This window comes from Bradyrhizobium sp. RDI18, assembly GCF_043203335.1.
Classification (GTDB): Bacteria; Pseudomonadota; Alphaproteobacteria; order Rhizobiales; family Xanthobacteraceae; genus Bradyrhizobium; species Bradyrhizobium retamae.
Map to the genome: position 1 here is coordinate 5,860,508 of NZ_JBICRN010000008.1, position 57,671 is coordinate 5,918,178.

40 protein-coding genes and 7 pseudogenes (2 of these 47 running past the window's edge) are annotated in these 57,671 nt (G+C 63.0%); 19 read left to right on the top strand and 28 right to left on the bottom strand.

Features of this window, described 5'->3' with window-relative positions:
• On the bottom strand, positions 1 to 1,662 hold the 5' portion of the coding sequence (locus tag ACFXS9_RS37315) for an ATP-binding cassette domain-containing protein (RefSeq protein ID WP_392698187.1). The gene continues 108 nt to the left of window position 1, outside the view; the window shows 1,662 of its 1,770 coding nt (coding positions 1-1,662); it begins with the start codon at positions 1,660 to 1,662; its stop codon lies beyond the left edge, outside the window.
• A gap of 5 nt (positions 1,663 to 1,667) precedes the next feature.
• A complete protein-coding gene (locus ACFXS9_RS37320) occupies positions 1,668 to 2,708 on the bottom strand; it encodes a branched-chain amino acid ABC transporter permease (protein WP_392698188.1) in 1,041 nt (346 codons plus the stop codon).
• A 172-nt stretch (positions 2,709 to 2,880) separates the two neighbouring features.
• Here ACFXS9_RS37320 and ACFXS9_RS37325 point away from each other — a divergent pair, with 172 nt between their 5' ends.
• On the top strand, positions 2,881 to 3,399 hold the full coding sequence (locus ACFXS9_RS37325) for a MarR family winged helix-turn-helix transcriptional regulator (protein ID WP_392698190.1): 519 nt from the start codon (positions 2,881 to 2,883) through the stop codon (positions 3,397 to 3,399).
• A 134-nt stretch (positions 3,400 to 3,533) separates the two neighbouring features.
• Here the strand turns inward: ACFXS9_RS37325 and ACFXS9_RS37330 are convergent, their stop codons facing one another.
• The 9 genes from ACFXS9_RS37330 to ACFXS9_RS37370 all read right to left on the bottom strand — a co-directional run bounded on the left by ACFXS9_RS37330 (position 3,534) and on the right by ACFXS9_RS37370 (position 14,480).
• Positions 3,534 to 5,681 (bottom strand): EAL domain-containing protein, encoded by a 2,148-nt coding sequence (locus ACFXS9_RS37330; RefSeq protein WP_392698192.1) that lies wholly within the window; start codon positions 5,679 to 5,681, stop codon positions 3,534 to 3,536.
• A gap of 179 nt (positions 5,682 to 5,860) precedes the next feature.
• Entirely contained in the window at positions 5,861 to 7,150 is a 1,290-nt protein-coding gene (locus ACFXS9_RS37335) for a glycerate kinase (RefSeq protein WP_392698194.1), read from the bottom strand.
• Between the two features lie 124 nt (positions 7,151 to 7,274).
• The gene (locus ACFXS9_RS37340) at positions 7,275 to 8,501 is read right to left on the bottom strand and encodes an ABC transporter substrate-binding protein (RefSeq protein WP_392698196.1); all 1,227 of its coding nucleotides are present in this window, start codon (positions 8,499 to 8,501) and stop codon (positions 7,275 to 7,277) included.
• A gap of 161 nt (positions 8,502 to 8,662) precedes the next feature.
• Positions 8,663 to 9,892, bottom strand: coding sequence for an ABC transporter substrate-binding protein (locus ACFXS9_RS37345; RefSeq protein WP_392698198.1), 1,230 nt, complete (start codon positions 9,890 to 9,892; stop codon positions 8,663 to 8,665).
• A 237-nt stretch (positions 9,893 to 10,129) separates the two neighbouring features.
• Positions 10,130 to 11,146: a branched-chain amino acid ABC transporter permease gene (locus ACFXS9_RS37350; protein ID WP_392698200.1), complete on the bottom strand. Its 1,017-nt coding sequence runs from the start codon at positions 11,144 to 11,146 to the stop codon at positions 10,130 to 10,132.
• A gap of 2 nt (positions 11,147 to 11,148) precedes the next feature.
• Complete coding sequence (locus tag ACFXS9_RS37355) at positions 11,149 to 12,027, bottom strand: branched-chain amino acid ABC transporter permease (RefSeq protein ID WP_392698201.1); 879 nt, start codon at positions 12,025 to 12,027, stop codon at positions 11,149 to 11,151.
• Between the two features lie 12 nt (positions 12,028 to 12,039).
• On the bottom strand, positions 12,040 to 12,753 hold the full coding sequence (locus tag ACFXS9_RS37360; protein ID WP_392698203.1) for an ABC transporter ATP-binding protein: 714 nt from the start codon (positions 12,751 to 12,753) through the stop codon (positions 12,040 to 12,042).
• Positions 12,750 to 13,547: an ABC transporter ATP-binding protein gene (locus ACFXS9_RS37365; RefSeq protein ID WP_392698205.1), complete on the bottom strand. Its 798-nt coding sequence runs from the start codon at positions 13,545 to 13,547 to the stop codon at positions 12,750 to 12,752. Before ACFXS9_RS37365 ends, ACFXS9_RS37360 begins: the two co-directional genes overlap by 4 nt.
• Positions 13,548 to 13,616: 69 nt before the next feature.
• Positions 13,617 to 14,480 carry an IclR family transcriptional regulator gene (locus ACFXS9_RS37370; protein ID WP_057841096.1) on the bottom strand — a complete coding sequence of 288 codons (864 nt, stop codon included), beginning with the start codon at positions 14,478 to 14,480 and terminating at the stop codon, positions 13,617 to 13,619.
• Positions 14,481 to 14,644: 164 nt separating this feature from the next.
• Here ACFXS9_RS37370 and ACFXS9_RS37375 point away from each other — a divergent pair, with 164 nt between their 5' ends.
• From ACFXS9_RS37375 to ACFXS9_RS37410, 8 genes are all read left to right on the top strand, one after another.
• Positions 14,645 to 16,741: a 3-hydroxyacyl-CoA dehydrogenase NAD-binding domain-containing protein gene (locus ACFXS9_RS37375; RefSeq protein ID WP_392698208.1), complete on the top strand. Its 2,097-nt coding sequence runs from the start codon at positions 14,645 to 14,647 to the stop codon at positions 16,739 to 16,741.
• 167 nt (positions 16,742 to 16,908) lie between these two features.
• Positions 16,909 to 18,597 (top strand): dicarboxylate--CoA ligase PimA, encoded by a 1,689-nt coding sequence (pimA, locus tag ACFXS9_RS37380; protein ID WP_392698210.1) that lies wholly within the window; start codon positions 16,909 to 16,911, stop codon positions 18,595 to 18,597.
• A gap of 172 nt (positions 18,598 to 18,769) precedes the next feature.
• Positions 18,770 to 19,960 (top strand): pimeloyl-CoA dehydrogenase large subunit, encoded by a 1,191-nt coding sequence (pimC, locus tag ACFXS9_RS37385; protein ID WP_057841093.1) that lies wholly within the window; start codon positions 18,770 to 18,772, stop codon positions 19,958 to 19,960.
• Positions 19,961 to 20,108: 148 nt separating this feature from the next.
• Positions 20,109 to 21,248, top strand: coding sequence for a pimeloyl-CoA dehydrogenase small subunit (gene pimD, locus ACFXS9_RS37390; RefSeq protein ID WP_392698212.1), 1,140 nt, complete (start codon positions 20,109 to 20,111; stop codon positions 21,246 to 21,248).
• A 167-nt stretch (positions 21,249 to 21,415) separates the two neighbouring features.
• A complete protein-coding gene (locus tag ACFXS9_RS37395; RefSeq protein WP_392698213.1) occupies positions 21,416 to 22,189 on the top strand; it encodes an SDR family NAD(P)-dependent oxidoreductase in 774 nt (257 codons plus the stop codon).
• A gap of 269 nt (positions 22,190 to 22,458) precedes the next feature.
• Positions 22,459 to 23,961: a glycerol kinase GlpK gene (gene glpK, locus ACFXS9_RS37400; RefSeq protein ID WP_392698214.1), complete on the top strand. Its 1,503-nt coding sequence runs from the start codon at positions 22,459 to 22,461 to the stop codon at positions 23,959 to 23,961.
• Positions 23,962 to 23,967: 6 nt separating this feature from the next.
• Positions 23,968 to 24,561, top strand: coding sequence for a GNAT family N-acetyltransferase (locus tag ACFXS9_RS37405; RefSeq protein WP_392698216.1), 594 nt, complete (start codon positions 23,968 to 23,970; stop codon positions 24,559 to 24,561).
• A gap of 12 nt (positions 24,562 to 24,573) precedes the next feature.
• Positions 24,574 to 24,762 carry a hypothetical protein gene (locus ACFXS9_RS37410; RefSeq protein ID WP_392698218.1) on the top strand — a complete coding sequence of 63 codons (189 nt, stop codon included), beginning with the start codon at positions 24,574 to 24,576 and terminating at the stop codon, positions 24,760 to 24,762.
• Positions 24,763 to 24,915: 153 nt separating this feature from the next.
• Here the strand turns inward: ACFXS9_RS37410 and ACFXS9_RS37415 are convergent, their stop codons facing one another.
• The gene (locus tag ACFXS9_RS37415; RefSeq protein ID WP_392698219.1) at positions 24,916 to 25,329 is read right to left on the bottom strand and encodes a DUF6636 domain-containing protein; all 414 of its coding nucleotides are present in this window, start codon (positions 25,327 to 25,329) and stop codon (positions 24,916 to 24,918) included.
• A 125-nt stretch (positions 25,330 to 25,454) separates the two neighbouring features.
• Here ACFXS9_RS37415 and ACFXS9_RS37420 point away from each other — a divergent pair, with 125 nt between their 5' ends.
• Both ACFXS9_RS37420 and ACFXS9_RS37425 read left to right on the top strand, forming a co-directional pair.
• Positions 25,455 to 26,423, top strand: coding sequence for an IS110 family transposase (locus ACFXS9_RS37420; RefSeq protein ID WP_392698221.1), 969 nt, complete (start codon positions 25,455 to 25,457; stop codon positions 26,421 to 26,423).
• 789 nt (positions 26,424 to 27,212) lie between these two features.
• A complete protein-coding gene (locus ACFXS9_RS37425) occupies positions 27,213 to 27,845 on the top strand; it encodes a glutathione S-transferase family protein (protein ID WP_392698222.1) in 633 nt (210 codons plus the stop codon).
• Positions 27,846 to 27,975: 130 nt separating this feature from the next.
• Here the strand turns inward: ACFXS9_RS37425 and maiA are convergent, their stop codons facing one another.
• The 3 genes and pseudogenes from maiA to metF form a co-directional block, all read right to left on the bottom strand.
• Positions 27,976 to 28,638, bottom strand: coding sequence for a maleylacetoacetate isomerase (gene maiA / locus ACFXS9_RS37430; RefSeq protein ID WP_392698224.1), 663 nt, complete (start codon positions 28,636 to 28,638; stop codon positions 27,976 to 27,978).
• Between the two features lie 93 nt (positions 28,639 to 28,731).
• A pseudogene (gene metH / locus ACFXS9_RS37435) lies at positions 28,732 to 32,590 on the bottom strand (methionine synthase).
• Positions 32,591 to 32,594: 4 nt separating this feature from the next.
• Positions 32,595 to 33,509 carry a methylenetetrahydrofolate reductase [NAD(P)H] gene (gene metF, locus ACFXS9_RS37440; protein WP_392698226.1) on the bottom strand — a complete coding sequence of 305 codons (915 nt, stop codon included), beginning with the start codon at positions 33,507 to 33,509 and terminating at the stop codon, positions 32,595 to 32,597.
• A 381-nt stretch (positions 33,510 to 33,890) separates the two neighbouring features.
• On the opposite strand from metF, the pseudogene ACFXS9_RS37445 reads away from it, so the two are divergent.
• A pseudogene (locus tag ACFXS9_RS37445) lies at positions 33,891 to 34,908 on the top strand (LLM class flavin-dependent oxidoreductase).
• A 145-nt stretch (positions 34,909 to 35,053) separates the two neighbouring features.
• Here the strand turns inward: ACFXS9_RS37445 and ACFXS9_RS37450 are convergent.
• Together ACFXS9_RS37450 and ACFXS9_RS37455 are read right to left on the bottom strand one after the other, a co-directional pair.
• Positions 35,054 to 35,914 carry a prephenate dehydratase gene (locus ACFXS9_RS37450; protein ID WP_392698228.1) on the bottom strand — a complete coding sequence of 287 codons (861 nt, stop codon included), beginning with the start codon at positions 35,912 to 35,914 and terminating at the stop codon, positions 35,054 to 35,056.
• A gap of 21 nt (positions 35,915 to 35,935) precedes the next feature.
• Positions 35,936 to 36,675 (bottom strand): annotated as a pseudogene (locus ACFXS9_RS37455) (3-deoxy-manno-octulosonate cytidylyltransferase).
• Positions 36,676 to 36,874: 199 nt separating this feature from the next.
• On the opposite strand from ACFXS9_RS37455, the gene ACFXS9_RS37460 reads away from it, so the two are divergent.
• The 6 genes and pseudogenes from ACFXS9_RS37460 (at position 36,875) to ACFXS9_RS37485 (ending at position 45,427) form a co-directional block, all read left to right on the top strand.
• On the top strand, positions 36,875 to 37,426 hold the full coding sequence (locus ACFXS9_RS37460; RefSeq protein WP_392698230.1) for a c-type cytochrome: 552 nt from the start codon (positions 36,875 to 36,877) through the stop codon (positions 37,424 to 37,426).
• 280 nt (positions 37,427 to 37,706) lie between these two features.
• Positions 37,707 to 39,608 carry an extracellular solute-binding protein gene (locus ACFXS9_RS37465; RefSeq protein WP_392698232.1) on the top strand — a complete coding sequence of 634 codons (1,902 nt, stop codon included), beginning with the start codon at positions 37,707 to 37,709 and terminating at the stop codon, positions 39,606 to 39,608.
• Between the two features lie 14 nt (positions 39,609 to 39,622).
• Positions 39,623 to 41,505 (top strand): annotated as a pseudogene (locus ACFXS9_RS37470) (extracellular solute-binding protein).
• Positions 41,505 to 42,611 (top strand): annotated as a pseudogene (locus tag ACFXS9_RS37475) (microcin C ABC transporter permease YejB); the annotation flags it as partial. The pseudogenes ACFXS9_RS37470 and ACFXS9_RS37475, both read left to right, overlap by 1 nt.
• Positions 42,612 to 42,615: 4 nt before the next feature.
• Positions 42,616 to 43,795, top strand: a pseudogene (locus tag ACFXS9_RS37480) (ABC transporter permease).
• 6 nt (positions 43,796 to 43,801) lie between these two features.
• Positions 43,802 to 45,427 (top strand): ABC transporter ATP-binding protein, encoded by a 1,626-nt coding sequence (locus tag ACFXS9_RS37485; RefSeq protein WP_392700218.1) that lies wholly within the window; start codon positions 43,802 to 43,804, stop codon positions 45,425 to 45,427.
• Positions 45,428 to 45,544: 117 nt separating this feature from the next.
• Here ACFXS9_RS37485 and ACFXS9_RS37490 read toward each other — a convergent pair whose 3' ends face one another.
• Both ACFXS9_RS37490 and ACFXS9_RS37495 read right to left on the bottom strand, forming a co-directional pair.
• Complete coding sequence (locus ACFXS9_RS37490; protein ID WP_392698234.1) at positions 45,545 to 46,387, bottom strand: NlpC/P60 family protein; 843 nt, start codon at positions 46,385 to 46,387, stop codon at positions 45,545 to 45,547.
• A pseudogene (locus ACFXS9_RS37495) lies at positions 46,380 to 47,761 on the bottom strand (leucyl aminopeptidase family protein). Before ACFXS9_RS37495 ends, ACFXS9_RS37490 begins: the two are co-directional and overlap by 8 nt.
• Positions 47,762 to 47,890: 129 nt before the next feature.
• Here ACFXS9_RS37495 and ACFXS9_RS37500 point away from each other — a divergent pair.
• On the top strand, positions 47,891 to 48,814 hold the full coding sequence (locus ACFXS9_RS37500; RefSeq protein ID WP_392698236.1) for a tetratricopeptide repeat protein: 924 nt from the start codon (positions 47,891 to 47,893) through the stop codon (positions 48,812 to 48,814).
• Between the two features lie 237 nt (positions 48,815 to 49,051).
• Here ACFXS9_RS37500 and ACFXS9_RS37505 read toward each other — a convergent pair whose 3' ends face one another.
• From ACFXS9_RS37505 to ACFXS9_RS37545, 9 genes are all read right to left on the bottom strand, one after another.
• Positions 49,052 to 50,026 (bottom strand): type II secretion system F family protein, encoded by a 975-nt coding sequence (locus ACFXS9_RS37505; RefSeq protein ID WP_392698238.1) that lies wholly within the window; start codon positions 50,024 to 50,026, stop codon positions 49,052 to 49,054.
• Between the two features lie 10 nt (positions 50,027 to 50,036).
• The gene (locus tag ACFXS9_RS37510) at positions 50,037 to 51,014 is read right to left on the bottom strand and encodes a type II secretion system F family protein (protein ID WP_392698239.1); all 978 of its coding nucleotides are present in this window, start codon (positions 51,012 to 51,014) and stop codon (positions 50,037 to 50,039) included.
• Positions 51,015 to 51,021: 7 nt separating this feature from the next.
• On the bottom strand, positions 51,022 to 52,491 hold the full coding sequence (locus tag ACFXS9_RS37515; protein WP_392698241.1) for a CpaF family protein: 1,470 nt from the start codon (positions 52,489 to 52,491) through the stop codon (positions 51,022 to 51,024).
• Between the two features lie 22 nt (positions 52,492 to 52,513).
• Positions 52,514 to 53,782 (bottom strand): CpaE family protein, encoded by a 1,269-nt coding sequence (locus ACFXS9_RS37520; protein WP_392698242.1) that lies wholly within the window; start codon positions 53,780 to 53,782, stop codon positions 52,514 to 52,516.
• Positions 53,779 to 54,528, bottom strand: coding sequence for a CpaD family pilus assembly protein (locus ACFXS9_RS37525; protein WP_392698244.1), 750 nt, complete (start codon positions 54,526 to 54,528; stop codon positions 53,779 to 53,781). Before ACFXS9_RS37525 ends, ACFXS9_RS37520 begins: the two co-directional genes overlap by 4 nt.
• 9 nt (positions 54,529 to 54,537) lie before the next feature.
• Positions 54,538 to 56,001, bottom strand: coding sequence for a type II and III secretion system protein family protein (locus ACFXS9_RS37530; RefSeq protein ID WP_392700220.1), 1,464 nt, complete (start codon positions 55,999 to 56,001; stop codon positions 54,538 to 54,540).
• Between the two features lie 17 nt (positions 56,002 to 56,018).
• Positions 56,019 to 56,810, bottom strand: coding sequence for a Flp pilus assembly protein CpaB (gene cpaB, locus ACFXS9_RS37535; RefSeq protein ID WP_392698245.1), 792 nt, complete (start codon positions 56,808 to 56,810; stop codon positions 56,019 to 56,021).
• 126 nt (positions 56,811 to 56,936) lie between these two features.
• Positions 56,937 to 57,461 (bottom strand): prepilin peptidase, encoded by a 525-nt coding sequence (locus tag ACFXS9_RS37540; RefSeq protein WP_392698247.1) that lies wholly within the window; start codon positions 57,459 to 57,461, stop codon positions 56,937 to 56,939.
• 204 nt (positions 57,462 to 57,665) lie between these two features.
• On the bottom strand, positions 57,666 to 57,671 hold the end of the coding sequence (locus ACFXS9_RS37545) for a Flp family type IVb pilin (RefSeq protein ID WP_392698249.1). It continues 159 nt past the right edge of the window; 6 of the gene's 165 nt are visible here — the last part of the coding sequence; its start codon lies off the right edge, out of view — the gene reads right to left on this strand; it ends in the stop codon at positions 57,666 to 57,668.

Consider the following 57,671-nt stretch of genomic DNA (forward strand, 5'->3'; position numbering starts at 1 on the left):
GGCGAGATCCATCACAAAACCCATGTCGTGCTCGACCAGCAGCACCGACATGCCGCCGTCGCGGAGTTGACGGAGCAGGGCAGCGAGCCGCTGCTTTTCCATATGGCGCAGTCCCGCGGCCGGCTCGTCGAGCAGCAGCAGCAGGGGATCGACGCACAGCGCGCGTGCAATTTCGACAATGCGCTGCTGGCCGAGCGACAGGCTTCCCGCCAACTGGTCGATCTGGTCGCCCAAGCCGACGCGTTCGATCTGGCGGGCGGCTTCCGCCAGTAATTTCGCCTCGTCGGCCCGGTCGAGCCGGAACATGCTGGAGATCGCGCCCGCAGACCCGCGCAAATGCGCACCGATCGCGACGTTCTCCAGCACGGTCATGTCAGGGACCAGCTTGACATGCTGGAAGGTGCGCGCGACGCCGAGTTTGACAACCTCCTGCGGTGGAGCGTTGTCGACCTTGTTGCCGAGCACCGAGATGGTGCCGCCGGTCGTCGTCAGCACGCCCGTGATCAAGTTGAAGGTCGTGCTCTTGCCGGCGCCGTTGGGACCGATCAGGGCGACGATCTCACGGGCCTGGACTTCGAAAGAAACATCGTTGACGGCAATCACGCCGCCGAACTGCTTGCGCGCCTTCTCGATCTGCAAGAGCACGGCGGACGAAGCCTGTGCGCGCACGGGCGTGGCAAGCGGAAGCGACGCATCGGGCATCCTGCGGCCCGGTTGGATCGGCAGTCGCGACATCAGCCAGGGCCAGACGCCGGTCGGCGCCAGTTGCAGCAGAACGACCAGCAGGATGCCGAACACGATGGTCTCGAGCTGGCTCTGGCCGCCGAAGATATAGGGCAGATAGCTCTGCAGGATCTCCTTGAGGATCACGACGATGCCGGCGCCGAGCACCGCGCCCCAGACATAGCCGGCGCCGCCGACCACGGCGATGAACAGATATTCGATGCCGGCATGTGCACCGAACGGGGTTGGGTTTGCCGCGCGCTGGAAATGCGCATAGAGCCAGCCGGAGAGGCCGGCGAGAACCGCCGCATAAACGAACACCAGAAGCTTGGCGCGCGGCGTCTGCACGCCGAACGCTTCGCCGGCGATATGCCCGCGCCGCAGCGCGCGGATCGCCCGGCCGGTGCGGGAGTCCAGGAGGTTCATGGTCAGGAGCGCCGAGACCAGCACCGCGATCCAGATCGCGAAATAGATCGTGCCGGGATCGAGCATCCGGAAAGTGCCGATCGAGAGCGGCGGGATGCCGGAGATGCCGTCATTGCGGCCGAGGAATTCCAGCTTGCTGAACAGGTAAAACAGGCCGATGCCCCAGGCGATGGTGCCGAGCGGCAGATAATGGCCGGACAGCCGTACCGTGACGATGCCGAGCAGGACCGCGGCGATGCCGCTGACCACCAGCGAGAGCGGCAGCGTGAGCCATGGCGAGACACCATAGGCCGTGGTCAATACCGCCGTGGTGTAGGCGCCGAAGCCGCAGAAGGCGGCCTGGCCGAACGAGGTGAGGCCGCCGACGCCGGTCAGGATCACGAGGCCCATCGCCACCAGTGCGGCGAGGCCGATATTGTTGAGCAGCACGATCCAGAATGGCGGGACGCCCGGAATGAACGGGATCGCTGCCATCACGAGTGCGAAGATGATGAGAGGGGTGCGCTGGTTCATCGCCGTCAATCCTTCTCTTCCTCGACCGCAGGCGCTGCGAGCGAGCGCAGCACCAGCACGGGAAGGATCAGCGTAAAGACGATGACCTCCTTGAAATTGCTGGCGTAGAACGATGAGAACGCCTCGACGCTGCCGACCAACAAGGCTGCGACCGCCGTCAGCGGATAGCTGACCAGCCCGCCGATGATCGCGGCAATAAAACCTTTCAGGCCGATCAGGAAGCCGGTGTCGTAATAGAGCGTGGTGATCGGCACGATCAGGATCCCGGAAATCGCGCCGATGATGGATGCCAGCAGGAAAGCGATCTGCCCCGACAGCGTGGTGCGGATGCCGACGAGGCGGGCGCCGAGGCGGTTGACGGCGGTAGCGCGCAACGCCTTGCCCATCAGCGTGAAGCCGAAGAACAGCCACAGCGCGACGATGAAGGCGACCGTCAGCCCGTAGACCGCAAGGCTCTGGCCGGTGAAGCGCAGCGGGCCGATCGTCAGTGCGGCATTCGACAGCGCTGGCCCGCGCAGGCCCTCGGCACCGAAGAACACGAGGCCCAGGCCCTGCAGCGCGAGATGGCAGCCGACGGAGGCGATCAGCAGCACCAGCACCGAGGTATGGGCGATCGGTTGAAACGCGATGCGGTAGAGGAACAGCCCGATCGCCGCGACGATCAAAAGTGACAGCGCGATGTTGACCGCAATCGGGGTCTTGGGACCAGCAAGGCCGTAGGTCAAGGCCAGGATCACGGCGGGGAGAGCGATGTTGAGGGCAAAGGCGCGCGCGACCCGCCTGGGCCGTAACGATCGCCGCGCCTCAAACAGGTCGAGGCCGAAGGCGACCACGCCCATGGCCATCGCCAGCTTTGCGGTGCCCGGCACCTGACCGGTTGCCAGCATGGCGTAGCTCAGCGCGCCGAAGGTCACGAATTCGCCCTGCGGAATCAGGATGACGCGGGTGACGGCAAACACCAGCACCAGCGCCAGCCCGAGCAGCGCATAGATCGCGCCATTGGTGATGCCGTCCTGCAGCAGGAACAGCATGATCGTGGTATTCAAGACTGGCGCTCCCCCTAAAAGCGTCGCCGGTCCTGACCTCGCACGGTCCGCCGGCCGTCCCATATCTCGGCAGTTGAAAGGCGCCGATATTTGATATATCCAATAACAATTATCAAATATAACATCAAGGCCCGGTCACCGGCCGGGCCTTTTTGGGGGCGAGCCTCACGCCATGACAGTTTCCAAGGCAGCGACCGATGTCGTCAAGTCGTCGCGCGGCAACGGCAAGGAAATCGCCGATGGCGTCGCGGAGAATGCCGGGCTGCAACTGGGCGAGCTGGCCGACCTGCTCGGCTATTCGCTCAAGCGCGCGCAGCTCAAGGTATTCGAGGATTTCCTGCGCTGTGTCGCGCCGCTGCAACTGACGCCGGCGCAATTCTCCGTGCTATTGTTGCTCGATCGCAATCCCGGGCGCAACCAGACCGAAATCGCCAACACGCTCGGCATCCTCAGGCCGAATTTCGTCTCGATGCTGGATGCGCTGGAGAGCCGCGGCCTCTGTGCCCGCATGCGCTCGACCAATGACCGTCGCTCGCACATCCTGGTTCTGACGGAGAAGGGAAGGGCGGTGCTGGCGCGCGCCAAGAAGCTGGTGGCCAGCAAGCACGAGGCGCGTCTCAACGAGTTGCTGGGTCCTGCCAACCGCGTCGCGCTGCTTGAAATGCTGTCGAAGATCGCGGCGGAGTTTTGAGAGGCGTGTCATTCCGGGATGGTCCGAAGGACCAGACCTCAGATGTGCAATTGCATATCGGGGAATCTCGAGATTCTCAGATGCGCAATTGCGCATCTTAGTTCGCTTCGCGCCCCGGAACGACGTTCTAACAATCACGCCGCGACGATGCGCCCTTGAGCCTCTCGCGGCCCGCGTCCCGACAAAAACTGCCGCTCGATCTCGGCGGCGGGAAGCGGCTTGCTGAATAGGAAGCCCTGCATTTCCGTGCATCCCTCGGATGCGATGCTGTGGAGTTGCTCCGCGGTTTCGACGCCCTCGGCGGTCGCCGTCATGCCCATTCCATTGGCGAGCGCGGCAACCGCGCGCACGATGTTGAGCGAGCTCGAATTCTCGGTGATGTTCTTGACGAACGAGCGGTCGATCTTGATCTTGTCGAACGGAAAGCTCTGCAGGTAGGTCAGCGACGAATATCCGGTGCCGAAATCGTCCATGGCGATCCGGATTCCGAGCGCGCGCAACTGATGCAGCAGCGCGAGCGTCGCTTCCTTGTTGTGGAGCAACACGCTCTCGGTGATTTCGATCTCCAGCCGCGTCGGCGCGAGCCCGGAGGCAGCGAGCGCGCCGACGATCACCTGCATCAGGCCGGGACTGCGAAACTGGATCGCTGAAATATTGACGGCGACGTGAAGGTTGTCGGGCCATTGCGCGGCGGTGGCACAAGCCTGCCTGATGACCCACTCGCCCATCGGCACGATGAAGCCGATCTCTTCGGCCAGCGGGATGAAGGCGGCCGGCGAGATCAATCCCTTGGTTGGGTGATTCCAGCGTATCAGCGCCTCGAAGCCGCTGATTTCCTTGCTCGCCAGGTTGACGACCGGCTGGTAATGCAGCTCGAACTCGCCCGCCGGCAGCGCCTTGCGCAGATCCTGCTCCATGATGCGGCGGGTCTGCATCTGCAGGTCCATCGCAGGCTCGAAGAAGCGGAACGTGCTGCGGCCGTCGCTCTTGGCGCGGTAGAGTGCGAGGTCGGCATTGCGCAGCAATTTGTCGGGGTTCGATCCGTCGCCGGGACCGACCGAAATGCCGATGCTGACGCCGATCACGGCCTGCTGGCCGTCGATTTCATAGGGTTCGCTCAACGCATCGATGACGCCCTGCGCCAGCGAAGTGGCATCGGCGGGGTCCGAGATCGTGGCCTGCACGATGACGAATTCATCGCCGCCCATCCGCGCGATCGTGTCGGAATCGCCAACGAGCCGGCGCAGCCGTTCGGCGACGCTCCTGAGCAACTTGTCGCCGAAGGGGTGGCCCAACGTATCGTTCACGGCCTTGAACTGATCGAGGTCGAGGTGATGGACGGCCACCATTTCCCCGTCTGAAACCCTGCCCAGCGCATATTCGAGCCGATCGTTCAGCAATACCCGATTGGCAAGATCGGTCAGCGCATCGTGATGCGCCATGTATTCGATCTTGACCTCGGACTGGCGCTGTTCGGTGATGTCCTCATGCGTCGCGACCCAGCCGCCGCCGGGCATCGGGCGGTGGCGGATCTTGAAGGTACGTCCGTTCTTCAATTCGACGATGCTGTCTTTCGCTTCATTGGAAACCGCCACGTTGGTGCGCCATTGCAGATATTCGTCGCGCGTCATGGCGGGGAAGCTGCCGGCTTCGAAGCGCAGGTCGACGATCTCGACCAGCGACATGCCGGGGCTGACGCGCTCGGGCGCAATGTCGTACATCTCCACGAAGCGATCGTTGCAGACGATCAGGCGGTGGTCTGAATCGAAGAAGCAAAGCCCCTGCGACATGTTGTTGATCGCGGTGTCGAACTGGAAGTTCCTGACGCGCAAGGCTTCTTCCTGCTCCTTGCCGAGGTCGTATTGTTTCTTCAGCCTCGCATTGAGCTCTTCGCGCTCCGTGATGTCCTCATGCGTCGCCATCCCGCCGCCGTCCGGCATCGGGTAGACGGTGTAGGCGACGATCCGGCCGTCGGTGAACTCCTGCACCGTGGTGTCGAGGGCGATGTCGCGGCCGACGCGCTCACGGATATAATCATCGACCGCGACCTGCACCTTCAGGCCGAGTTTCAGCCGGTGCCGGATCAGTTCCTGGGTCGGTGTTCCCGGCTTCACCTGTTCAGGCGAGAGCCCGTACATTTCCCTGTAGCGGCGGTTGCAGAAAACGACCTCGCGCTTCTCGTCGAATACGACGATTCCGAGCGGCATATGGTTGATCGCGTCCTCCAGCCGAGCGCTCAAATGCGCTGACCGCGGCGCGGCTATTTGGACGTGATCCGTCATAGAGCGTTCCCCAGCCGCCACTGGCGGCTCTCCTCCTCCAGGAGAACGGCCATTAGATGCCAGGCTGGTGAATCGCAGCTTCGAGATAGGCAAACCGCGCGCGGGTTCCTCGCAAACTGCTCAACAAAGCGTTAATGCCGTTACGGCGCATGCGAGGCTCCGGCAACTGCCCCGGCGATCTACGCCGGGTCCACCAGGATCACCCTGACGTCGTTGACGTTGGTGAGGGTCGGGCCGATCAGCAGGAGATCGCCGGTGGCCGCAAAGAACGCGGTCGCATCGTTGTTGGCGAGATAGGCCGCAGGATCGAGGCCGAGCGACTTCATCTTCGCGAACGTCGCCTGATCGATCAAAGCGCCGGCCGGGTCGGTCGCGCTGCCGGCGCCGCCGTCGGCGCCGTCGGTGTCTGCGGCCAGCGCCACAATGCCGGACGTACCCTTCAGAAGATCCGCCAGCGCCAGCGCATATTCCTGGTTGGGACCGCCGCGGCCATTGCCACGCACGGTCACCGTGAGTTCGCCGCCCGACAGGATCGCGATGCGTTTGCCCTCGCTCTGTGCTTTCAGCGCCAGTCGCGCATGATCGGCCGCCACCTCGCGCGCCTCGCCTTCGAGATCCGCGCCGAGGCCGACGACCTCATACCCCGCGTCCTTCGCGACCTTGATCGCCGCGTCGAGAGAAGCCTTCGGTTTTGCGATCATCTCGAATTGCGCGCGGGCAAAGGCGGGATCGCCGGGCTTGCAGCTCTCGTTCCTGGGATCGTCGAGCGCGCGCCGGACGGCATCGTCGACCGTGAGATTATACCTCGCAACCAGGGCGCGGGCGTCCGCCAGCGTACTCGGATCCGGCACCGTCGGCCCCGATGCAATCGCGGACGGATCGTCATGCGGGACGTCTGATATCGCGAGCGTCACGATCTCAGCGGCGCGCTGTCCGGCGCGGGCCAGCCGGCCGCCCTTGATCCGCGACAGATGCTTGCGCACGACGTTCATCTCGCCGATCGGCGCGCCCGAGCGCAATAGCGCGCGGTTTACCTGCTGCTTCTGTGCGAACGAAACGCCATCTGCGGGTGCGATCCAGTTTGCCGAGCCCCCGCCGGACAACAGCACCAGCAAAAGATCGTCCGCAGTCGCCTCCGCAGCAAGACGCAGCGTCTCGTCGGCGGCTTTCAGGCCGGCTTCGTCGGGCACGGGATGGCCGGCCTCGATCACCCTGATGCGCCGCGTTGGCACGCCGTGGCCGTGGCGCGTGGTGGCAAGGCCGGTCAGCCGCGACGGATCGAGGCCAAGCGTATCGAGGTAGTGCCGTTCGGCCGCAGCCGCCATCGCTGCAGCGCCCTTGCCTGCGGCGAGGCAGATCACCTTGCCCTTGGGCGCGGGACGCAGATGCGCGGAGAGCACGACGTCGGGATGCGCGGCCGCAACGGCCGCATCGAAGATCGCACGCAGGAGGGAACGTCGGTCGGTCATGGTCTGCACGGGGCTGTTACGGGGTGGTAGGTCTGGTTATCCCTCCAATTGCTGCAAAAGAAAACCCCCGCGGACGGGCCGCGGGGGCGTTGCTGGCTAACAATCGGTCGATAGCATTTTGCGATTAGCCGCCGACTTCGGCATCAATCACTTCGCCGAAGCGCTCCCAGGTCTCGCCTTTGAACTTCTGAAGCTGGACCGCCGAAATGGGGGCAAAGTCGGTAGCGCTGGTGTTGACCCTAATACCCGGCAGCAAGCTGCCGATCTCGAGATTCTTGATGCTGGCTGCCTGCTTCATGACGTTCTCGCGGGTGAGATTGTCGCCGCTGGCTTTGAGCACATGCACGAGGCCCTGCGCGACCGTGTAGCCGTACATCACAAAGCTATCGATCCTGTTGGCCTCGGGGTAGTATTTGGCGAGAAATTCGTCGAAAGCTTTCATGCCGGGGTCGTTCTTCCACTCCGGATCGGACGTATCCTTAAGGTAATTGGACGAGATGATATCCTGCGCGTTCTCGAAGCCGGCCGGTTTCATCACGCTGCCGATCGAGGCCGAGACGTTGTTGAGGAAGTGCAGCGGCTTCCAGCCAATCTCGGCGTTCTTCTTGATAGCCTGCGCCGCGAATTTCGGCGTGGTGATGTTGATGAACACGTCGGCGCCACTCGCCTTCAGCTTGACGATGTGGGAGTCGATCGTCGGTTCGGAGACTTCGTAGCTTTCCTCCAGCACGATCATCGACGCGCCCTTGGCGCCGAGTCCGTCCTTGAAGCCCTTCAGATAGTCCTTACCGTAGTCGTCGTTCTGATAGAGGATCCCGATCTTGGCGTCCGGCTTGTTCTTCAGGATGTACTTGGCATAAATCTGCGTTTCGCTCTGGTAGTTGGGCTGCCAGCCCATCGTCCACGGAAAACTCTTCGGATCGTTCCACTTGGTGGCGCCGGTGGCGACGAAGAGTTGCGGCACCTTCTTGCTGTTCAGGTACTTCTGGATCGCCGTGTTCGGTGGGGTGCCCAGCGGATTGAAGACCAGCAGCACTTCATCGCTTTCAACCAGCTTGCGCGCCTGCTCCACCGTTTTCGGCGGAGAGTAGGCGTCGTCATAACTGATGAAGTTGATCTTGCGCCCGTTGATGCCGCCTTCCGCGTTGATCTTCCTGAAATAGGCCTCTTCGGTCTTGGCGATCACGCCATAGGCGGAAGCCGGTCCGCTATAAGGCATGATATTGCCGATCTTGATCTCTGTGTCGCTCGCGCCGGGATCATATTTCTTCTGCGCGAGAACGCCGCTCGAACTTGCCACGAGCAATCCAAACGCGGTCGAAACCACCGCAAGTTTTTTGATTGTGGACATTTCTGTCTCTCCCTTTTCATTTCTTAATGTAACTGTCGGGCCTCTTGACGAGGCTGTTTTGACAGCGCCGTGATTAGCATCTTGCCGGAAGTCTCACAAACAAAAAGCCCCTGCGGCAAAAGCCGCAGGGGCTGCGTCTTAAGCAGATCGGCGCGTCGGGATCAGCCGCCGACGTCACCTGAAAGGATTTCGCCGAAGCGTTCCCATGCCTCGCCCTTGAACCTTATCAGTTGCACTTGCGAGATCGGAGCAAAGTCGGTCGCCGAGGTGTTGACCTTGATACCCGGCAGCAGGCCTCCGAGTTCGAGGTTCTTGATGCTCGCGGCCTGCTTCATGACGTTTTCGCGGGTCAGGTTGTCGCCGCTTGCCCTGAGTGCATGCTCCAGCGTTTGCGCCACAGTGTAACCATACATCACGAAGGCGTCGACACGATTGGCCTCGGGATAGTACTTGTCCAGGAATTCATTCCATGCCTTCATGCCCGCATCGTTCTTCCACTCCGCATCGGCTGGATCCTTGAGGTACTGCGAGGAGATGATGCCTTGCGAATTCTCAAAGCCGGCCGGCTTCATGACGCTGCCGATCGAGGCGGAGACGCTGTTGAGGATGTGCATCGGCTTCCAGCCGATCTCGTTCATCTTCTTGATCGCCTGTGCCGCAAACTTTGGTGTCGTGACATTGAAGAACACGTCGGCATTCAGCGATTTCAGCTTGACGATGTTCGAATCGATAGTCGGCTGCGACACCTCGTAGCTTTCCTCGATGATGATCATTGACGCCGCCTTGGCGCCCAGTCCATCCTTGAAACCCTTCACGTAGTCTTTGCCGTAGTCGTCGTTCTGGTAGAGAATGGCGATCTTGCCGTCCGGCTTCTCCTTGAGGACATGCTGCGCGTAGACACGCCCTTCGCTCTGGTAGTTGGGCTGCCAGCCCATGGTCCAGGGGAAGTCCTTGGGATCGTTCCACTTGGTGGCGCCGGTGGCGACGAACAGTTGCGGCACCTTCTTGCTGTTCAGGTATTTCTGGATCGCCGTGTTCGGTGGCGTGCCTAGCGGATTGAAGACCAGCAGGACCTCATCGCTCTCGACCAGCTTGCGCACCTGCTCCACCGTCTTCGGCGGAGAGTAGGCGTCGTCATAGGTGATGAAGTTGATCTTGCGGCCGTTGATGCCGCCCTCGGCGTTGACCTTTCTGAAATAGGCCTCTTCGGTTTTACCGATCACGCCGTAGGCGGAAGCCGGCCCGCTGTAGGGCATGATGTTGCCGATCTTGATTTCGGTGTCGCTGGCGCCGGTGTCGTATTTCTTCTGCGCGAGTGCGCCGCTGCTGGTCGCAGCAAGCAATGCGAGGGCGGCCGCAAAGGCTCCCAATCGCAAGTTGATGGCGGACATTTTTTGATCTCCCTAGGATCGGTGACTGTGTCATTGTTTTTGATTGGAGCGCTTGGCGGCTCTTGGGCTTCATTGAATACCTTTCGGCTGCGTCCAGCAACAAAAAGCCCTTCGCGACGGCGTCGCGGAGGGCGGAATTTAGTCGGATGCTCCGGGAAACTACCGCCCCGCGGAATATTGGTTAACGGCCGAGTTCGCCGCTGATGATGTCAGCCGAACAGATCCTGCGGCATGAAGTTAGTTCTTCAACTTACCGAGCATCTGCTGCGCAACAATTGCGATCTGCCTTGCGCCATGCGGCACGAGGAAGATGACAATAAACAAGAGCACGCCGAACACCGCGCCGGAGAGGCCCTTTGAGATGCTCTCCGCGATGTTGGGCACGAAGATGATGAAGGCGGCGCCGATGAACGAGCCCGGCAGCCAGCCGACGCCGCCGACCACCATGCCGAGGAATAGCGCGATGGCCAGGTTGATCGTGTAGCTGTCCGGGGCCACGAATGCCACGACGATGGCGCTGAGCCCGCCGGCGATACCGGTGATGCCCGCGGATACGCCGAAGGCGAGCGTCTTGTACTGGGCGACGTCGACGCCCATGGCGGAGGCCGCGATCTCGTTGTCGCGGATCGACATCAGGGCGCGGCCCGAGCGCGAGCGCAGCAGGTTGACTGACCCGACATAGATCGCGACCGAGATCGCCAGCGTGAAGTAATAAAGCCACTTGTCCTGACCGATCGGCAGGCCGAACGGCGCATCGGGTTTCATGACGGTGAGGCCCTGAACGCCGCCGGTCCAATGCTCGAGGAAATGCAGCTTCAGGAGCTGCGGCATGGCGACCGCCAGCGCGAAGGTGGCTAGCGCGAGGTAGATGCCGGAAAGCCGCAACGCGGGTTTGCCGAACAGGTAGCCGGCGCCGAACGAGACAAGCCCCGCGATCGGCAGCGTCAGCGCGTAGTTCACGTTGAAGTTTTCCATCAGGACCGCCGACGTATAGGCGCCGAGCGCGTAGAACGCGCTCTGGCCGAGCGAAAACTGCCCGCTGCCGCCGGTCAGGATGTTGAGTGCCAGCACCGCGATCCCGTAGATCATGACCATCGTCATCTGGAAGACGACGAAGTTCTTCACGAATACCGGCGTTACAAGCAGCGCCGCCAGGATCACCAGCGAGGTGCCGGTGCCCAGCGTCATGGCGCGCTTCGGAACGGCCTCGACGGCCGCGACTTCTGTGACGGTGTCTTCTGCAGCAGCGCTCATGATCAGACTCGCTTGATGATGGCTCGGCCGAAGAGACCGGCAGGTTTGAAGACCAGGACGGTGATGATCAGCGCAAGCGCGATCGGCAGTTTCAGTTCATTGCCTACGCCGGGGATGTAGGTGCCGGCGAGGTTTTCGAAGACGCCGACCAGGAAGCCGCCGATGACGGCGCCCAGCGGCGAGCTAAGGCCGCCGAGCACGGCAGCGGCGAAACCGTAAACCAGCACGCCGCCCATCATGTTCGGTTCGAGGAACACGACCGGGGCGATCAGGATGCCGGCTACGGCGCCGATCGCGGAGGCCATGCCCCAGCCGAGCGCGATCATCCAGGAGGTGTTGACGCCGACCAGCCGCGCCGATTCCGGCAAAGCCGCCGCGGCACGCATGGCAAGGCCGATCCGGGTGAACTGGAAGAACAGGTAGAGCCCGATCAGCATCAGCAGAGTGACGCCGATCATCCCGACCTGGTGGGTCGAGATTAGCTGGCTGCCGAGGAACGGCGAGGAGCCGAACGGGGTCGGATATTGCTTGATGGTGAAGTCCCAGGTCAGGCCGGCCACCGAGTTGACGATCGCGAACAGCGCGATGAAACCGGCGACGTTGGTCAGGATCGGCGCTTTCGCAAGCGGCTTGAACAGGAGGCGTTCGATCAGGATGCCGCCGGCGAACGAAATCGCCAGCGTGAGCAGGAACGACCACCAATAGGGCACGCCCCACTGCATCAATTGCCAGGAGATGAAGGTCGAGAACATCGCCATTTCGCCCTGGGCGAAGTTCAGATGGTCGATCGCCTGGTAGATCATGACCACCGCGAGCGCCATACAGGCATAGATCGCGCCCGTGGCGATGCCGGCCAGGACTTGGTTGGTGAATAACTCCATCGTCCCAACTCCTCAGTAACCCAGATAGGATTTGCGGACGTCTTCGTTGCTCGCGATTTCCTTCGCGTTCCCCGACATCACGATTTTTCCGGTTTCGATCACATAGGCCTGGTCGGCGAGCTCCAGCGCGAGCTGCGCGTTCTGCTCCACCACGAGGATGGTGACCTTGTCCTCACGATTGATCTTGCCGAGGATCTTGAACAGGTCGCGCACGATCAGCGGCGCGAGGCCGAACGACGGCTCGTCCAGCAACATCAGCCGCGGCCGCAGCATCAGCGCACGCGCCACCGCCAGCATCTGCTGCTCGCCGCCCGACAGGGTGCCGGCCTGCTGGGTGTGGCGTTCCTTCAGCACCGGAAAGTGCTCGTACATCCGCTCGATGTCGGCGACGATGTTCTTCTTGTCGGCGCGGGTGATGGCGCCGAGCTGCAGGTTCTCTTCCACCGTCATGGTGGTGAAGGTGCCGCGGCCCTGCGGCACATGCGCGATACCGAGGCGAACGACGTTTTCGGTCGACTTGCCGGACAGCGGCTTGCCCTCGAACTCGATCGCGCCGGTCGAGCGCACCATGTTGCAGATTGCCCGCAGGGTTGTGGTCTTGCCGGCGCCGTTGGCACCGAGCAGCGTGGTGAGGCTGCCTTCGTTGAGGGCGAAGGAGAGGCCGTGAAGGGCCTGGACCTGGCCGTAATAGGCGCGCAGGTCCTTGACATTGAGCATCGCAGTCATTGGTCCTTGCTCCCCAGATAGGCCTTGATGACGTCAGGATCGGCCTGGACCTGGGCCGGCGTTCCCTCGGCAAGCTTGCGGCCGAAATTGAGCGCCACGACATGATCGGCGATCGACATCACCAGACCCATGTGGTGCTCGACCAGCAGCACCGTCATGTGCCGTTCGTCCCTGATGCGCTTGATCAGGTCGCCAAGCACATGGACTTCCTCATGGTTGAGGCCGCCGGCGGGTTCGTCGAGCAGCAGGATCTTGGGATCCGCGGCCAGTGCGCGCGCCAGCTCGACGCGCTTCTGGGTGCCGAACGGCAGCCCGGACACGATGGTATGGGCAACATCCTCGAGATGCAGATAGGCGAGGATCTCCTGCACCTTCTTGTTGATCTCGTCCTCGCCGCGGCGAACCCAGGCGAGTTTGATCGAGTCGGAGATGATGTCGCTGGAGGAGCGCGCGTGGCAGCCGACGCGGACGTTGTCGAGCACCGACAAATTGGGAAACAGCGCGACGTTCTGGAAAGTGCGGCCGATGCCGATCTCCGCGATCTTGTGCGCCGGGCGCGTCAGGATGCTGACGCCTTCCATCAGGATGTCGCCGGTGCTCGGCTGATAGAGGCGGGACAGACAGTTGAAGAGTGTCGTCTTGCCGGCGCCGTTCGGTCCGATCAGCCCGAGGATGTTTCCCTTATGCATGTCAAAGGACACACCGTTGAGCGCGATGATGCCGCCGAACACGACGCTGACGTCGCGGACCGCGAGCAGGGGAGCATTGCCCTGCGCGAGCTGTGCCTGCGTCATCGCGTCCCGCCCGCTCTGATCACGGAGCGGGAATGACCGCGCAAATGTTTTTGCCGGTCATGGTGAAGGCTATCTGATTCCCTCGGCCAAACGTGCAACTCTTCCTCCCGCTTTCAACTTCTTGTTCTCTGATTTTTTTGATTGTGGTGCTGCGCCGCCCAGCGCTGCTTCGATGTTCCTTACCATCGTGACAAGGCGAGGTCCAATGTCGTTGATCAAACGATCTTCCGTGAAACGGAAAGCAGGCGCGCCGCAATTGAAGGCATACGGTCCGGTTCCGTCGCTGAGCTTTAGCGGCACACCTACGGCGTGCACATCGTCCTGCCATTCGCCGGCAGAGATAGTAAATCCGTGACGCGCGAGCATTTCGCCCGCGCGCTCGATGCCGTCACGCATTTTGGGCCAGCGATTGCCGTAGTGGTCGCGCAGTTCGCGCAACAAGGAGGCGCGCTCGTCGTCGGGCAGCGCCCAGAGATAGGCCCGTCCCATCGCGGTGGTCGCGATCGGAACGCGTGAGCCGACGTCAAGCTGCACACCGAGCAGCCCGGTGCGGCTCTGGCCGAAATAGATCATGCTGTGACGGTCGCGTCCACCGACCGCGACGGCGCCACCGGTCTCGCGCATCAGCGCTTCGCGATAAGGCTCGGACAAATGCCGAACGCCGAGATTGGCAAGGGCGGCATACCCCAGCGCCATGGCTGATGGCGCGAGCTGATACTTTTCGAAACGCGGAACGGGTGTAAGATAACCGAGTTTGGTCAGGGTGTAGGTCAGCCGGGAAATGGTTGGCTTCGGCAATTTGGTACGGGCGGCGAGTTCTTGATTGCCAAGAAGCCCGTCATTGGGTTGGAATGCGCGCAAGACATCGAGTCCGCGGGAGAGCGCGACGACGAAGCTGCGATCGGTCGCCGCTTTTTTCCCTGGACGTTTCATTACCCGCTACTGCTGCTGATGAGCTCGTTGACAAGGGACGTGCTTCAAAATAACCCTCCCTGTCAAGATGTGGAATTAAATTTCGCAGTGCGAAATTGATGTAACCGTAGCTACTCAACGCAAGTTGGGCGGCATCCAAGAACAAACGATCCAGGGAGAGTCCCGTGAGCGAAGTGGTAAAACTCGAGCGTCATGACGTCATCGCCATCGTCACGGTCAACAGTCCTCCCGTCAACGCGCTGAGTGCCGCGGTGCGCGGCGGCATCTTCGAATGCATGAAGAGCGCGATCGCGGATCCGGAAGTGAAGGCGATCGTGCTGACCTGCGCCGGCCGCACCTTCATCGCCGGCGCCGACATCACCGAGTTTGGCAAGCCGCCGAAGCCGCCGGGCCTGGCCGAGGTGCTTGATCTCATGGAGAAGTCGCCGAAGCCGATCATTGCTGCCATTCACGGCACGGCGCTCGGTGGCGGTCTCGAAGTCGCGCTGGCATGCCACTATCGCGTCGCCACCAAAGACGCTCGCCTCGGCCTGCCCGAGGTGAAGCTCGGCCTGCTGCCGGGCGCCGGCGGCACCCAGCGCCTGCCGCGCGCGGTCGGGCCCGAGCTGGCGGTTAAGATGATCGTCAGCGGCGATCCGATCGGCGCGGCGGAGGCGCTCAAGAACGGCCTGATCGAGGAGATCGTCGAGGAGCCGGCGTCGGGTGGCGAATCCTTTGCGCTGAAGGTGCTTGCGGAGAAGCGCCCGCTGCGCAAGCTGCGCGACGATGACTCAAAGCTCGCTGCCGCCAAGGCCGACATCTCGATCTTTACCAACGCCGTCGCCGCATTGACCAAGAAGGCGCGCGGGTTGGAAGCGCCGTTTGCCGCGGCCGATGCGGTGCGCGCCGCGATCGAGCTGCCGTTCGACGAAGGATTGAAGAAGGAGCGTGAAGGTTTCCTCAAGCTGGTCGCCAGCGACCAGTCCAAGGCGCAGCGTTACGCCTTCTTCGCTGAGCGCGAAGCCGCCAAGATCGCCGGCGTGCCTGATGGCACCAAGCCGCGCCCGGTCGAACGCGTCGCCATTATCGGCGCCGGCACCATGGGCGGCGGTATCGCGATGTCCTTTGCCAATGCCGGTATCCCGGTGACGCTGATCGAGACCGGCGAAGAGCAGCTCAAGCGCGGCATGGGCGTGATGCAGAAGAATTACGAGGCGACCGCGGCGCGCGGTGGCATCCCAGCGGATGCGCCGGCCAAGCGCATGGGCTTGATCGACGGCAAGGTCGGTCTCGAGCATGTCAAGGACGCTGACCTTGTGATCGAAGCGGTGTTCGAGACCATGGCGGTCAAGAAGGAAGTATTCGAGGCGCTCGACAAATACGCCAAGCCCGGCGCCGTGCTGGCCTCCAACACCTCGTATCTCAACATCGACGAGATCGCGAAGGTGACGAAGCGTCCGCAGGACGTGCTCGGCATGCATTTCTTCTCGCCGGCCAACGTGATGAAGCTGTGCGAGATCGTCCGTGCCGACAAGACCGCGCCGGATGCGCTGACGACGGCGGTGTCGATCGCGCGCAAGATCGCAAAGGTGCCGGCCGTGGTCGGCGTCTGTGACGGCTTTGTCGGTAACCGCATGCTGGCCCAGCGCGGCAAGCAGTCGGAGAAGCTCCTGTTCGAAGGCGCGTTGCCGCAGCAGGTCGACGCCGTGGTGACGAAATTCGGCATGCCGATGGGTCCGTTCGCGATGAGCGATCTCGCCGGCCTCGATATCGGCTGGCGTTCGCGAAAAGACCGCGGCATCAAGTCGGAAATCGCCGACGCGCTGTGCGAGGCCGGCCGCTTCGGCCAGAAGACCGGCAAGGGCTACTACAAATATGAAGGCGGCTCGCGCGCGCCGCTGCCCGATCCCGACGTCGAGAAGCTGATCGACGAGACGCTGCAGCGTCTCGGCCGCAAGAAGCGCGTCGTCAGCGATGACGAGATCCTCGAGCGCATGATGTACCCGATGATCAACGAGGGTGCGCGCATTCTGGAGGAAGGCATCGCGGCGCGGCCGAGCGACATCGACGTGATCTGGCTCTATGGCTATGGCTGGCCGATCTATCGCGGCGGCCCGATGTTCTATGCCGACCAGGTCGGGCTGAAGCATATTGCCGACCGGCTGTCGTACTATGCCAAGGAGACCAACGATCCCTCGCTCGAGCCGGCCCCGCTGCTCAAGCGCCTCGCCGCCGAAGGCAAGACCTTTGCGTCGCTGGCCGCGCAGTCGAAGGCGGCTTGATGGTCGTTCTCGGCACGGTCTCTCCGTTCCCTCCCCCTTGCGGGGGAGGGCCAGGAGGGGGGTAGCCGCATCGGGACTGCCCGTGTGGACCCCCTTCCCCGACCCTTCCCCGCAAGGGGGAAGGGAGCGCATGGTCCTGTGCTCACCTTACATAGTGCAAATCGCGCATGACCCATCCCGGCGAGCAGTTCTATCCGGAAGGCGTCCGCTGGGACGAGCCGATCGCACGCGGCACGCTGCCTGATCTACTGTCGACGGCCGCCGCCGAGTTCGGCTCGCGGCCGGCGATCGAATTCCGCGACCGGCCGATCAGCTACGGCGAACTTGAGGCATTGGTGGAAACCGCCGCCAGCGCCTTCCTCCGCGCGGGGTACGGCAAGAACAGTTCGGTCGCGCTGTTCCTCGGCAATTCGCCCGATCACCCGATCAATTTCTTCGGCGCACTGAAGGCCGGCGCCCGCGTCGTGCATCTGTCGCCGCTCGATGGCGAGATCGCGCTGTCGCACAAGCTCACGGATTCGGGCGCGCGCGTGCTGGTGACCAGCAATCTGTCGGCGCTGTTGCCGACTGCGCTGAAATTTCTCGCTCACGGACTGCTCGATCGCCTGATCGTTTGCGAAGACGATCATTGGGGCAAGGTCGGGACACAGCAAGCGGCGTTGCCCGATAATCCGAAGATCGTCACCTACAAAAAATTCACTGACGGTGCAGCAAAACCGGCGCAATGGCCCGCGATCTCGGCCGACGACGTCGCGTTGCTGCAATACACCGGCGGCACCACCGGATTGCCGAAGGGCGCGATGCTCAGCCACGGCAATCTGACGTCGGCGGTGTCGGTCTACGACGTCTGGGGCAGGCCGTCGCGCGCCGAGCGCAATGCGGTCGAACGCGTGATCTGCGTGCTGCCGCTGTTCCATATCTACGCGCTGACGGTAGTGCTGCTCTCCGCAATCCGGCGCGGTCATCTGATCTCGCTGCATCAGCGTTTCGACGTCGAGGCCGTGATGCGCGATATCGAGATCAAGCGTGCTACCGTTTTCCCCGGCGTGCCGACCATGTGGATCGCGATCGCAGCTCTGCCGGACCTCGACAAGCGCGATCTGTCTTCGCTGGTCAGCGTTGGCTCGGGCGGTGCACCGCTGCCGGTCGAAGTCGCGCGGATCCTGGAGCAAAGGGTCGGCATGAAGCTGAAGAGCGGTTGGGGCATGACCGAGACTTGCTCGCCCGGCACCGCACACCCGAAGGAGGGGCCCGATAAGCCAGGCTCGATCGGCCTGATGCTGCCCGGCATCGAGATGGACGTGGTGTCGCTGGATGATCCGACCAAATTGATGCCGGTGGGCGAAACCGGCGAAATCCGCATCCGCGGTCCGAACGTCACCAAGGGATACTGGAACCGGCCGAAGGAAACCGCGGAAGCCTTTGTCGGCGACCGTTTTCTCACCGGTGATATCGGCTACATGGACGCCGATGGCTATTTCTATCTGGTCGACCGCAAGAAGGACATGATCATCTCCGGCGGCTTCAACGTCTATCCGCAGATGATCGAGCAGGCGATCTACACGCATCCTGCCGTGCAGGAAGTGATCGTGATCGGCATTTCGGACGATTACCGCGGCGAGGCCGCAAAAGCCTTTATCAAGCTGCGCGCGGACGCCAAGCCGTTCACGCTGGATGAACTGCGTGCCTTCCTCACCGGCAAGCTCGGCAAGCACGAGCTGCCGACTGCCGTCGAGTTCGTCACGGAATTGCCGCGCACGCCGGTCGGCAAGCTGTCGCGCCACGAATTGCGCATGCAGCAAGCTTCGCCGCAGGGTGCTTCAGTTAAACAAGTCGCAACAGGAGGCGGTTACTAACTCCGCTGTCGTCCCGGCCAAGCGAAGCGCGAGCCGGGACCCATACGCCGCGGCCCTTGTTCGGGGCAGTCTGGGAGACGGCCTTCTGTAGTGGTTATGGGTCCCTGCGTTCGCAGGGACGAAGAAACAGAGAGTTCGCGTTACTTAAGAGTCTAATTCACAGGAGGATCCGATGGATCTCGCTTTCAGCAAGGAAGAAATCGCGTTTCGTGAAGAAGTGAGAGCCTTCTTCAGGGACAACGTACCGCCGGAAACGCGGCGCAAGATGGTCGAGGGCCGTCACCTCTCCAAGGACGAGATGGTCGCCTGGTGGCGCATCCTGAACAAGAAGGGCTGGGGCGTCTCGCACTGGCCGAAGGAATATGGCGGCACCGGCTGGAGCTCGGTGCAGCAGTACATTTTCAACGAAGAGCTGCAGATGCATCCAGCGCCGGCGCCGCTCGCCTTCGGCGTCAGCATGGTCGGCCCGGTCATCTACACTTTCGGCAACGAGAAGCAGAAGCAGCATTATCTGCCGCGCATCGCCAATGTCGACGACTGGTGGTGCCAGGGCTTCTCGGAGCCGGGCTCGGGGTCTGACCTCGCCTCGCTGAAGACCAAGGCCGAGCGCAAGGGCGACAAGTACATCATCAACGGCCAGAAGACCTGGACCACGCTGGCCCAGCACGCCGACATGATCTTCTGTCTGTGCCGCACCGACACGTCAGCGAAGAAGCAGATGGGCATCTCCTTCATCGTGTTCAGCATGAAGTCGAAGGGCGTCACCGTGCGTCCGATCGAGACCATCGACGGCGGCCACGAGGTCAATGAAGTATTCTTCGACGACGTCGAGGTGCCGGTCGAGAACCTGATCGGCGAGGAGAACAAGGGCTGGGATTACGCAAAATTCCTGCTCGGCAACGAGCGCACCGGCATTGCCCGCGTCGGCGTCTCCAAGGAGCGGCTGCGCCGCATCAAGGAGCTCGCCTCCAAGGTCGAACAGAACGGCAAGCCGGTACTGGAAGACCAGGGTTTCCGCGAGAAGCTGGCGGCCTGCGAGATCGAGCTGAAGGCGCTCGAACTGACGCAGCTCCGCGTCGTCGCCGACGAGGGCAAGCACGGCAAGGGCAAGCCCAACCCGGCGTCTTCGGTGTTGAAGATCAAGGGTTCGGAAATCCAGCAGACCACCACCGAACTTCTGATGGAAGTGATCGGCCCGTTCGCCGCGCCTTACGACGAGCATGGCGACGACGCCTCCAACGAAACCATGGACTGGACCGCCCAGATCGCGCCCAGCTACTTCAACAACCGCAAGGTCTCGATCTACGGTGGTTCCAACGAGATCCAGCGCAACATCATCACCAAGGCGGTGCTGGGGCTTTAGTGTCGCAATGACGCGACCGCACATACCGTCGTCATGGCCGGGCTTGACCCGGCCATCCACGTCTTGACGCAAAGAAAGCAAGACGTGGATGCCCGGGACAAGCCCGGGCATGACAGAGAAATTTGGTTAGCCGGAGAAAGTAACGAACATGGATTTTGATTTGTCCGAGGAGCAGCGGCTTCTCAAGGAAAGCATCGACGGTCTGTTGACCGATTCCTACGATTTCGATGCGCGCAAGAAGTACCAGAAGGAGAAGGGCGGCTGGAGCAAGGCCGTCTGGGGCAAGCTCGCCGAGCAGGGTTTGCTGGGCCTGCCGTTCGCGGAAGCCGACGGCGGCTTCGGCGCCGGCGCGGTCGAGACCATGATCGTGATGGAAGCGCTCGGCAAGGCGCTGGTGCTTGAGCCGTATCTCGCCACCGTCGTGATCGGCGGCGGCTTCCTGCGCCATGGCGGCTCGGCCGAGCAGAAGGCCGCTCATATTCCCGGCATCATCGACGGCAGCAAGACCTTTGCTTTCGCGCAGCTCGAGAAGAACTCGCGCTACGATCTCGCCGACGTCTCGACCACGGCCAAGAAGAAGGGCGGGGCTTACGTGGTCGACGGTGAAAAATTCGTCGTGCTCAACGGCGAGAATGCCGACACCCTGATCGTGACCGCGCGTACCAAGGGCAGCCGGCACGACAAGACGGGCATCGGCGTGTTCCTCGTGCCGGCCAATGCCAAGGGTGTCACCCGCAAGGGCTATCCGACCCAGGACGGGCTGCATGCCGCCGACATCACCTTCACCGGCGTCGAGGTTGGCAGCGACGCCGCGATCGGCGATCCCGAGAACGGCTTGCCGCTGATCGAGCGCGTGGTCGATGAAGCCCGCACCGCGATGTGCGCGGAAGCCGTCGGTGCGATGGATGAATCGCTGAAGACGACCGTCGAGTACCTCAAGACGCGAAAACAGTTCGGCGTTCCGATCGGCAGCTTTCAGACCCTGCAGCATCGCGCCGCCGACATGTTCGTCGCCCTCGAACAGGCCCGCAGCATGTCGATGTTCGCGACCATGGCGGCCGATTTCGAAGACGCCAAGGAGCGCGCGACCGCGGTTGCCGCTGCAAAGGTGCAGATCGGGAAGTCCGGAAAATTCATCGGCCAGCAGTCGATCCAACTCCACGGCGGCATCGGCATGACCCAGGAAGCCAAGATCGGCCACTACTTCAAGCGCCTGACCATGATCGAGAATATGTTTGGTGATACCGATTACCATCTCCGCCGCGTCGCGGAAGGTGGGCTGGTGTAACGCATTCGCCGTAGGTCACGCGACCGCGGCCATACGAAAGTCTTCATGCCCGGGCTTGTCCCGGGCATCCACGTCTTGGCGGCCAAGGAAGTCGGGGATGGCCGGGTCAAGCCCGGTCATGACGGGTAGAGAACGGCAAGCGAAAACAACAAAAGGGAGCACGCGTAGTGAAAAACACCCCGTTCGATCTCACCGGCAAGGTCGCCGTCGTCACCGGCTCCAGCCGCGGCATCGGCCGTTCCTCCGCCGAACTGCTCGCAAAACTCGGGGCCAAGGTCGTGATCTCCAGCCGCAAGGCGGACGCCTGCCAGGAAGTGGCCGAAGGCATCAAAAAAGCCGGCGGCGACGCCCATGTCATCCCCTGCAATATCTCGCGCCGCGAGGAAGTCGAGGCGCTGATATCGGGCACGACAAAGCACTACGGCAAGGTCGATATCCTCGTCTGCAACGCCGCGGTGAACCCCTATTACGGTCCGCTGCTCGATATCAAGGACGAGGCCTTCGACAAGATCATGGGCAGTAACGTCAAGAGCAACATCTGGCTCTGCGCGCTGGCGATCCCGCAGATGGCGGAGCGCGGCAACGGCTCGGTGGTGATCATCTCGTCCATCGGCGGCATGCGTGGCTCCACCGTGATCGGCGCCTACGGCATTTCGAAAGCGGCGGATTTCGCACTCTGCCGCAGCCTTGCCGGCGAATGGGGCCCAAAGGGCGTCCGCGTCAATTGCGTCGCGCCCGGCCTCGTCAAAACCGATTTCGCCCGCGCGCTGTGGGAAGTCGCCGACCTCCTCAAACGCCGCACCGCCACCACGCCGCTGCGCCGGATCGGCGAGCCAAATGAAATCGCAGGCGCCGTGGCGTACCTCGCCTCCGATGCCTCCACCTTCATGACCGGCCAGACCATCGTGGTGGACGGCGGTGTAACGACAGCGGCGACGTGATTGATCTTACCCTCCCCTGGAGGGGGAGGGTCGTATCGCATCGCGCGAAGCAAGATGCGATACGGGGTGGGGTGACAGTCTTTCCATTGAGGCGGTGGTGCGTGTGGAGAGATCACCCCACCCCGTCTCACATTTCGCTGCGCTCAATGTGAGCCGACCCTCCCCCTCCAGGGGAGGGTGAGCGCGCCCCCGCTCTGTCCGCAACTTGACCTTCGCCTCCCAATCGGATTGCCTCTCCGCAACCAACAATCCTTCGGGGAAGCAGCGTCATGTCCTTTGTGCTGGCCATCGATCAGGGCACCACGTCCTCGCGCGCCATGGTGTTTCGCAGCGATATTTCCATTGCGGCAACGGCGCAGCAGGAATTCCCGCAGCATTTCCCGGCGTCGGGCTGGGTCGAGCACGAGCCGGAGGACATCTGGACCTCGACGTTACAGGTCTGCCGCGAGGCGCTGGAAAAGGCCGGACTAAAAGCGCAGGACATCGCCGCGATCGGCATTACCAACCAGCGCGAGACCACGGTGGTGTGGGACCGCGCCACGGGGCAGGCGGTGCACCGCGCCATTGTCTGGCAGGACCGCCGCACCGCGGACATCTGCGCCAGGTTGAAGAGCGAAGGCCATGAGCCCACGATCTCGGCCAAGACCGGCCTGATCATCGATCCCTATTTTTCGGGGACAAAAGTTGCCTGGATCCTCGATCACGTCCCGGGCGCGCGCGAACGCGCCGGCCGCGGTGAACTGATGTTCGGCACCGTCGATTGCTATCTGTTATGGCGGCTGACCGGCGGCAAGGTGCACGTCACCGACGCCACCAACGCCTCGCGCACGCTGCTGTTCAACATCCACACCGGCGACTGGGACGACGAGCTCTTGAAAATCCTCCGCGTGCCGCGCTCGATGCTGCCCGAGGTCAAAGATTCTTCCGCCAAGTTCGGCGAAACCGTGCCCGACCTGTTCGGCGGCTCGATCGCCATCTCCGGCATCGCCGGCGACCAGCAGGCCGCAACCATCGGCCAGGCCTGCTTCACGCCCGGCATGATCAAATCGACCTACGGCACCGGCTGCTTTGCGCTGCTCAACACCGGCACCACGCCGGTGGCCTCCAAAAACAAGCTGCTCACCACCATCGCCTATCAATTGAACGGCAAACGCACCTATGCCCTCGAAGGCTCGATCTTCGTCGCGGGCTCGGCGGTGCAATGGCTGCGCGACGGCCTCGGCATCATCAAGCAGGCATCCGAAACCGGCCCGCTCGCCGACAAGTCCGATTCCATGCAGAGTGTCTATCTAGTACCCGCCTTCGTCGGCTTAGGGGCTCCGTACTGGAATCCGCGCGTCCGTGGTGCGCTGTTCGGCCTGACCCGCAACACCGGTCCGGCCGAACTCGCGCATGCCGCCCTCGAAAGCGTCTGTTACCAGACCTTCGACCTCTGGGCCGCGATGCGCGCCGACTGGCCGGACGCAACCGCCGCCAACATCGTGCTCCGGGTCGACGGCGGCATGACCGCGTCGGACTGGACCATGCAGCGGCTGGCAGACTTGCTGGATGCGCCGGTCGACCGGCCGAAGATCCAGGAGACCACAGCGTTAGGCGCCGCCTATCTCGCCGGGCTGAACGCCGGCGTCTACCCCGAGCCCGCAAAATTCGCCGACAACTGGCGGCTCGAACACCGCTTCAAGCCGGCGATGAGCAAGGCGACGCGCGAGCGGAAGCTGGCGGGTTGGGCGAGGGCGGTAAAGGGCGTGCTGGCAAGCGATGAAGGGGAGTGACGTCAGTTGATCGTGCCCGATGGCTATTCGGACGTTCCCGCCGGCAAGATCGCGGCCGTCGTCACGCATCTGGAGATGACTGAACGACCCGCGCTGCGTTCCGATCCGCCCCGAGCCTGGTCGCTGCGTCAGGTGGAGATACCGCCGCTCGATTGGTTTCGCGATCTCTATCGTCGCGTCGGCGAGGAATGGCTGTGGTTCTCGCGAATGCAGATGCCCGACGCCGAACTCGCGGCACGGCTCCATTCGCCGCAGCTCGAAGTGTACGCGCTGGTCGATAACGGCTGCGACGAGGGATTGTTGGAGCTGGATTTTCGCGAGCCCGGCCAATGCGAGATCGGCATGTTCGGCGTCACCGCAAAACTGGTCGGCACCGGCGCCGGCCGCTGGCTGATGAATCGCGCGCTGGAGCTCGCATGGTCGCGACCGATCAACCGCGTCTGGCTGCACACCTGCACCTTCGATCACCCCACCGCGCTCGCCTTCTACCAGCGCTCGGGCTTTCGCGCGTTCCGACGGCAGATCGAGGTCGTCGACGATCCGCGGCTCGACGGCACCGCGCCGCGCGATGTGGCGAAGCATGTGCCGGTGATTGAGTAGTAGGGAGGAACTATGCCGGGTTTTTCGCTTGATTTACCGGCGGACTTCGCGGACTACGAATGGGAAGTCGAGACCAAAGGTTGGTTTTGCGAAGCACGGATCATTGTTTCAGGGAAGCGATATCGCTTGAACTTCTACGACCCCGTGCGCCTCGGCCAGGAGATAGAAAGCGAGCTTCAGCGTGGCGGCGCGCTTTTTTGAGCCGAACTTGGTGATTGTTCAATCCGTAACAAGAGCAAATATGGAGCGAGCTGCGGTCCTGTTGGCGCAGTCAGGTCGGGTGGCCGGCCTTGTAGAGGAATAGCGTAACGTAATGTCTGAGGAGCCCGAATTGCACCAGATGTTTCCGTGACCTCAAAACATTTCCTGCTTCACTCTTGCCAGCGAGAACCCGCGTCGGTCCGTGTTGAAGCAGGTCACGCCCGCCTGCTCCGACTTGCACGTAAATCCCCCGCGCTGCCACACCTCGCCATAGCCCAGCACCGGCAGTGATTTGTCCATCACGGTGTCACCATGGCAGATGCGGGCGACGGGGCCTTTGGCGTTCATCTCGAAGGCTTGCCCGTAATCGAGGTCGCAATCGGCAGGCCGCCGCGGCTTGGTTTCCATTGCGGCGATGTCGCAGCGGAGCACGTTCTGCTTGTCGTAGTCGAAATACTGGCAGGCGATGTTTTTGGAGGGCGACTGGAAGCCGGTGGGGCCGGATTGGGCGTGGGCTGGACATGAAGTGATGATGAGCAATCCGATGAGGATTGACAGATGTCGCATGTCTTGTTCCCCAGTCGTCACCCGCGAAGGCGGGTGATCCAGATGCTATGAGGGGGTGGCGGCAGGGTCAGCGGCGGCGAGGGTATCGACACCTCGGGCGCCGTGGTCACGCAATGGAGCACCCCATGTCGCAACCGTTTGACGTCAGCAGGTCCCTCACCGCCTTCGAGCAGGATAACACACTCGTTGCAGTTATCGAGATGAGCCAGTCGAAGTGGCTGGTTGCAGCTATGATCCCCGGTGTCACACGCCGGCCGCTGAAGAAGCTTGATGCAGACGCGAACGCTCTGCTGAAGCTGCTGCAGCGCTGGTGCGAGGAAGCGCACAAGGCGGGACGTGCGATCAAGCAGATCGTCTGCGCCTATGAGGCTGGACGGGATGGATTCTGGCTGGCCCGCTGGCTGCAGGCCCGCGCCATCGAAGCTTATGTCATCCATCCTGCGAGCATCGCGGTGTCTCGCGAGCACCGGCGTGTCAAAAGCGATCGGATCGACACGGAACTGCTGATGCGTTCGCTGCTGGGTTGGCTGCGTGGTGAGAAGCGCCATTGCAGCATGGCCACGATCCCGACCATGGCGGAAGAAGACGCTCGACGACCGGGCCGCGAGCGGGAGAGCCTGGTGAGCGAGCAGACGCGGATCGTCAACCGGGTCAAAGCCGTCCTCGCCTTGTTCGGCATCGGCGGGTTCAATCCGAGGCTTCGCAAGGCGGCGCAGCAACTGGAGACACAGCGTACCGCGGAAGGAACGCCGCTGCCGGACAATGCCAGGGCGGAACTGCGCCGCGATCTGGAGCGGCTATGCCTGGTGCGCGACCAGATCCGCGCCATCGAAAGCGCACGGCTGCAGCGCCTCACCGCTGCGCCGGCCACATCTCAAGGACCCCATGCGATGGTTCGTCTGATCGCAAGGGTTCTGGGCATTGCCATCGAGACCGCCGACATGCTGGTGAATGAGATTCTGTCGCGCAATCTGCGCGATCGCAGAGCTGTCGCGCGCTATGCCGGGCTGACCGGCGCGCCGGACGAGAGCGGTCAGCGCCGGCGCGAGAAGGACTGGCCCGCGCCGGCAACGGCCGGGTTCGCCGGGGGATGATCCAACTGGCCTGGCGCTGATCTTTCAGAAGGGCAGCCGGCTCGCCAACTGGTTCCGTGAGCGCACCGCCGATGGCCGACGCACCACGCGCAAGACCATGATCGTGGCACTAGCGCGTAAGCTACTCATCGCCCTGTGGCGGCTGGTGACCACCGGTCAGGTGACGGAGGACATCAAGTTGCGTCCCGTCGGCACCTGACCGTGCAGCTTCCCTTAACCCCACACCACTGACGGTTTGGCAGCCCGGCTTGCGGTCTGCCAACGGCATCCGAGGTGGCGATGATCCGCAGGAATACATGGCCTTTGCGCCGCGACCCAGAATGGACCCGCCGCCCCGGAGCTCGCCCCGATGCGCATGCATGCATCATGGTTCTGATCCCGATCGATCAACCGAATACAAGTCTGCGACGCGATATCGCGTCCAAGGCGGCTCGCCTCGGAAGTCGTCCTCATCTCGCCATCGACATCTCCGCGTGCCGACCTCAAGCCTGCCGCCAAGCTCGCGACCGTCAAGGGCTGCGTCGCTACGCGATGGCCTCCGGCCACCCTTGACGGTCGCTGCGCCAAGGCGGACAGCCCGTCTTGAGGTCGGCCCGCGGAGATGTCGGCCTCCCTCGGAGATCAACGCAATGACCTAGCAACGACGACCATTGACCAGGCCCATACAAGTATTCCAGAGACGGCGGTGATAAAACCGAACGGCTGCGGCGTACTGGATACCCCGCTTTCGCGGGGTATGACAGTCCGTTAAACTGGCGATTCCGTCCGCCCCCAGAGTGGTGAAATCAAATGATCCTGATCGGCCAATACGACTCCCCCTTTGTCCGCCGCGTCGCCATCGCCATGCGGCTCTACGGCATCGCGTTCGAGCACAAGCCGTGGTCTACCTTCGGCGATGCCGACAAGATCGCGCCGTATAATCCGCTGCGGCGGGTGCCGACGCTGGTGCTGGATGACGGCGAGGCGCTGATCGAAAGCGCGATGATCCTGGATTATCTCGACGATCGCGTCGGTTCCGAAAGAGCGATGATCGCGCGGAGCGGCGAGGCGCGGCGGCGGCATTTGCGGATTTGCGCGCTGGCGATGGGGCTCGGCGACAAGGGCGTCAGCCTGCTGTACGAGCGCGTGCTGCGCAAGGACAAGCAACTCGATCTCTGGGTCGAGCGCTGCAAGTCGCAGATCGCGAGCGTGCTGGAGGTGCTGGAGAAGGAGCGCGCGGCGGTCAAGACGCCGTATTGGTTCGGCGAAAACATCGGCCATGCTGATATCGCGGTCGCCTGCGTGCTGCGTTTCGTCGGCGAGGCGCATCCGGAGCTGTTCGACGCCAGCTATCGGGCGCTGAAAGCGCATTCCGCCACTTGCGAGGCGCTGCCGCCGTTTAAGGAAATCGTGCAGCCGCTGGCGCCGCCGAGCGGCGATTGAGTTGGACGGGGCCGCGCCCGGCCAAGGCCGCGGAGCCAGCCCGATCGTACTTTGCATGGGGTTGTTTTCGCTTTTTTGGCCGGGTGCTGCGCGTCCGGGGAGTCGTGCCGCTGGGCGGCCAGCCGCGTTTTCACACCTTCTGCCGCATCGCCTCCGGCGTGTCCGGCTGCGCCAGCGGATTGGCTTTTTCAAATTCCGGCAGCGCCATCGCGGTCTCGAAGATGCGCTTCACGGTCGGATAGGTCGCCAGATTGACCTGCTGGTTCAGCGCAGCGGTGACATGGCCGACCATGCAGATGTCGGCGATGGTCGGCGCATCGCCATGGCAGAATTTGCCGGTGTCCTTGTGGTCGGCAAGATGTCCCTCCAGCGCTGCCAGCGTCTCGGCGATCCAATGCCGCCGCCACGCCGCCTGCTGCGTGTCGCGCAGATTCAGCTCGTGGTCGAGATAGCGCCGCACCCGCGGCGTCAGCAGCGGGTGGCCCTCGCACGCCACCATCAGCGCCAGCGCGCGGACGCGGGCGCGGCCGGCGAGGTCGGAGGGCAATAGCGGCGGGGAGGGATATTTCTCGTCGAGATATTCGAGAATGGCGAGCGACTGGAACAGCGTGGTGCCGTCATCTTCCACCAGCGCCGGCAGCGCCATCTGCGGGTTGATCCGGCGATACTCGGGATCGCGATGCGCGTTGGCGTCGATGTCGACGAAGATCACCTCGGCCGGAACATTTTTCAGGTTGAGCGCAATGCGAACGCGAAAGCTCGCCAGCGATCGCCAGAAGGAGAAGAATTTCATGGGGGCTCCACGCACGCGTCATGCGCGGGCTTGACCCGCGCATCCATCCATCTTCGTGAGATGGATCACCGGGTCAAGCCCGGTGATGACGAGTTAAGCCCCGACCGCCTTCTTCCGCCAGGCCAGGTGCACCGCGCAGGTGCAGCCGGGCGGATGCGAGGCGACATCGTTGGCGGGGACGATCTCCGCCACCGGTGCCTTCGCCGCCGCCTGTTCCTGCGACGGAATGTAGTTCAGCACCGGGGCCAGCCAGCGCTCGGTCTCGGTGACGCTCATGCTCTTGCGTGCGGCATAGTCCTCGACCTGGTCGCGCTCGATCTTGCCGACGCCGAAATAGAAGCTTTCGGGATGGGAGAAGTAAAGTCCTGATACCGACGAGCCCGGCCACATCGCAAAGCTCTCGGTCAGCTTCACGCCGGCTGTCTTTTCCGCATCGAGCAGGCGGAACAGCGTCGCCTTCTCGGTGTGATCGGGCTGCGCGGGATAGCCGGGCGCCGGGCGGATGCCGGCATATTGCTCGAGGATCAACTGGTCGGAGGTCAGCGCCTCGTCCGGCGCATAACCCCAGAATTCCTTGCGGACGCGCTGATGCATACGCTCGGCGAAGGCTTCGGCGAGGCGATCGGCCAGCGCCTTGCAGAGGATCGAGGAGTAATCGTCATTGGCGTTCTTGAAGCGGTCGGCGACCGCGTCCTCGCCGATTCCTGCCGTGACGACAAAGCCGCCGATATAATCTGACACGCCGGATGACGCAGGCGCGATGAAGTCCGACAATGCGGCGTTGAAGCGGCCTTCGCGCTTCTCCAACTGCTGGCGCAGCGTATGGAACGTCGCGACCTTCTGCTTGCGGCTGTCGTCGGCATAAACCGCGATATCGTCTCCTTCCGCATTGGCCGGCCAGAAGCCGATCGTTGCACGCGCCGTGAACCATTTCTCCTTGATGATGCGGTCCAGCATCTTGCGTGCGTCGTCATAGAGCGAGCGCGCGACCTCGCCGATCTTGGGATCGTCGAGAATGGCCGGGAAGCGCCCGGTCAGCTCCCAGGTCTGGAAGAACGGCGTCCAGTCGATGTATTCAGCAAGCTCGGCCAGATCATAGGCGTCAAAATTCCTGAGCCCCAGGAACGATGGCTTCTTCGGCGGCGTTTTCACAAAGTCCGCCTTGACCGCATTGGCGCGGGCATCCGCCAGCTTCAGCCGCTTCTTGTCGGCCTGCGCGCGCAGATGCGCGGCCGAAATCTTGGCGTATTCGGCGCGGATGTCGGCGGCATAGGCCTCGCGCCTGTCCGGCGAGAGCAGCGAAGATGCCACACCCACCGCGCGGCTGGCATCGTTGACGTGCACCACCGGCCCGCCCTTGTAGTTCGGATCGATCTTCACGGCAGTATGGACCCGGCTGGTAGTGGCGCCGCCGATCAGCAGCGGCATCTTCATGCCCTGCCGCTCCATCTCGCCGGCCAGAAAACTCATTTCGTCGAGCGAGGGCGTGATCAGGCCCGATAGCCCGATGATGTCGGCGCCTTCGGCTTTTGCCGTCTCGATGATCTTGGTCGCCGGCACCATGACGCCGAGGTCGATCACCTCGAAATTGTTACATTGCAGCACGATGCCGACGATGTTCTTGCCGATGTCGTGGACGTCGCCCTTCACGGTGGCGAGCACGATCTTGCCGGCGGCGTTGCGGCCGTCGCCGGTGACGCCATTGGCGAGGTTGCGCGCCTTCTCCTCTTCCATGAACGGCATCAGATAGGCGACCGCCTGCTTCATCACGCGCGCCGATTTCACCACCTGCGGCAGGAACATTTTGCCGTCGCCGAAGAGGTCGCCGACGATGTTCATGCCCGCCATCAGCGGTCCTTCGATCACATTCAGCGGACGTTCGACCGTCAGCCGAGCGGCCTCGGTGTCTTCCTCGATGAATTCGGTGATGCCGTGCACCAGCGCGTGGCTCAGCCGCTTTTCGACCGACCACCCGCGCCAGGCGAGGTCCTGCTCTTTTGTCTGCTTCTCCTTGCCGCGGAATTTTTCCGCCAGCGCCAGCAACCGCTCGGACGCGCCGGCGTCGCGGTTGAGAATCACGTCCTCGCACACCTGGCGCAGCTCGGGATCGATATCGTCATAAACGATCATCTGCCCGGCATTGACGATGCCCATGTCCATGCCGGCATGGATGGCGTGATACAGGAACACCGAGTGCATCGCCTCGCGCACCGGCTCGTTGCCGCGGAACGAGAACGACAGGTTCGAGACGCCGCCGGAGACATGCGCGCCCGACAGGTTCGTCCGGATCCAGCGCGTTGCCTCGATGAAGTCGACGCCGTAATTATTGTGCTCGTCGAGGCCCGTCGCGATCGCAAAGATATTGGGGTCGAAGATGATGTCCTCGGGCGGAAAGCCGACCTCGTTTACCAGGATATCGTAGGCACGCTTGCAGATCTCGGTCTTGCGCGTGAACGTATCGGCCTGGCCGATCTCGTCGAACGCCATCACCACGACGGCCGCGCCATGACGGCGCGCGATGCGGGCCTCGTGGATGAACTTCTCCACGCCTTCCTTCATCGAAATCGAGTTCACCACCGGCTTGCCCTGAACGCATTTCAGGCCGGCTTCGATCACATGGAATTTCGAGGAATCGACCATCACGGGCACGCGCGCGATGTCGGGCTCGGCGGCGACGAGGTTGAGGAACGTCACCATCGCGGCTTCCGAATCCAGCAGGCCCTCGTCCATGTTGACGTCGATGATCTGGGCGCCGTTCTCGACCTGGTCGCGCGCCACCTGAAGGGCTGCGGTGTAATCGCCCGCGGTGATCAGCTTGCGGAATCTCGCTGAGCCCGTGACATTGGTGCGCTCGCCGACGTTCACGAACGGAATCGCCGGCGTCAGTTCGAACGGCTCCAGCCCCGACAGCCGCAGCCGGGGCTCGATCATGGGCACGATGCGCGGCTTGTGCGGAGCGACCGCGGCGGCAATCGCGGCGATATGGTCGGGCGTGGTGCCGCAGCAGCCGCCGACGATGTTGACGAGGCCGGCTTCGGCGAACTCGCCGATCAGCCGCGCCATGTATTCCGGCGTCTCGTCGTACTGGCCGAATTCGTTGGGCAGGCCGGCATTCGGATAGGCGCAGATAAGCGTGTCGGCCACGCGGCCGATATCGGCGATATGGGCGCGAAGGTCTTCCGCACCGAGCGCGCAGTTGAAGCCGACGGTAATCGGTTTGGCGTGGCGGATCGAATTCCAGAACGCTTCCGGCAATTGGCCGGAGAGCAGGCGGCCGGATTTGTCGGTGATGGTGCCGGAGATCATCACGGGCACGTCGATGCCGCGTTCCTCCGTGATCTCCGAAATCGCGTAAAGCGCCGCCTTGGCATTCAGCGTATCGAAAATGGTTTCGACCAGCAGCAGGTCGGCGCCACCGTCGAGCAGGCCGTTGACCTGTTCGCCATAGGCCTTGCGCAAATCGTCGAAGGTGACGGCGCGATAGCCGGGATTGGAAACGTCGGGCGAGATCGAGGCGGTGCGATTGGTCGGGCCCAGCGCCCCGGCAACGAAACGCGGCTTGCCGTCCTCTGCCGAGACGCGCATCGCCGCGGCGCGGGCGAGTTTTGCGCCGTCACGGTTCAGCTCATAGGCGAGGTCCGACATGTCGTAGTCGGCCTGCGCGATCGAGGTGGACGAAAACGTGTTGGTCGCGACGATGTCGGCGCCGGCGCGCAAGTACGCGGCGTGGATGTCCTCGATCGCCTCCGGCTGCGTCCAGAATCAGCAAGTCGTTGTTGCCTCTGACGTCGCGATGGAAGTCCTTGAAACGCTCGCCGCGAAACGCTGTTTCGTCGAACTGCAGGCCCTGGATCATGGTGCCCATGGCGCCGTCGAGCACCAGGATGCGTTCGCGGGCGGCGGCGAGCAGGGCAGTTCGCTTCGGCGAAACCTTCGGAATCGAAACGCTCATCGGATCAGGCGGCTTTCTGTGCGCCATTGGGGCGGATGCCCAGCAGATGGCTGATCGCGAACACCAGGTCCGCGCGGTTCATGGTGTAGAAGTGAAAGGTGTCGACGCCGTGCTTGGCGAGCTTTTGCACCTGGCCGGCGGCCACCGTGGCAGCAACGAGCTTACGGGTCTCCGCGTCGTCATCCAGGCCTTCGAATTTGTCCGCCAGCCAGTCCGGCACCGTGGTGCCGGCGCGGGTCACAAAACTCCGCGCCTGCTTGAAATTGTGCATCGGCATGATGCCGGGGACGACGGGGATATCGATGCCGCGGGCGCGGACGCGATCGAGGTAGCGGAAGTAGAGATCGTTATCGAAGAACACTTGCGTAATGGCTCGCGCCGCGCCGGCGTCGACCTTGGCCTTCAGCGTATCGATATCGGCGTCGATGGTCGGGCTCTCCGGATGTTTTTCCGGATAAGCGGACACCGAGATTTCGATATCTGGATAACGCTTCTTGATGCCTGCGATGAGATCAGGCGAGCTCTGGTAGCCGTCCGGATGTGCGCGATAGGCGGTGCCGATGCCGGTGGTGGGATCGCCGCGCAGCGCTACGATATGGCGGACGCCGATCTCGTGATAGCGCGCCACCACGTCGTCGATCTCGCCCTTGGGCGCACCGACGCAGGTCAGGTGCGCGGCAGGCGTGAGCCGCGTCTCTTTCAGGATGCGGGCAATGGTCGAATGGGTCCGCTCGCGGGTCGATCCTCCGGCGCCATAGGTCACCGAGACGAAATTGGGGGCAAGCGGCGCCAGCCGGTTGATGGTCTCCCACAGGCTCCGCTCCATCTCTTCGGTCTTGGGCGGAAAGAACTCAAAGGAGATCTTTGGCGAATGCAGCGCGCGATGGCCGTCGAAAGCGGGGGGCGTAACCTCGGTCATGGCACTTCACAGAGCTCCGAAACGATGGGCGGACGTCAGCCGTAGCGACGATGGGCTAAAATAAGCGAAACGGGGCGGGCCAAACAGCCCATTGGAGATGGGAAATAGCCCAATATCTACAAAATGCACGAATTTTCGATCTTGGTAGAGGGTTATGGTGGGCAGTGGTTGAATATAATTATATAGCAATCACAATGAAATAGTAAGAAACCACCCCTGTGGAGGCCGTGTTCGGTAGTGGGCATTGGTACAAAGTATCAAATTTGTCACATTTCATCCCACTCCAGTGCTGCGATGTGGAGCTCCTTTCCCCACAAGCGCGGGCCTGATCTGCGCCGGCCAGGCCTTTGTCGGCTTCGCTTGCCGCATTAGCTTAGCGCCATGATCCCGCTTTCCGTCCTCGACCTCTCCGTCGTCACCACAGGCACAAAACCCGCCGCCGCGCTGCAGAACAGCATTGATCTCGCGCGCCATGTCGATGGGCTCGGCTATGTCCGCTACTGGCTCGCCGAGCACCACAATCTGGCGTCGGTCGCCAGCCCAGCGCCTGATTTGATGATCGGGCAGATCGCCGCGGTGACCAAAAGCATCCGCGTCGGCTCTGGCGGCGTCATGCTGCCCAACCATGCGCCGCTGGTGGTGGCCGAGCGCTTCAAGGTGTTGGAAGCGCTGTTTCCCGGCCGCATCGATCTCGGCCTCGGGCGCGCCCGGCACCGATGGCGCCACCGCGCATGCGCTGCGCAGCCGGCTCGACCGCCGCGAGGGCGACGATTTTCTCGAACGGCTGAGCGAACTGGTGTTGTGGGAGACCCGCGGCTTTCCAGCCGGCCATCCCTACAACAACGTGGTGGCGATGCCGGACGATACGCCGCTGCCGCCGATCTGGCTGCTCGGCTCCTCCGATTACAGTTCGGAATTGGCGGCGCAAGTCGGCATGGGCTTCGCGTTCGCGCATCATTTCGCGTCCTATGATGCGATTGCGGCGATGACGAACTACCGCAGCCACTTCAAGTCGTCCGGCTGGCGGGAAACCCCACACGGCATTCTCGCCGTTGCGGCGGTCGCCGCCGAGACCGATGCGGAGGCTGAGAAGCTCGCCTCCTCGATGGACCTCAACCGCCTGCGCCGCGATCGCGGGCAATATTTGCCGTTGCCCAGCGTCGAGGAAGCGCTGGCCTATGATTCCACCGACGCCGAGCGCGCCTCGGTCATGCGCAACCGTTCGCGCCTGTTTGTCGGCAGCCCCGCAACCATCATGGCGAAGCTGCAGCCGATGATTACCGCCAGTCAGCCGGACGAGCTGATGATCATCACCGCCGTCTACGACCACGACGCGCGCAAGAAGTCGTATAGTCTCTTGGCGGACGCGTTCGGGTTGGGGAAGAAGGCAGCGGCATAACAGCCGTCGTCACTGCGAACGCAGGGACCCATACCGCGTGATCTATCGATAGCGCGAAGTGGCAGACCCTTCCTAACCCAACTACATTCTGTGGTTATGGGTCCCTGCGTTCGCAGGGACGACGTGGGGAGGCCGTATACGTCGCCTAATCCAGCTTCTCGCTGAAGGTCGCGCGGAACGGATGCGCCGGGTAGACGCCGACGATGCGGAATTCGCGCGAGAAGAATTTCAGTTCCTCCAGCGCAAAGGCGAGGCCCTTGTCGTCGGGATGGCCGTCGACGTCGGCATAGAATTGGGTGGCGAAGAAATTGCCGTCGACCATGTAGCTTTCGAGCTTGGTCATGTTGACGCCATTGGTGGCAAAGCCGCCGAGCGCCTTGTAGAGCGCGGCGGGCAGGTTGCGCACCCGGAAAACAAAAGTGGTGACCAGCGGGCCCGAGCCTTGTTTCGCCCAGTCGGCCTCGCGCGCCAGCACCACGAAGCGCGTGGTGTTGTGCGCTTCGTCCTCGACGTCTTCGGCCAGGATATCGAGCCCGTAGATCTGTGCCGCTAGCCGTGACGCGATTGCGCCCACGCTTCTGTCCTTGCGCTCGGAAACGTCGCGCGCGCTGCCGGCGGTGTCGGCGGCGACGATCGGCTTGATGCCGAGCTTGCGGATGATGCGGCGGCATTGGCCGAGCGCATGGACGTGGCTCTCCACGGTCTTGATGTCGGCGAGCTTTGCCCCCTTCGGCGCCATCAATTGATGGCGGATCGGCAAGAACCATTCGCCGACGATGAACAGGCCGGACGCCGGCAGCAAATGATGGATATCGGCGACGCGCCCCGCCACCGAATTCTCGATCGGGATCATGCCGAGATCGGCCTCGCCTGAGGCGATCGCCGACAGTGCGTCCTCGAAGGTCGCGCAGGGCAACGGCTCGGCGTCCGGATAGGCCTCGACGATGGCGATATGGGAATTGGCGCCAGGCTCGCCCTGGAATGCGATTTTGAGATTTTTGGTCATGCGGGGCCTTTTAGCAGCGGCTCAGGCTTTTGCTAGTATCTGCCGGGCGGTTTCGAGGTCGGCCGGGGTATCGACGCCACGCGGCACGCTATCGACGATAGTGATGTCGATCCGCATCCCGGCTTCCAGCGCGCGGAGCTGTTCGAGCTTTTCCTGCTGCTCCAGCGGGAGGGGGGCAAGGTCACGAACCGCTGCAGCGCGGCGCGGCGGTAAGCATAGAGGCCGATATGATGGTAGCGCGGTCCGTCACCGTGAGGCGCGGTGGCGCGGGTGAAGTACAGCGCGCGCAGCCGGTTTGGACCGATCGGCGAGCCGATCGCCTTCACCACGCTCGGCGCCCGGTCTTCCTCCTCGGTGTGGATCTGCGAGGCCAGCGTCGCGATGTCGACCGCGGGGTCGTCGAGCGGCGGCAGCGCGGCGCGGATGGTGTCCGGCATGATCGTGGGGAAATCGCCCTGCAAATTGACCACGATCTCAGCCTTGCCGGCCGGGTCGAGCGCCAGCATGGCCTCGTGGATGCGGTCGGAGCCGGAAGCGTGGGAGGTACCGGTCATCACCGCTTCGCCGCCGGCAGCCCGCACCGCGTTGGCGATCTCCGGCGTGTCGGTCGCAACCGCGACCCGGCCGATTTTGGCTTCTTCCGCCCGCCGCAGCACATGCACGATCATCGGCAGGCCGGCGATATCCAGCAGCGGCTTGCCCGGTAGCCGGGTCGCCGCCATCCGGGCGGGAATCAGCACCAAAATACGGGAATCGGTCATCGTCTGAAGGCCCGGCCGGATAGCTGGTTTTGATGGGGATGGGACGAAGTTCGGCGCGTTTATACGGGTTGCCAGAGCCCGGGCAAACCGATATCTCAACCTTGCTGAGGGTGCGGCGCGAAAGCTGATTCCTCACGCCCACCCGCGGCCGTTTTGCCGGCCTTCAGTCGACCTTTCCGGCCTGGAGCCTGATCCCGTTATGGACTCCTTCGAACTCAACAAGATTCTTGGTGCCGTCCTTGGCACCTGCATTCTTCTTCTGGTGACGAGCTTTGCCGCCCAGGCGATTTTTGCGCCCGTGAAACCGGAAAAGCCGGGCTTCGAGATCGCCGTGAAGGAAGACACCTCTCACGGTGCAGCCAAGGAAGCCGCCGCGCCGTCCGAGCCGATCGAGAAGCTTTTGCAGACCGCGTCTGTCGAGAAGGGCACCGCCGCCGCCAAGAAGTGCGCCGCTTGCCATACGTTCGAAAAGGGCGGCCCCAACCGCGTCGGGCCCAATCTGTACGGCGTTTTGAACGAGCCGAAGGGCCAGGGACGCGGCGGGTTCAACTTCTCGGCCGCCTTGAAGGGCAAGGGCGGCACCTGGACCTATGAGGACCTCAACAAGTTCCTCGCTAACCCCAAGGCCTTCGTTCCGGGCACGGCGATGGGCTTTGCCGGTATCCCGAAGGATAGCGAGCGCGCCGACGTGATCGCCTATCTGCGCAGCCTCTCGGAAAACCCGGCTCCGCTTCCGACGGCGGCGAACTAATATTTCGTCAGCCCCTCATGAACTTGCAGCTTACGCGGCCAGGCATTGCCTGGCCGTTTGCTTATTCGGATCGCGGTGTTGTTATCGGGACGTTTCGCCGCAGCGCAATTGTTCCGGTGCTGTTATCATGAGGAAAAAGCAACGTAATTTGTCGAACCCTTGCCTTATATTAGGTCCTCACTAGCTCCGCCTCGTAGTTTGCTTAGTCGGATCGGGGACCGCGGGCAGATCACCGACTTGGAAGACACGGACACTCGCGTCAGCAACAGGGATTCTGCATTTGGCAATTACCAGACGACACCTTCTTCAAGGCAGCGCCGCAGCCGCGATGGCCCCGGCGCTGGGGCTGGCCCCAGGCATCCCGGCAATTTCGCCGGCCCAGGCACAATCGAGTGCGAGCGAGCCGGTCTTTCGGCATGCCCTGTCGCTGTTCGGCGAAATCAAATACCCAGCCGGCTTCAAGCACTTCGACTACGTCAATCCAGAGGCCCCGAAGGGCGGCACCGTACGTCAGATCCAGGTCGGGACGTTTGACAACTTCAACCTTGTGGTTGCCGGCGTCAAAGGCTCGCTCGCAGGCGGCGTTCAGTTGATCTACGAATCTCTCATGACGCAGTCGCTGGACGAGGTCTCGACCGAGTACGGCGAACTGGCCGAAGCGGTCAGCCACCCCGAGGATTTCTCCTGGGTGACCTACCGTCTCCGGCGAGAGGCGAAATGGCATGACGGCAAGCCTGTCACGCCTGACGACGTCATCTTCTCCCTTAATGCGTTCAAGCAACATCATCCGCAGTACTCGGCTTACTACCGCCATGTGGTGAAAGCTGAAAAGGTCGGTGATCGCGACATAAAGTTCAGCTTCGATGCGCCCGGCAATCGCGAACTCCCGCTGATCGTCGGACAACTCACGATCTTGCCGAAGCATTGGTGGGAGGGAACCGACAGTGAGGGTCGCAAGCGCGATATCGCTGCAACGACGCTGGAGAAGCCGCTGGGCTCGGGTGCCTACCGGATCAAGGAGTTTGTCCCGGGCAGGACGTTGACGCTGGAGCGGGTAAAGGACCATTGGGGCCGCGATTCCAGCACGAGCGTCGGCCGCAACAATTTCGACGAGTTGCGCTTGGAGTATTTCCGGGATTCGACCGTCGCACTCGAGGCCTTCAAGGGCGACCAGGTCGATTGGCGAACCGAAAACAGCGCGAAGAACTGGGCCACGGCCTACGACTTTCCGGCCGTCAATGACAAGCGCGTGCTGCTCGAGGAGTTTCCGAACCGCAGTTCCGGAATCATGCAGGCGTTCGCGCTGAATATCCGGCGTGACCAGTTTAGGGATCCGCGGGTGCGTCGCGCGCTGAACTATGCGTTCGACTTCGAGGAAATGAACAAACAGATATTCTTCGGTCAGTACAAGCGCATCAGCAGCTATTTCGATGGCACTGAACTGGCTTCAAGCGGCATGCCTGAAGGCAAGGAGCTGGAAATACTCGAAGCCGTCCGCGCGGAAGTGCCGCCCGAGGTATTCACGAAGCCCTATACCAATCCAGTCGGCGGCAGTCCCGAAGCGGTTCGCGAAAATCTTCGTGAGGGGCTGCGCCTGCTGAAGGAAGCCGGCTATGAGGTGCGCGAGCGCAAGCTGGTCGATAGCAAGACGGGAGCGCCATTTGCGCTCGAATTACTCGGTGCAGACCCGTCCTTCGAACGCGTCATGCTGTTCTTCAAGCCGTCTCTGGAGCGACTTGGTATCACCGTCAGCGTACGCACGATCGATCCGACACAGTATGAAAACCGGCTTCGTAGCTGGGATTTCGATGTGGTCGTTTCGTCGTGGGCGGAATCGCTGTCGCCCGGAAATGAACAGCGCGAATATTGGGGCTCGCAGGCGGCAGACATGGCGGGTTCGCGCAATATCATCGGCATCAAGAATCCCGCGGTCGACAAATTGATCGAGCGGCTGATCTATGCGAAGGGCCGGGAAGACCTTGTTGCTGCGACCAGGGCGCTGGACCGCGTGCTGCTGTGGAACCACTATGTCGTGCCGCAGTGGAATTATCCCAAGGTCCGTACGGCGCGTTGGGACCGTTTCGGCCGTCCGTCCGAACTGCCCAAATATGGCCTGTCCGGCTTCCCTGCGATCTGGTGGTATGATGCCGACAAGGCGGCAAAGATCGGAAGACGGTCTTGAAGGATATCTTGCGCATGGCGCAATTCTCTCGCCGGCATGTACTCGGTCTCGGTGTCGGCGCACTGGGCGTTCTGACGCTCCGGCCGGCGCGTGCGGCCGAAGAGAATGGCGCCGAGGTGCACGGTATCTCGGCGTTTGGTGATCTCAAATATCCCGCCGACTTCAAGAATTTCGACTACGTGAATGTCGCAGCGCCTAAGGGTGGTGTATTTTCGACCATTCCCTCGACGCGCTCCTATAATCAGTCCTACCAGACCTTCAATTCGCTGAACGCCTACATCCTCAAGGGCGAGGGCGCGCAGGGCATGGACCTGACCTTCTCAGCGCTGATGGTGCGGGCCGGCGACGAGCCGGATGCGATGTACGGGCTCGTCGCAAAGTCGGTGCGAATTTCGCCGGACAAGCTGACCTACCGCTTCACGCTGCGCCCCGAGGCCAAGTTTCACGACGGCTCGAGGATCACGGCGCATGACGTCGCCTGGTCCGTCAACACGCTGAAGGCCAAGGGCCATCCGCTGATCCAGGTGCAGATGCGTGACGTCAAGGGTGCCGAGGCGCTCGACGATGCGACCGTGATCGTCACCTTCGCCGAGAAGCGCGCCCGCGACGTGCCGCTCTACGTCGCGGGCCTGCCGATCTTCTCGAAGAAATTTTATGAGACGCGGCCCTTCGATGAATCGACGCTGGACACGCCGCTGGGCTCGGGGCCCTATAAGGTCGGCAAGTTCGAGGTCAACCGTTTCATCGAGTACGAACGCGTCAAGGACTGGTGGGGGGCGAACCTCCCGGTCTGCCGCGGTCATTACAATTACGATGTGGTCCGCTACGAATTCTATCGCGACCGCGACGTCGCCTTCGAAGGCTTTACCGGCAAGAACTATCTGTTCCGCGAAGAGTTCACTGCGCGCATCTGGGCGACGCGCTACGACTTCCCCGCCATCAAGGACGGCCGCGTCAAGCGCGAGCAGGTGCCGGACGAAAGGCCGTCCGGCGCGCAGGGCTGGTTCATCAATACCCGCCGCGACAAGTTCAAGGACCCCCGCGTGCGGGAGGCGCTGATCAACGCCTTCGATTTCGAGTGGACCAACAAGACCATTATGTACGACGCCTATGCGCGTACGCATTCGCCGTTCCAGAATTCGGACATGATGGCGAAGGGGTCGCCCTCGCCGGACGAGCTAAAGCTGCTCGAGCCGTTCCGCGGCCAGGTGCCCGACGAAGTGTTTGGCCAGCCCTACGTGCCCCCGGTTTCGACGGCTCGGGGCAAGACCGCAACATGCTGCGCAAGGCGCAGCAATTGCTCAACGAAGCCGGCTTCGTCATCAAGGACGGCAAGCGGATGACGCCGAGCGGCGAGGTGTTTCGCATCGAATTCCTGTACGATGAGCCCTCGCTGAATCCGCATCACGCGCCCTATATCAAGAATCTGGGAACGCTCGGCATCGAGGCGAGCCCGCGCATGGTCGATGCCGTGCAGTACCGCGCGAGGGTGGAAGATTTCGATTTCGACATGACTATCACGCGCTTCTCGATGTCGACGACGCCGGGCGACGCAATGCGTGCCTTCTTCTCCTCGCACGCCGCCAAAACCAAGGGCTCCTACAACCTGGCCGGTATCGAGAATCCCGCCATCGACGCGCTGATCGAAAAGATCATTGCGGCGGATACCCGCGCCGAGCTGACGGTCGCCTGCCATGCCTTCGATCGCGTTTTCCGCGCCGGCCGCTACTGGGTGCCGCAGTGGTACAACAAGACGCATCGGCTGGCCTATTGGGACATCTTCGACCGCCCGAAGAATCTGCCGCGTTATCAAATCGATGCATCGGGCTCCGGCGAGCGCGTTATCTGGTGGTATGACGCCGCCAAGGCCGGCAAACTCGAGCAGGCGAAGCAATAATGACTGCCTATATCGCCCGCCGCATCCTCCTGATGTTTCCGACCTTGCTCGGCATCCTCTTCATCTCCTTCGTGGTGGTGCAGTTCGCACCGGGCGGCCCGGTCGAGCGCGTGATAGCGCAGTTGTCCGGTGCTGACACTGGCGGCTCCTCGCGCATCTCAGGCTCTTCCACCGGCGACTTCGCCGGCGGCGCCCCGCAGGCGGGCGCCGCGGCCGATGCCGTCAATTCGAAATACCGCGGTGCGCAGGGGCTCGATCCGGATTTCATCAAGAACCTGGAAAAGCAGTTCGGCTTCGACAAGCCGGCGCATGAGCGCTTTGCGCTGATGGTATGGAATTTCGCCCGCTTCGATTTTGGCAAGAGCTACTTTCGCGACACCACCGTGTTGCAGCTGATCAAGGAGAAGCTGCCGGTCTCGATATCGCTCGGCCTCTGGTTGACCCTGCTGACCTATTTGATCTCGATCCCGCTAGGCATCCGCAAAGCGGTGGCGGACGGAACGCGATTTGATACCTGGACTTCCGCCGCTATCATCGTCGGCTTTGCGATTCCCGGCTTCCTGTTCGCGATCCTGCTGATTATCCTGTTTGCCGGCGGGTCGTTCTTCAACTGGTTCCCGCTGCGCGGATTGACCTCGGACGGCTGGTCGCAATTCCCCTGGTACTGGAAGATCATTGACTACTTCTGGCACCTCACCTTGCCTTTGATCGCGATGGGTCTCGGCGCCTTCGCCACCATGACGCTGCTGACCAAGAACTCGTTTCTCGATGAGATCAGGAAGCAGTACGTCATGACCGCGCGTGCAAAGGGTTGCAGCGAGGGGCAGGTGCTGTACGGCCATATCTTCCGCAACGCCATGCTGATCGTAATCGCAGGCTTTCCCGGTGCGTTCATTGGTGCATTCTTCTCCGGCTCGCTGCTGATCGAGACCATCTTCTCGCTCGACGGCCTGGGCCTGCTCGGCTTCGAAAGCGTGCTCAACCGCGACTATCCGGTCGTGTTCGGCACGCTGTTCATCTTCTCCCTCGTGGGCCTTGTGGTGGGTCTGATCTCCGACCTCGCCTACATGTGGATCGATCCCCGGATCGATTTTGAGGCGAGGAAGTCTGATGGCGCTGCTCGCTCCACAACCGGTCGAAACCACCGCGCGGTCGCCGCTTGGCGAGGTCGTCCCGGCCACGCAGCACGTGTTCGCGCCATCGCCGCTGAACCGCCGGCGCTGGCAGAACTTCAAGGCGAACCGCCGCGGCTACTGGTCGCTCTGGATATTCCTTGCGCTGTTTATGATCTCGCTGTTTGCCGAACTGATCGCCAACGATCGGCCGTTCCTTATCAAATATGACGGAAAGCTGTACTGGCCGGCTTTCGTCAGCTATTCCGAGACCACTTTCGGCGGCGATTTCGAAACCGCGGCCGACTACCGCGATCCCTATTTGCAAAAGCTGATCGCTGAAAAGGGCGGCACCATCATCTGGCCCTTGATCCGCTATTCCTACTCTACCCACAATCTCGATTTACCGACGCCGGCGCCGTCGAAGCCGACATGGATGCTGACGGAAGAGCAGTGCAAGCCCGTGGTGGAAAAGAAGGGCCTGAAGAGCTGCAGCGACCTCGAATACAACTGGCTCGGTACCGACGACCAGGGCCGCGACGTGGTGGCGCGACTGATCTACGGTTTTCGCATCTCGGTGCTGTTCGGCCTGACGCTGACCATCCTGTCCTCGATCATCGGCGTCATCGCTGGCGGCGTGCAAGGCTATTTCGGCGGCTGGACCGATCTGATCTTCCAGCGCATCATCGAAATCTGGAGCGCGATTCCCTCACTCTATCTGCTGCTGATCCTGTCATCGGTGCTGGTGCCCGGCTTCTTCGTGCTGCTCGGCATTCTGCTGCTGTTCTCCTGGACCTCGCTGGTTGGCCTGGTTCGCGCGGAATTCTTACGCGGGCGCAATTTCGAATACATTCAGGCGGCGCGCGCGCTCGGCGTCTCCAACGGCGTGATCATGTTCCGGCATCTGCTGCCGAACGCGATGGTGGCGACCATGACTTTTTCTGCCGTTCATCGTGTCGTCCTCGGTGATGACGCTGACCGCGCTCGACTTCCTCGGCTTCGGCCTGCCGCCGGGTTCGCCATCACTCGGCGAGCTGCTGTCGCAGGGTAAGGCCAACGTGCAGGCACCATGGCTCGGTTTTACCGGCTTCTTCTCGGTCGCAATCATGCTGTCGCTTTTGATCTTCATCGGGGAGGGCGTGCGCGACGCCTTCGACCCGCGCAAGACGTTCCGGTAGAGCATGATGGACGCCGTCAACCAGCCCTTGCTCGATGTGCGCGATCTCTCGGTGGCCTTTCACCAGCCGAGCGGCGCCACGATTGCGGTCGACCGCGTCTCGTTTTCCATCAGGCGCGGCGAGTGCGTGGCCCTGGTCGGCGAATCCGGTTCCGGCAAATCGGTCAGCGCGCTGTCGGTGCTAAGACTGCTGCCCTATCCGACCGCGTCGCATCCCTCCGGCACCATCCATTTCAAGGGTCGCGAGCTGCTCAATGCCTCGGAACGCGAGATGCGCGAGATCCGCGGCAACGACATCTCGATCATTTTTCAGGAGCCGATGACCTCGCTCAATCCGCTCCACACCATCGAGGCGCAGATCGGCGAAATCCTCTCGCTGCACAGAGGCATCAGCGGATCGATGGCGCGGGCGCGGACGCTCGAACTCTTGACGCAGGTCGGCATTCCCGATCCGGAAACGAGGCTACAAAGCTATCCGCACCAACTGTCCGGCGGCCAGCGCCAGCGCGTCATGATCGCGATGGCGCTCGCCAACGAGCCGGACCTTCTGATCGCGGACGAGCCGACCACCGCGCTCGACGTTACGGTGCAGGCCCAGATCCTGGCGCTGCTCGCGGAGATCAGGTCCCGGCTCGGCATGAGCATGCTGTTCATCACCCATGACCTCGGCATCGTCCGCCGCATCGCCGACGTGGTCTGCGTGATGAACTCGGGCAAGATCGTCGAGCAGGGCCCGGTCGAACAGGTCTTCACCGCGCCGAAACATGCCTATACCCGCGCGCTGCTCGCGGCCGAGCCCAAGCCCGATCCAGCGCCGCCGCGGCCCAACGAGCCGGTGGTGATGTCGGCCGACAACCTCAAGGTCTGGTTTCCGATCAAGCGCGGGTTGTTGCGCTCGACCGTCGGCCACATCAAGGCGGTGGATGGCGTCAGCGTCGCGGTCCGCAAGGGAGAGACGCTCGGCGTCGTCGGCGAATCCGGCTCGGGCAAGACCACGCTGGGTCTCGCGCTCCTCCGGCTGATTTCCTCCGACGGCCCAATCGTGTTCCTCGGCAACAACATTCAGGGCCTGCGTTTCAAGGCCATGCTGCCGTTCCGCCGCGACATGCAGATCGTGTTTCAGGACCCGTTCGGCGCGCTGAGCCCGCGCATGTCGGTCGGCGATATCGTCGCCGAAGGCTTAAGCGTGCATCAGAAGTCGCTGTCATACGAAGAGCGCGAGGCGCGTGTCGTCAAGGCGCTCCAGGACGTCGGCCTCGATCCGGCGACGCGCTTCCGCTATCCGCATGAATTCTCCGGCGGCCAGCGCCAGCGTATCTCGATCGCGCGCGCGGTGGTGCTGGAGCCGAACTTCGTCGTGCTGGACGAGCCGACCAGCGCGCTCGACATGCTGTTCCAGGCCCAGATGGTCGACCTGCTGCGCGAACTGCAACGCAAGCGCGACCTGACCTACATGTTCATCTCGCACGATCTGCGCGTGGTGGCCTCGCTGGCGAGCCATCTGATCGTGATGCGGAACGGCAAGGTGGTGGAGGAGGGGCCGGCCGCTGAGCTGTTCAAGAATCCGAAGAGCGACTACACCCGCGCGCTGTTCGCGGCTGCGTTCCGGATCGAGGCGGTTCCGGACCTATAGCCTGTCATGCCCCGCGAAGGCGGGGCATCCAGTGCGCCGCGGCCTCTCGATTCACTCACAGCTTTCTCGGAGTACTGGATCACCCGCTTTCGCCGGTGATGACAGCGGGGCTTGTGGCTACAGCCGCTTGATCGCCGTCACCTCGCTGCCGACGGCCTTGATCCGCGCAAAAGCATCCTGCGTGTTCTCCACCACCGTCGCCATGTGATGCGCATTGGCGTGCACGATAGTATCAGCGTCCCGCACGATCGCGACGTGTCCCTTCCAGAAGATCAGATCGCCGCGCTGCAGCTTCGTCATCTCGTTCGTGTCCAATGCGCGGCCGAGACCCGTCTCCTGCATGTCGCTGTCGCGCGGGCAACCAATGCCGGCGGCGTTCAGCGACACCTGGACGAGGCCGGAGCAATCGATGCCGAGCGAGCTCTTGCCGCCCCAGAGATAGGGCGTGCCGATGAAGCGCTCGGCAACCGCGACGAAATCCTTTTCCACCGCGTCGAGGCTGCCAAGATGATGGCGCGGCAGATACCAGCCGTCGCTTGTAATGGCGAACGCGCTGTCTTCGCGGATGACCGTCACCCTTGCTCCCGTCGTCAACGTCTCGGCCGGCGGCAGCTTGATCGAGGGGCCCGGAAACGCGAAGGTCCGCAGCGCCGTGACCTTGTGCGTCGGTGCGGCCGCAGGCTTTGCCAGCGCGGCATCTGGAATCCAGCCGACATAGCCGTCACTCGCGAGTTGGCCCCACGCAAACCCTTCGTCATTGCGGTCGTAGATCGTGACGCGTTCGCCCTTGAGCGCCTGCGTCAGCATCATGGCGCCCGCGGCAGGTCGTTCCCACAGCGGCGCGATCGCCTCACACACGCAAAATTCCTCGCCGGACACATAGCGCGCGGCCTTTACCTTGCCTTCGAGATATTTCGCGGCGATTTCGGGCCGTGCCGGCGTCAGGCGCGGATCATGCATAGCGTTCGCTCAACAGTTTGTAGATCGCGCGTGCGGCCTGGCATTCGCCGCCTTCGGGACGCGCGGGTTTTGCGGAAGGCGTCCAGCCGTAGATATCGACATGCAGCCAACTCTTGGCATCGGTGACGAAGCGCTGCAGGAACAAAGCGCAGGTGATCGAGCCGGCAAAGCCGCCCGACGGCGCGTTGTTGATGTCGGCGACCTTCGAATCCAGCCACGAATCGTAGGGTGCCACAGCGGCATTCGCCACAACGGATCGTTCTCCCGCTTTGCATGTTCTGCGACGCTTTCGGCCAGCGTCTCATCATGGGTGTAAAAGGGCGGTAAATCCGGTCCCAGCGCCACCCGCGCCGCACCCGTCAGGGTGCCGAGGTCAATCAGCAGATCCGGCTTCTCTTCGTCCGCCAGCGCCAAGGCATCTGCCAGTACCAGCCGTCCCTCGGCATCGGTATTGCCGATCTCCACGTTAAGTCCCTTGCGCGACTTGAAGATGTCGAGCGGACGGAAGGCGTTGCCGGCGACCGCGTTCTCGACCGCGGGGATCAGGACGCGCAGGCGGACCTTCAGCTTCGCATCCATCACCATCTGCGCCAGCGCCAGCACGTTGGCGGCGCCGCCCATGTCCTTTTTCATGATCAGCATGCCGCTCGACGGCTTTAGGTCGAGCCCGCCGGTATCGAAGCAGACGCCCTTGCCGACCAGCGTCACTTTGGGGTGGGCGGGATCGCCCCAGCTCAGGTCGATCAGGCGCGGGGCACGCGCCGAGGCCATGCCGACCGCGTGGATCAGCGGAAAGTTCTGCTTCACGAGGTCGTCGCCGACGATGCAGTCGAAGCTGGCGCCGAAACGCGCCGCCAATGCCTTCGCGGCGTCCGCCAGTTGCTCCGGCCCCATGTCGTTCGACGGCGTGTTGATCAGGTCGCGCGCCAGCGCCGCCGCTTCCGCCATCCGCGCGATGTCGGCGATATCGACGCCATCGGGCGGCACCAGCCGGACCTCGGGCTTTTCGGCTTTGCGGTAGCGGCCGAAGCGGTAGCTCCCCAACGCAAAGGCGAGCGTCGCCAGGCGCAGATCGTGCGGCGCGTTGGCGAAGCGATAGACGCCCGGCGGCAGCAGGCCGGGCAGCGCGCCGGGCCGGAACAGGTCGCGCGACTTGGCGGCCTCGTCATCAAGCCCGAACACGACCTGCGCGATCTTCCCGTCGGGCGAAGGCAGCGTCAGGCACTTGCCGGGCTTGGCGGTAAAATCATTGGCGAGCGCAAACTGCCGAGCCGGTTCGGGAAGGTCCTTGGCGATCGCGCTCCAGGTGGTTTTGGTGGCGAACGTAATCGGAATGGCGGGGGCGATGGGCGCGGTCTCGAACGGCGATTGCATGCATGTCTCGCGGAGAATGGGGCGTGTCTGGCTGGCATAGCACGGCCAATTAACCGGCCGTTAGGGTTAACAGTCTATTGCTTTCTCGTTCGCCTCTATTTGTCCGCCATTCCCGTGAGTTGAAGTGCCATGCGTCGATCGTCCAGCCACGCCGGGTCTTTTGCCCGGTTCCTGACCTCAGCCGCGGTAACCGCGGTTTTGGCCGCGGGCCTTGGCGGCTGCAAGACCATGTCCGATATCACGGGATCGCTGGGTTCGTCCTCATCCAAGGCCGAAGCCGCTCCCGAAGATCCGCGCCGCGCGGCCGAGGTCTATGGCGAGCGCTATCGCGCCAATCCCAAGGATGCCGAGGCGGCGCTGGGATATGGCCAGGCACTCCGCGCCACTGGCCAGCGCACACAGGCCGCTGCCGTGCTCGAACAGGCCACGATCGCCCATCCCGGCAACAAGACGCTGCTCGCTGCTTACGGCCGCGCGCTCGCCGATAACGGCAATTCGCAGGCTGCTTTCGACGTGCTCAGCCGCGCCCATACGCCCGCCAATCCCGACTGGCGCATTCTGTCGGTGCAGGGCACTACGCTTGACAAGATGGGCAAGCACGAAGAGGCCCGCCGCTATTACGCGAGCGCTCTGAAGATCGTGCCGGAAGAGCCCTCGGTGCTGTCCAATCTCGGCCTCTCCTACACGCTGACGCGGGAGTTGTCGCAAGCCGAGGAAACGCTGCGGCGCGCCTATTCCAATCCGCGTGCCGACGCCAGGGTGCGGCAGAACCTCGCGCTCGTCGTCGGCCTGCAGGGCCGTTTCGCCGAAGCCGAGACCATCGCCAAGGGCGATCTGCCCGCCGACGAGGCGGCTGCCAACGTGGCTTACCTGCGGGAAATGCTGAGCCGCAAGGACAAGGACCATTCGCGTCCCCCGGCAACAAGGCGACCGTCCCGGTCGCCGCCCTCAACCGGCCGGACTGAGCATCACAGCGGTCACCCGCCGCGCGAAAGCACTGACTGTCCATCCGCGGCTCAACGAATACTGCTCACCAGCTTTAGCCACTCATGAGGGCGGAGGTACCTGCCGCATGGGCCCGGATCTGCAGCGCACCGCCATCGTGCCTTGAAGACGCGCGTAACGCGCTTTTGGCTGCTGCGCAGCGTCCGGGGAGCGGAGACTGCTCCCAGGTCGCAAAAGCTCTCGTGTCCCGGACGCGGCGCGGCACGCAGTGCCGCGACGCAGAGCCGGGACCTACGACCAGCGGACATGTGCGCGGGGAAGCGCCGGCCCGCCGTGCCGCTCGCCTCACGGCATCGCCTGAAGCTTGATGTAGGTCGGTCCGAGAATGACGATGAACAGACAGGGCAGGAAGAACACGATCATCGGCACGGTCAGTTTCGGCGGCAACGCTGCCGCCTTCTTCTCGGCCTCGGTCATGCGCATGTCGCGGTTTTCCTGCGCCATCACGCGCAGGCTCTGGCCGAGCGGGGTGCCGTAGCGTTCCGACTGCATCAGCGCGAGACAGACCGATTTCACGCCCTCCAGGCCGGTGCGCTTGGCGAGGTTCTCGTAAGCCACCTTGCGGTCCTGCAGGTAGGACAATTCCGCCGTGGTCAGCGCGAATTCCTCCGACAGCGCGATCGATTGCGACGTGATCTCGGTGGAAACCTTGCGGAAGGCGACTTCGACCGACATGCCGGACTCGATGCAGATCAGCAGGAGGTCGAGCGCGTCGGGAAAGGCGCGCTTGATGGAGAGCTGCCGCTTGGTGATGGCGTTCTTCAGGAACAGCATCGGCGCCTGCAGCCCGAGATAGGCGGCGCCGATGCAGATGCCGAGCTTGACCGTCAACGACTTGTCCAGGTTGGTGATCACGAACACGTAGAGGGCCGCGCCGAGAAACAGCACGATCGGCGTCACCGCGCGCGCAAACAGGAAGGTGACGTAGGGCGCGTGGCCGCGGTAGCCGGCCATGATCAGCTTGTCGCGCGCGGCTTCCTGCGCCAGCCATTTGGTCAGGTTCAGGTCTTCCACGACCTTGGAAACGATTTGCTTCGGAGTCTGGCGCAGCGATACCTTCTCCGATTTGTTGAGGCGCTCGCGCTCGCGCTGGCGGAGCCGTTCGCGCTCGCTGGCCACCGCCTTCATGCGCTTGGCAAGGCCTTCGCCGGCGAACAGCGGCATGATCAGCGTGTAGGCGGTCGCACTCGCCGCAACGGCGGCAAGCAGCATGGTCATGAACCGCGCGTCGTGCATCTTGGTGATCAGAAACTCAATCATAGGCGCACCGTCAGAAGTCGAAGTTGATCATTTTCTTCATCACCAGGACGCCGATCGTCATCCAGGCGACGCAGCACAGCAGCATGAACTGGCCGATGTGGGTGGTCCAAAGCAGCGCGATGTAGCCCGGCGTCGAGATCCACACCAGGATCATCACGGCCGGCGGCAACGAACCGATGATGCCGGCGGAGGCCTTGGCTTCCATCGACATTGCCTGAATCTTCTCCGACATCTTCTTGCGATCGCGCAGAACCTTGGAGAGGTTGCCGAGCGCTTCCGACAGGTTACCGCCGGACTTCTGCTGGATCGCAACCACGATGCCGAAGAAGTTCGCCTCCGGCAACGGCATCCGCTCATACAGCCGCGCGCAGGCGTCGCCGAGCGGCATGCCGATGGTCTGGGTTTCGATGATGGCGTTGAACTCGCTCTTGAGCGGCTCCGGCGCGTCGGCTGCGACCACCTTGATCGATTCGAACAGCGGCAGACCGGCCTTGATGCCCCGCACGATGACGTCGACGGCATCGGGAAGCGCTTTCAGAAACGCCTTCTCGCGACGCTTCTTGAGGTAGCTCAAGAGCCAGCGCGGCAGGCCGAGGCCGGTGCCGAATGCCATCACGGCGGCGCCCAACAGCGAGCCGCCGGCGAAGAATGCGAGCGCGAAGCCCACCGCCGCGAGGATGCCGGAAACGATCCAGAATTTCTGAGGCGTCCAGGATCCCAAGCCGGCCTGGGCGAGGCGGGTCGAAAGCGGAACGGACTTCTCCTTCTTGCGCCGCGCGTCGAGCTCCTTGAGCGATCCCTCGACCTGCTCGCGGCGCGAGCGCTGGCTTTTCTCGGCCTGCCGCGCCGGCGCATCGGAACGGGCGATCGAGGCGCGGCGCGATTCGGCCTTCTTCTCACCCGACAGCATCGGATAGATGAACACCCATGCCAGGCCGCCGATGGTGGTGGCGGCAAGAAACGCCAGTGCGAGCGCTTGCATGCTCATCGCTTCCTCATGTCTGGTCGACGACTTCGGCGGCATCGAGCGCCGCCGCGAGCCGCTTCTCTTCGTTGTAATATCGCGCGCGATCCCAGAACTTCGGACGGCCGATGCCGGTCGAGCGGTGCCGCCCGATGATCTTGCCGTTCGCGTCTTCGCCGAGCAGTTCGTAGACGAACAGGTCCTGGGTGATGATGGTGTCGCCTTCCATGCCCATCACCTCGGTGATGTGGGTGATGCGGCGCGAGCCGTCGCGAAGGCGCGCGGCCTGCACGATGACGTCGATCGAGGCGCAGATCATCTCGCGGATGGTGCGCGAGGGCAGCGAGAAGCCGCCCATCGTGATCATCGATCTGCAGCGTGACATGGCTTCGCGCGGGTTGTTGGCGTGCAGCGTTCCCATCGAGCCGTCGTGGCCGGTGTTCATCGCCTGCAGGAGGTCGAACGCCTCGGGTCCGCGGACTTCGCCGACGATGATGCGTTCGGGACGCATACGCAGGCAATTGCGGACCAGTTCGCGCATCGTGATCTGGCCTTCGCCCTCGATGTTGGGCGGACGGGTTTCCAGTCGCACCACGTGAGGCTGCTGCAGTTGAAGCTCGGCGGCGTCTTCGCAGGTGATGACGCGCTCGTCATGCTCGATGAACTGCGTCAGGCAGTTCAACAGCGTGGTCTTGCCGGAGCCGGTGCCGCCCGAGATCAGCACGTTGCAGCGGACACGGCCGATGATCTGCAGGATCGTTGCGCCTTCCGTTGATATCGCACCGAACTTGACCAGTTGATCGAGCGTCAGCTTGTCCTTCTTGAACTTACGAATGGTGAGGGCGGGCCCGTCGATCGCCAGCGGCGGAACGATGGCATTGACGCGGGAGCCGTCGGCGAGGCGGGCGTCGCAGATCGGCGAGGATTCGTCGACGCGCCGGCCGACCTGGCTTACGATGCGCTGGCAGATGTTGAGGAGCTGCTGGTTGTCGCGGAAGCGGATGCCGGTCTTCTGGATCTTGCCGGCGACTTCGATGAACACCGTACCGGCGCCGTTGACCATGATGTCGGCGATGTCGTCGCGCGACAATAGCGGCTCGAGCGGGCCGTAGCCGAGCACGTCGTTGCAGATGTCGTCGAGCAGCTCTTCCTGCTCGGCGATCGACATCACGATGTTCTTGATCGCGATGATCTCGTTGACGATGTCGCGGATTTCCTCGCGCGCGGACTCGCCGTCGAGCTTGGCGAGTTGGGCAAGATCGATCGCCTCGATCAGCGCGCCGAAGATCGTCGCCTTGACCTGGTAGTAGTTGTCGGAGCGCCGCGCCGCCTCCATGGTGGCCGCAGGCTGCTGCTTTGCGGGGGCGAGCGGCGGCGAAGCCACCGCCGGCGCCGCGATCTCGCGCGGCGCCGCTGCGGCGCTGGGGACCGGCTCCGGCGCCTGAATGGCGGGCTTGAGTACCCGCGTATCACTATCATTTCCGCTACGCTTACCGAACACGATGGCACTCCACGCGGGCTGTTTACTTCTTGGCCCGCAACTTCTCGATCAAGGGCGACAGCAACGAACTCTTCTTCTTGGTCTCGCCGCGGCCGGTGAGCCGTTGCGCAATCTGCAGGAACATCTCGGTGGTGCGATGAGTTGCGGAGATCTCCGCAATCATCTGGCCGTTATTGGCAGCCGCGCCGAAGATTTGCGGCTCGAACGGGATCGTGACGATCGGGTGGTTTTCGATTGCCTTGGCGAACTCGGCGGCGGGGATCTCCGGCCGCTTCGGGATGCCGACCTGATTGAGGCAGTAGAGCGGCGCACGATCGTTCGGCCGCGATGCCTTCAGGAGGTCGAAGATATTCTTGGTGTTGCGCAGGTTGGCGAGATCAGGCGCGGCGACGATCAGGATGTCGTCGGCCGCGATCAAGGCGCGCTTGGTCCATCCCGACCATTGATGGGGAACGTCGAGCACGATGCAGGGCATCGTGGTGCGAAGCGTATCGAAGATCGAATCGAAGGCTTCCGCGCCGAAATCGTAGACCCGGTCGAGCGTTGCCGGCGCTGCCAGCAGGCTGAGATGGTCCGTGCATTTCGACAGCAGGCGGTCGAGGAACGCGGTATCGACCCGGTCGGGCGAGAATACCGCATCCGCGATGCCCTGCGGCGGGTCTTGATTGTAGTCGAGGCCGGCGGTGCCGAAAGCGAGGTCGAGATCGGCGACCACGGAATCCAGCGACAGGTCGCGCGCGATTGCCCAGGCGACATTGTGGGCGACGGTGGACGCGCCGACGCCGCCCTTGGCTCCGACGACAGCGATGATGCGGCCGACGGCCTTGGCTTCCGGCGAGGAGAACAGGTTGCAGACCGAGCGCACGACGTCGATGGCGCTGACTGGCGCGATGACGTAATCGCTGACGCCGCGGCGGACCAGTTCGCGATAGAGCATGACGTCGTTGATGCGCCCGATCACGATCACGCGTGTACCGGCGTCGCAGACGGTGGCGAGCTGGTCGAGCCCGACGAGAATGTCGTTGCGGCCCTCGGTCTCCAGGATGATGACGTTCGGGGTCGGGGCCGAGCGGTAGGCCTCGATGGCCGCGGCCATGCCGCCCATCTGGATCTTGAGATGAGCCTTGCCGAGGCGGCGATCTTCGCCCGCCGACTGCACGGCGGCCGCGGTTTCCACCGTCTCGCAGAACGCCTGCACCGACACCCGTGGCGCCGGTGCAATGTGTTCCTCGGTCGACGGCGCCGTGATTTCCGGCTGCGGTTCTGTATTCTGGCGCGAGTAAGTGATCATTTGCCGGTATCGCTGAGTTTGGCCCTGTCGCTCTCGGGATAGGTGGTCGCGGTGGTAAGGCCCTTGCGATACTTTTCGAAGGCTATGCCACGGCGCGGCGCAAAGGCTGGGGTTTCGGGACGCGGCTGCGCGAGGTCGGATGGGTTATCGACCATCGCCGCCAGGTTGCGCTGGTTGGAGCAGCCGAAATTGTAATACGGCTTGTTGTCGAAATAGCCCTTGTTGTGGATCGACGGTCCGAGATCCTCCGGCCACAGCCCGCACGGGCCGGCCACCGCCGAGATCTTCGGATAGTTGAGGCGGATCGCGGCCATATGCCTGGGATCTTCCGGGTGATACTGACGGACATTGATCGCGCGCGGCGGCACACCGGCAGCGGCAAAGCTCGCCCGGATCTCGCGCAATGAATCCTCGGCCGCCCGCGCGTTCGGCGTATTGACGGGCACGTCGACGCTGATGACGCCGGTGCCTTCGCGAAGCCAGTCCTGAGCCAGACCCATCACGTCGGCGCGCTGAGAGGCGGACAAGCCGCCGCGTCCGCGACCGACGAAAACGACGATCGAGCGGTCGGCTTCCTGGACCGCGATCGGATGGCGCTGGCGGTAATCGTCGGGCACGCCGGCCGTCGTCGCGGGATCGACGACGGTATGCTTGCAGGCGCCGAGCGCCACGGAGACACCGATCAGCGCTGCGGTCAGGCGGAGCGCGCGCTTGCGATCGGCGGGTTTTGTGCTCTGTGCTGTCATCGTCCCGCCTCAGTCCGTAATAAAGCCGTAGGTGCCACGATAATTCCGCGCCTTCTCGACGCGGCCCGGAACGCCGTAGATGCGATTGATGCTGCCGAGCAGGTCAGCCTGTGGGTCCGAGGCGCTGGCAAAGCCGTCATCGGGGCGCGACAGGTCTTTCTGCGCAACCGCACGCACCACATAGGGCGTGACCAGAACCATCAATTCGGTCTGGTTGTTGACGAAGTCGCGGCTGCGAAACAGCGTGCCGAGAACCGGCAGTTGCGCCAGACCTGGCAGACCGTTGATCGCTTGCTTGGTCTGTTCCTGGATCAGGCCGGCCATGGCCATCGCGCCGCCGGAGGGAATTTCCAGCGTGGTCTCGGCGCGGCGGGTCTTGATCGAGGGAATCGTCGTTCCGCCGGCACCGCCGGTCAGGGCGTTTTCGGTCGATACTTCCGACACTTCGGTCATCACCCGAAGGCTGATCCGTCCCTCCGTCAGCACGACCGGCGTGAAGTTGAGGGAGATGCCGAATTTCTTGAAGCTGACTGTCTGGACGCAATTTCCGAGGCCACCACTCGCTGTGGGTTGGCAGGTCACCCCGGTCGGAATTGGAAATTCGCCGCCGGAGACAAATGTTGCGGACTCGCCGGAAATGGCTGTGAGGTTGGGCTCGGCAAGGGTCCGCACCACGCCGGCGCTTTCCATCGCGCGCAGCGTCGCCTGCACGGATGGCGTCGCGCCGAAAGCTCCGGTAAGGGCATTGCCGGGGACGAGCGCCGCATTGTTTGCGGTGAACGGGTTGTTGTTCCTGAAGCTGACAACGGATGTGCCGTAGGTCAGGTTGGCGCTGAGATCGATGCCCATCTGCTTGATGATCGAGCGCTGGACTTCTGCGAGCGTGACTTTCAGCATCACCTGGTCGCGGCCGCGAACTGCGATCGAATTGACGACCTTTTCGGCGCCGGCCACGAGACGGGCGGCAATGTCGGCGGCCTGCTGCGCTTCGATCGGGCTTGCCGCGGTGCCGCTCAGCACCACGCCGTCACCGATACCTTCGATCAGGATCTCCGAATTCGGCAGCGCCTGCTTCAGCGCCGCGCGCACGCCGTTGAGGTCGCGCTTGACCGCGATGTCATAGGCCGCGATCTGCGCACCGGTGGAATCGAAGAAAACGATATTGGTCTGGCCGACCGCGGCGCCGATGATATAGGCGCGCTGGGTCGAACGCACCACGGCGTTGGCGATCTTCGGATCGGCTACCAGCACGTCCTTGATCTCGCGCGGCAGGTCGATCACGATGGATTTGCCGATCCCGAGCGAAACGAAACGCGCGTTCATCTGTCCATCGGCGGACAACGGCGCGACGCGATAGTCGCTCGCCACCACCGGCGTCAGCGCCGGATTGAGCGTGAGAGCAGCCACGGCCGAGAACGACAGGGCGCGGACGATGAACGTTCGCATCATCGGCTGAATTTCCCTGCACTTCATATCGTGCGTCCTTTCGGTCACTTCTGCACCGTCTGCTGGCTGGCAACGCCATAACGAATCACGTTGAGGTTCTCGCCGCGCTTGTTGAGTTGTTCGTCCGGCTTTTCGACCGCGTTGACGTCGGCGATGCTGCGCAGCGCCAGCGTCAGAGTGCCGTTCTGGCGCGATCGCGCCAGCGTCTCGGCCTGGTCGGGCTTCAGTTCGAGCGTGACCGTCTTGCCGACCAGCGCGCTGGTGCCTTCTTTTTCCTTCGGCGCTTGGTCGATAGCGAGAACGCGAACATTGCTGAGGATGATCTCCGAATTGGAGATATCCGGGCCGCTGCCGTCCGGGTTCTTCGCGCGCTTGGTAAGAATCACATCGACGCGGTCGTTCGGCAGGATGAAGCCGCCGGCGCCGGTTTCCGGCGAAATTTCGGTGGAAATGGCCCGGAAGCCCGCGGGCAGGATCGCCGCCATGAAGCCGGAGCCGTCGGCCCTCACCAGCTTCTGCTCGCGAATCGGCTCACCCGCGATGAACGGCGCGCGCGCGATCGAGCCGGTGATCTCCTTGACGGCGTCGGCCTTGTTGGCGCGGCTGATGAAGTTGCTGCTGGCGGTCGAGGCCGGCCAAGTCTGCCATTGCAGATCGTCCGATTTGACCGACTGGCCGAGGCCGATATCCGATTTGGCGACGAGAATATCGACGGTCTGCATCTGCGCAACCGGCTGGACCGGCGCCGGCTTGTCGCCGGACCCGCTGGCGAGATATGCGGCAATGCCGCCGGCGCCGATGGCGATGGCCAGGACCACAATGCGTGCGGTATTCATTACGCTTCACTTTCCACATTACGCCGCGACGCTTCCGTCGCCGTGATGGGAGTTGACCAGCTATTCGTCAAAGCATGGTTAATGAGGCGTGTGTAAATTGCCTTAACGGAAAGTTAGCGGGCTGGATCAGCGCATGGCGAGGTGAGCAAGGTCGATCGCCTTGATCCACGCGGTCTCCGGATAGACGATCAGCGCGCCTAGAGCGAGCGCGATGCCGTAGGGGATTCCGCTCTGCTTGTCGTGCAGTCGGTTCAGCCAGGCTTGTCCAGCGAGGAAGGACGGCAGCGGCCATTGCCGGAATTGAATCAGCAGGATCGTCAACGCCCCGCCGAGCAGCGACACATAGACCAGATAATTGAGCAAATGGTCGAAGCCGAACCAGAGCGCCACGCTGGCCGCGACCTTGGCGTCACCGCCGCCGACCCATCCCATTGCGAAGCAGCCAAAGGCCACCACCAGAACCACGGCGCCGGCGCCGAAGTGCATGAGGATGTCGTGCAAGCCCATGCCGCCGAGCACCGCAAGCACCACAAAGCCAGCGATCAGCGCCAGCGATATCCGGTTCGAAATCGTCATCGTGAAAAGGTCGCTCGCAGCCGCGAAGGCCATAAGCGCCGGAAACAGCAGGAGGCGGGCGGTATCGAGAATCATAAACTTTCACACACGCTGCGGTTAACCCGGGGGGTCCAGGCTTTGGCCGAGCCTAGCCACGAGAAATGAACAATCGGGAAACGCCGGAATGTCGCGGCTCGTGCCACATCCGGCGGCGGCTTGCTAAATCCAGCGCGCGCCTTGCCAAAACGAATAAAGGCCCCGGCTTGCCGGGGCCTTTTGACGCTTGCTCGCAACCTTCGCTTATTT

Excerpts from the sequence above, each read along its gene's own strand:
- ACFXS9_RS37325 (WP_392698190.1), top strand. The coding sequence starts at position 2,881 with ATGACAGTTTCCAAGGCAGCGACCGATGTCGTCAAGTCGTCGCGCGGC.
- ACFXS9_RS37330 (WP_392698192.1), bottom strand. The coding sequence starts at position 5,681 with ATGACGGATCACGTCCAAATAGCCGCGCCGCGGTCAGCGCATTTGAGC.
- ACFXS9_RS37335 (WP_392698194.1), bottom strand. The coding sequence starts at position 7,150 with ATGACCGACCGACGTTCCCTCCTGCGTGCGATCTTCGATGCGGCCGTT.
- ACFXS9_RS37340 (WP_392698196.1), bottom strand. The coding sequence starts at position 8,501 with ATGTCCACAATCAAAAAACTTGCGGTGGTTTCGACCGCGTTTGGATTG.
- ACFXS9_RS37345 (WP_392698198.1), bottom strand. The coding sequence starts at position 9,892 with ATGTCCGCCATCAACTTGCGATTGGGAGCCTTTGCGGCCGCCCTCGCA.
- ACFXS9_RS37350 (WP_392698200.1), bottom strand. The coding sequence starts at position 11,146 with ATGAGCGCTGCTGCAGAAGACACCGTCACAGAAGTCGCGGCCGTCGAG.
- ACFXS9_RS37355 (WP_392698201.1), bottom strand. The coding sequence starts at position 12,027 with ATGGAGTTATTCACCAACCAAGTCCTGGCCGGCATCGCCACGGGCGCG.
- ACFXS9_RS37360 (WP_392698203.1), bottom strand. The coding sequence starts at position 12,753 with ATGACTGCGATGCTCAATGTCAAGGACCTGCGCGCCTATTACGGCCAG.
- ACFXS9_RS37365 (WP_392698205.1), bottom strand. The coding sequence starts at position 13,547 with ATGACGCAGGCACAGCTCGCGCAGGGCAATGCTCCCCTGCTCGCGGTC.
- ACFXS9_RS37370 (WP_057841096.1), bottom strand. The coding sequence starts at position 14,480 with ATGAAACGTCCAGGGAAAAAAGCGGCGACCGATCGCAGCTTCGTCGTC.
- pimA (WP_392698210.1), top strand. The coding sequence starts at position 16,909 with ATGACCCATCCCGGCGAGCAGTTCTATCCGGAAGGCGTCCGCTGGGAC.
- pimC (WP_057841093.1), top strand. The coding sequence starts at position 18,770 with ATGGATCTCGCTTTCAGCAAGGAAGAAATCGCGTTTCGTGAAGAAGTG.
- pimD (WP_392698212.1), top strand. The coding sequence starts at position 20,109 with ATGGATTTTGATTTGTCCGAGGAGCAGCGGCTTCTCAAGGAAAGCATC.
- glpK (WP_392698214.1), top strand. The coding sequence starts at position 22,459 with ATGTCCTTTGTGCTGGCCATCGATCAGGGCACCACGTCCTCGCGCGCC.
- ACFXS9_RS37410 (WP_392698218.1), top strand. The coding sequence starts at position 24,574 with ATGCCGGGTTTTTCGCTTGATTTACCGGCGGACTTCGCGGACTACGAA.
- ACFXS9_RS37415 (WP_392698219.1), bottom strand. The coding sequence starts at position 25,329 with ATGCGACATCTGTCAATCCTCATCGGATTGCTCATCATCACTTCATGT.
- ACFXS9_RS37420 (WP_392698221.1), top strand. The coding sequence starts at position 25,455 with ATGTCGCAACCGTTTGACGTCAGCAGGTCCCTCACCGCCTTCGAGCAG.
- ACFXS9_RS37425 (WP_392698222.1), top strand. The coding sequence starts at position 27,213 with ATGATCCTGATCGGCCAATACGACTCCCCCTTTGTCCGCCGCGTCGCC.
- maiA (WP_392698224.1), bottom strand. The coding sequence starts at position 28,638 with ATGAAATTCTTCTCCTTCTGGCGATCGCTGGCGAGCTTTCGCGTTCGC.
- metF (WP_392698226.1), bottom strand. The coding sequence starts at position 33,509 with ATGACCGAGGTTACGCCCCCCGCTTTCGACGGCCATCGCGCGCTGCAT.
- ACFXS9_RS37450 (WP_392698228.1), bottom strand. The coding sequence starts at position 35,914 with ATGACCAAAAATCTCAAAATCGCATTCCAGGGCGAGCCTGGCGCCAAT.
- ACFXS9_RS37460 (WP_392698230.1), top strand. The coding sequence starts at position 36,875 with ATGGACTCCTTCGAACTCAACAAGATTCTTGGTGCCGTCCTTGGCACC.
- ACFXS9_RS37485 (WP_392700218.1), top strand. The coding sequence starts at position 43,802 with ATGGACGCCGTCAACCAGCCCTTGCTCGATGTGCGCGATCTCTCGGTG.
- ACFXS9_RS37490 (WP_392698234.1), bottom strand. The coding sequence starts at position 46,387 with ATGCATGATCCGCGCCTGACGCCGGCACGGCCCGAAATCGCCGCGAAA.
- ACFXS9_RS37500 (WP_392698236.1), top strand. The coding sequence starts at position 47,891 with ATGCGTCGATCGTCCAGCCACGCCGGGTCTTTTGCCCGGTTCCTGACC.
- ACFXS9_RS37505 (WP_392698238.1), bottom strand. The coding sequence starts at position 50,026 with ATGATTGAGTTTCTGATCACCAAGATGCACGACGCGCGGTTCATGACC.
- ACFXS9_RS37510 (WP_392698239.1), bottom strand. The coding sequence starts at position 51,014 with ATGAGCATGCAAGCGCTCGCACTGGCGTTTCTTGCCGCCACCACCATC.
- ACFXS9_RS37520 (WP_392698242.1), bottom strand. The coding sequence starts at position 53,782 with ATGATCACTTACTCGCGCCAGAATACAGAACCGCAGCCGGAAATCACG.
- ACFXS9_RS37525 (WP_392698244.1), bottom strand. The coding sequence starts at position 54,528 with ATGACAGCACAGAGCACAAAACCCGCCGATCGCAAGCGCGCGCTCCGC.
- ACFXS9_RS37530 (WP_392700220.1), bottom strand. The coding sequence starts at position 56,001 with ATGAAGTGCAGGGAAATTCAGCCGATGATGCGAACGTTCATCGTCCGC.
- cpaB (WP_392698245.1), bottom strand. The coding sequence starts at position 56,810 with ATGAATACCGCACGCATTGTGGTCCTGGCCATCGCCATCGGCGCCGGC.
- ACFXS9_RS37540 (WP_392698247.1), bottom strand. The coding sequence starts at position 57,461 with ATGATTCTCGATACCGCCCGCCTCCTGCTGTTTCCGGCGCTTATGGCC.